The 56,498-nt window shown below is 71.3% G+C and carries 50 protein-coding genes, 2 tRNA genes and 2 pseudogenes (2 of these 54 cut by a window edge); 6 read left to right on the plus strand and 48 right to left on the minus strand.

Annotation, left to right across the window (positions count from 1 at the left end; all coding sequences use genetic code 11):
* The 5 genes from OOJ91_RS13975 to OOJ91_RS13995 all read right to left on the minus strand — a co-directional run.
* Positions 1-343: the 5' portion of a hypothetical protein gene (locus tag OOJ91_RS13975; RefSeq protein WP_266245022.1), read on the minus strand. The gene continues 179 nt to the left of window position 1, outside the view; only the first 343 of its 522 coding nucleotides appear in the window; its start codon is at positions 341-343; the stop codon falls past the left edge of the window.
* Complete coding sequence (locus tag OOJ91_RS13980) at positions 340-960, minus strand: hypothetical protein (RefSeq protein ID WP_266245023.1); 621 nt, start codon at positions 958-960, stop codon at positions 340-342. Before OOJ91_RS13980 ends, OOJ91_RS13975 begins: the two co-directional genes overlap by 4 nt.
* Before the next feature lie 6 nt (positions 961-966).
* Positions 967-1,899 (minus strand): hypothetical protein, encoded by a 933-nt coding sequence (locus OOJ91_RS13985; protein ID WP_266245024.1) that lies wholly within the window; start codon positions 1,897-1,899, stop codon positions 967-969.
* 202 nt (positions 1,900-2,101) lie between these two features.
* Positions 2,102-2,389, minus strand: a complete 288-nt coding sequence (locus OOJ91_RS13990; protein ID WP_266245025.1) for a hypothetical protein — start codon at positions 2,387-2,389, stop codon at positions 2,102-2,104.
* Positions 2,386-2,634, minus strand: coding sequence for a helix-turn-helix domain-containing protein (locus OOJ91_RS13995; protein ID WP_266245026.1), 249 nt, complete (start codon positions 2,632-2,634; stop codon positions 2,386-2,388). The genes OOJ91_RS13990 and OOJ91_RS13995 overlap by 4 nt, the downstream gene beginning before the upstream one ends.
* Positions 2,635-2,724: 90 nt before the next feature.
* Between OOJ91_RS13995 and OOJ91_RS14000 the strand changes: the two genes are divergently transcribed.
* Both OOJ91_RS14000 and OOJ91_RS14005 read left to right on the plus strand, forming a co-directional pair.
* On the plus strand, positions 2,725-3,267 hold the full coding sequence (locus tag OOJ91_RS14000) for a helix-turn-helix domain-containing protein (protein ID WP_266245027.1): 543 nt from the start codon (positions 2,725-2,727) through the stop codon (positions 3,265-3,267).
* Entirely contained in the window at positions 3,267-4,514 is a 1,248-nt protein-coding gene (locus tag OOJ91_RS14005) for a tyrosine-type recombinase/integrase (RefSeq protein ID WP_266245028.1), read from the plus strand. The genes OOJ91_RS14000 and OOJ91_RS14005 overlap by 1 nt, the downstream gene beginning before the upstream one ends.
* A gap of 82 nt (positions 4,515-4,596) precedes the next feature.
* Here the strand turns inward: OOJ91_RS14005 and OOJ91_RS14010 are convergent.
* The 6 genes from OOJ91_RS14010 to OOJ91_RS14035 all read right to left on the minus strand — a co-directional run bounded on the left by OOJ91_RS14010 (position 4,597) and on the right by OOJ91_RS14035 (position 11,059).
* A tRNA-Ile gene (locus tag OOJ91_RS14010) sits at positions 4,597-4,673 on the minus strand.
* Positions 4,674-4,789: 116 nt separating this feature from the next.
* A complete protein-coding gene (locus OOJ91_RS14015; protein WP_266245029.1) occupies positions 4,790-6,478 on the minus strand; it encodes an insulinase family protein in 1,689 nt (562 codons plus the stop codon).
* Entirely contained in the window at positions 6,475-7,422 is a 948-nt protein-coding gene (locus tag OOJ91_RS14020; RefSeq protein ID WP_266245030.1) for a hypothetical protein, read from the minus strand. Before OOJ91_RS14020 ends, OOJ91_RS14015 begins: the two co-directional genes overlap by 4 nt.
* 54 nt (positions 7,423-7,476) lie before the next feature.
* A complete protein-coding gene (locus OOJ91_RS14025) occupies positions 7,477-8,715 on the minus strand; it encodes an FAD-dependent oxidoreductase (protein ID WP_266245031.1) in 1,239 nt (412 codons plus the stop codon).
* Positions 8,705-10,828: an MMPL family transporter gene (locus OOJ91_RS14030; protein WP_266245032.1), complete on the minus strand. Its 2,124-nt coding sequence runs from the start codon at positions 10,826-10,828 to the stop codon at positions 8,705-8,707. The genes OOJ91_RS14025 and OOJ91_RS14030 overlap by 11 nt, the downstream gene beginning before the upstream one ends.
* 158 nt (positions 10,829-10,986) lie before the next feature.
* A tRNA-Asn gene (locus tag OOJ91_RS14035) sits at positions 10,987-11,059 on the minus strand.
* A 292-nt stretch (positions 11,060-11,351) separates the two neighbouring features.
* On the opposite strand from OOJ91_RS14035, the gene OOJ91_RS14040 reads away from it, so the two are divergent.
* The gene (locus OOJ91_RS14040; protein ID WP_266245033.1) at positions 11,352-11,765 is read left to right on the plus strand and encodes a hypothetical protein; all 414 of its coding nucleotides are present in this window, start codon (positions 11,352-11,354) and stop codon (positions 11,763-11,765) included.
* Positions 11,766-11,844: 79 nt separating this feature from the next.
* Here OOJ91_RS14040 and OOJ91_RS14045 read toward each other — a convergent pair whose 3' ends face one another.
* From OOJ91_RS14045 to OOJ91_RS14155, 23 genes are all read right to left on the minus strand, one after another.
* Positions 11,845-12,852 (minus strand): sugar phosphate isomerase/epimerase family protein, encoded by a 1,008-nt coding sequence (locus tag OOJ91_RS14045; RefSeq protein ID WP_007463784.1) that lies wholly within the window; start codon positions 12,850-12,852, stop codon positions 11,845-11,847.
* 213 nt (positions 12,853-13,065) lie between these two features.
* On the minus strand, positions 13,066-13,569 hold the full coding sequence (locus OOJ91_RS14050; RefSeq protein ID WP_266245034.1) for a sensor histidine kinase: 504 nt from the start codon (positions 13,567-13,569) through the stop codon (positions 13,066-13,068).
* Between the two features lie 518 nt (positions 13,570-14,087).
* Entirely contained in the window at positions 14,088-16,196 is a 2,109-nt protein-coding gene (locus OOJ91_RS14055; RefSeq protein ID WP_266245035.1) for a ThuA domain-containing protein, read from the minus strand.
* Positions 16,197-16,272: 76 nt separating this feature from the next.
* The gene (locus tag OOJ91_RS14060; RefSeq protein ID WP_266245036.1) at positions 16,273-19,128 is read right to left on the minus strand and encodes a PQQ-dependent sugar dehydrogenase; all 2,856 of its coding nucleotides are present in this window, start codon (positions 19,126-19,128) and stop codon (positions 16,273-16,275) included.
* Between the two features lie 216 nt (positions 19,129-19,344).
* Positions 19,345-20,412 carry a polyprenyl synthetase family protein gene (locus tag OOJ91_RS14065; RefSeq protein ID WP_266245037.1) on the minus strand — a complete coding sequence of 356 codons (1,068 nt, stop codon included), beginning with the start codon at positions 20,410-20,412 and terminating at the stop codon, positions 19,345-19,347.
* Positions 20,409-21,830 (minus strand): alkaline phosphatase family protein, encoded by a 1,422-nt coding sequence (locus OOJ91_RS14070; RefSeq protein ID WP_266245038.1) that lies wholly within the window; start codon positions 21,828-21,830, stop codon positions 20,409-20,411. Before OOJ91_RS14070 ends, OOJ91_RS14065 begins: the two co-directional genes overlap by 4 nt.
* Complete coding sequence (eboE, locus tag OOJ91_RS14075; protein WP_266245039.1) at positions 21,827-23,026, minus strand: metabolite traffic protein EboE; 1,200 nt, start codon at positions 23,024-23,026, stop codon at positions 21,827-21,829. The genes OOJ91_RS14070 and eboE overlap by 4 nt, the downstream gene beginning before the upstream one ends.
* Positions 23,026-23,883 (minus strand): TatD family hydrolase, encoded by an 858-nt coding sequence (locus tag OOJ91_RS14080; RefSeq protein ID WP_266245040.1) that lies wholly within the window; start codon positions 23,881-23,883, stop codon positions 23,026-23,028. The genes eboE and OOJ91_RS14080 overlap by 1 nt, the downstream gene beginning before the upstream one ends.
* Positions 23,884-24,492 (minus strand): EboA domain-containing protein, encoded by a 609-nt coding sequence (locus OOJ91_RS14085; RefSeq protein ID WP_266245041.1) that lies wholly within the window; start codon positions 24,490-24,492, stop codon positions 23,884-23,886.
* A 98-nt stretch (positions 24,493-24,590) separates the two neighbouring features.
* Positions 24,591-25,514, minus strand: coding sequence for a sugar phosphate isomerase/epimerase family protein (locus tag OOJ91_RS14090; RefSeq protein ID WP_323178478.1), 924 nt, complete (start codon positions 25,512-25,514; stop codon positions 24,591-24,593).
* Positions 25,515-25,675: 161 nt separating this feature from the next.
* Entirely contained in the window at positions 25,676-26,689 is a 1,014-nt protein-coding gene (locus OOJ91_RS14095) for an SCO3242 family prenyltransferase (RefSeq protein WP_266245043.1), read from the minus strand.
* Positions 26,673-27,839, minus strand: coding sequence for an inositol-3-phosphate synthase (locus OOJ91_RS14100; RefSeq protein WP_266245044.1), 1,167 nt, complete (start codon positions 27,837-27,839; stop codon positions 26,673-26,675). Before OOJ91_RS14100 ends, OOJ91_RS14095 begins: the two co-directional genes overlap by 17 nt.
* A 520-nt stretch (positions 27,840-28,359) precedes the next feature.
* Positions 28,360-29,535, minus strand: a complete 1,176-nt coding sequence (locus OOJ91_RS14105) for a Gfo/Idh/MocA family protein (protein ID WP_439117064.1) — start codon at positions 29,533-29,535, stop codon at positions 28,360-28,362.
* A 53-nt stretch (positions 29,536-29,588) separates the two neighbouring features.
* On the minus strand, positions 29,589-30,641 hold the full coding sequence (locus tag OOJ91_RS14110) for a substrate-binding domain-containing protein (RefSeq protein WP_266245046.1): 1,053 nt from the start codon (positions 30,639-30,641) through the stop codon (positions 29,589-29,591).
* A gap of 118 nt (positions 30,642-30,759) precedes the next feature.
* Entirely contained in the window at positions 30,760-31,884 is a 1,125-nt protein-coding gene (locus OOJ91_RS14115; protein ID WP_266245048.1) for an ABC transporter permease, read from the minus strand.
* Positions 31,881-33,518, minus strand: coding sequence for a sugar ABC transporter ATP-binding protein (locus tag OOJ91_RS14120; protein WP_266245050.1), 1,638 nt, complete (start codon positions 33,516-33,518; stop codon positions 31,881-31,883). Before OOJ91_RS14120 ends, OOJ91_RS14115 begins: the two co-directional genes overlap by 4 nt.
* Positions 33,515-34,693 carry an ROK family protein gene (locus OOJ91_RS14125; protein WP_266245052.1) on the minus strand — a complete coding sequence of 393 codons (1,179 nt, stop codon included), beginning with the start codon at positions 34,691-34,693 and terminating at the stop codon, positions 33,515-33,517. Before OOJ91_RS14125 ends, OOJ91_RS14120 begins: the two co-directional genes overlap by 4 nt.
* Before the next feature lie 231 nt (positions 34,694-34,924).
* Positions 34,925-35,197 (minus strand): hypothetical protein, encoded by a 273-nt coding sequence (locus tag OOJ91_RS14130; protein ID WP_007463824.1) that lies wholly within the window; start codon positions 35,195-35,197, stop codon positions 34,925-34,927.
* A gap of 29 nt (positions 35,198-35,226) precedes the next feature.
* Positions 35,227-35,580 (minus strand): hypothetical protein, encoded by a 354-nt coding sequence (locus tag OOJ91_RS14135; protein ID WP_266245055.1) that lies wholly within the window; start codon positions 35,578-35,580, stop codon positions 35,227-35,229.
* A gap of 35 nt (positions 35,581-35,615) precedes the next feature.
* Positions 35,616-36,203, minus strand: coding sequence for a hypothetical protein (locus tag OOJ91_RS14140; protein WP_266245056.1), 588 nt, complete (start codon positions 36,201-36,203; stop codon positions 35,616-35,618).
* 80 nt (positions 36,204-36,283) lie between these two features.
* Positions 36,284-36,601 carry a hypothetical protein gene (locus tag OOJ91_RS14145; protein ID WP_266245057.1) on the minus strand — a complete coding sequence of 106 codons (318 nt, stop codon included), beginning with the start codon at positions 36,599-36,601 and terminating at the stop codon, positions 36,284-36,286.
* Positions 36,602-36,670: 69 nt separating this feature from the next.
* Positions 36,671-37,216 carry a hypothetical protein gene (locus OOJ91_RS14150; protein ID WP_266245058.1) on the minus strand — a complete coding sequence of 182 codons (546 nt, stop codon included), beginning with the start codon at positions 37,214-37,216 and terminating at the stop codon, positions 36,671-36,673.
* 35 nt (positions 37,217-37,251) lie between these two features.
* Entirely contained in the window at positions 37,252-37,791 is a 540-nt protein-coding gene (locus OOJ91_RS14155; protein ID WP_266245060.1) for a MauE/DoxX family redox-associated membrane protein, read from the minus strand.
* 128 nt (positions 37,792-37,919) lie between these two features.
* On the opposite strand from OOJ91_RS14155, the gene OOJ91_RS14160 reads away from it, so the two are divergent.
* Complete coding sequence (locus tag OOJ91_RS14160; protein WP_266245061.1) at positions 37,920-38,765, plus strand: AfsR/SARP family transcriptional regulator; 846 nt, start codon at positions 37,920-37,922, stop codon at positions 38,763-38,765.
* Here OOJ91_RS14160 and OOJ91_RS14165 read toward each other — a convergent pair.
* The 10 genes and pseudogenes from OOJ91_RS14165 to dnaG form a co-directional block, all read right to left on the minus strand.
* On the minus strand, positions 38,731-39,753 hold the full coding sequence (locus tag OOJ91_RS14165) for a YihY/virulence factor BrkB family protein (RefSeq protein WP_266245063.1): 1,023 nt from the start codon (positions 39,751-39,753) through the stop codon (positions 38,731-38,733). The two genes, OOJ91_RS14160 and OOJ91_RS14165, sit on opposite strands and share 35 nt — an antisense overlap.
* 169 nt (positions 39,754-39,922) lie before the next feature.
* Positions 39,923-40,732: an ABC transporter permease gene (locus OOJ91_RS14170; protein ID WP_266245064.1), complete on the minus strand. Its 810-nt coding sequence runs from the start codon at positions 40,730-40,732 to the stop codon at positions 39,923-39,925.
* A 9-nt stretch (positions 40,733-40,741) separates the two neighbouring features.
* Entirely contained in the window at positions 40,742-41,533 is a 792-nt protein-coding gene (locus OOJ91_RS14175) for an ABC transporter permease (RefSeq protein WP_266245065.1), read from the minus strand.
* A gap of 274 nt (positions 41,534-41,807) precedes the next feature.
* Complete coding sequence (locus OOJ91_RS14180) at positions 41,808-44,672, minus strand: hypothetical protein (protein ID WP_266245066.1); 2,865 nt, start codon at positions 44,670-44,672, stop codon at positions 41,808-41,810.
* Positions 44,654-45,142 (minus strand): hypothetical protein, encoded by a 489-nt coding sequence (locus OOJ91_RS14185; RefSeq protein ID WP_266245067.1) that lies wholly within the window; start codon positions 45,140-45,142, stop codon positions 44,654-44,656. Before OOJ91_RS14185 ends, OOJ91_RS14180 begins: the two co-directional genes overlap by 19 nt.
* A gap of 378 nt (positions 45,143-45,520) precedes the next feature.
* On the minus strand, positions 45,521-45,715 hold the full coding sequence (locus OOJ91_RS14190) for a DUF397 domain-containing protein (protein WP_266245069.1): 195 nt from the start codon (positions 45,713-45,715) through the stop codon (positions 45,521-45,523).
* Positions 45,706-45,804: pseudogene (locus tag OOJ91_RS34590) on the minus strand (helix-turn-helix domain-containing protein); the annotation flags it as partial. The pseudogene OOJ91_RS34590 and the gene OOJ91_RS14190, both read right to left, overlap by 10 nt.
* 176 nt (positions 45,805-45,980) lie before the next feature.
* Complete coding sequence (locus OOJ91_RS14195; RefSeq protein WP_266245070.1) at positions 45,981-46,913, minus strand: ABC transporter ATP-binding protein; 933 nt, start codon at positions 46,911-46,913, stop codon at positions 45,981-45,983.
* Positions 46,914-46,959: 46 nt separating this feature from the next.
* Positions 46,960-47,496, minus strand: coding sequence for a hypothetical protein (locus OOJ91_RS14200; protein WP_266245071.1), 537 nt, complete (start codon positions 47,494-47,496; stop codon positions 46,960-46,962).
* A pseudogene (gene dnaG / locus OOJ91_RS14205) lies at positions 47,497-49,399 on the minus strand (DNA primase).
* A gap of 113 nt (positions 49,400-49,512) precedes the next feature.
* Here dnaG and OOJ91_RS14210 point away from each other — a divergent pair.
* On the plus strand, positions 49,513-50,718 hold the full coding sequence (locus OOJ91_RS14210) for a low temperature requirement protein A (RefSeq protein ID WP_266245072.1): 1,206 nt from the start codon (positions 49,513-49,515) through the stop codon (positions 50,716-50,718).
* A gap of 7 nt (positions 50,719-50,725) precedes the next feature.
* Here the strand turns inward: OOJ91_RS14210 and OOJ91_RS14215 are convergent, their stop codons facing one another.
* The 3 genes from OOJ91_RS14215 to OOJ91_RS14225 are packed head-to-tail and all read right to left on the minus strand — an operon-like array spanning position 50,726 to position 53,168.
* A complete protein-coding gene (locus tag OOJ91_RS14215) occupies positions 50,726-51,556 on the minus strand; it encodes a siderophore-interacting protein (protein ID WP_266245074.1) in 831 nt (276 codons plus the stop codon).
* A gap of 14 nt (positions 51,557-51,570) precedes the next feature.
* Positions 51,571-52,824, minus strand: a complete 1,254-nt coding sequence (locus tag OOJ91_RS14220) for a deoxyguanosinetriphosphate triphosphohydrolase (protein ID WP_266245076.1) — start codon at positions 52,822-52,824, stop codon at positions 51,571-51,573.
* Positions 52,821-53,168, minus strand: a complete 348-nt coding sequence (locus OOJ91_RS14225) for a VOC family protein (protein WP_266245078.1) — start codon at positions 53,166-53,168, stop codon at positions 52,821-52,823. Before OOJ91_RS14225 ends, OOJ91_RS14220 begins: the two co-directional genes overlap by 4 nt.
* A 249-nt stretch (positions 53,169-53,417) precedes the next feature.
* Between OOJ91_RS14225 and OOJ91_RS14230 the strand changes: the two genes are divergently transcribed.
* On the plus strand, positions 53,418-53,918 hold the full coding sequence (locus OOJ91_RS14230; protein ID WP_266245079.1) for a roadblock/LC7 domain-containing protein: 501 nt from the start codon (positions 53,418-53,420) through the stop codon (positions 53,916-53,918).
* A gap of 65 nt (positions 53,919-53,983) precedes the next feature.
* On the opposite strand, the gene ppdK is transcribed toward OOJ91_RS14230, so the two are convergent.
* Positions 53,984-56,498: the 3' portion of a pyruvate, phosphate dikinase gene (ppdK, locus tag OOJ91_RS14235; RefSeq protein ID WP_266245080.1), read on the minus strand. The gene runs 194 nt beyond the window's last position; only the last 2,515 of its 2,709 coding nucleotides appear in the window; the start codon falls outside the window, past its right edge; it ends in the stop codon at positions 53,984-53,986.

Raw genomic sequence — 56,498 nt, forward strand, 5'->3', positions numbered from 1 at the left:
AGATCAGCCGCCGGCCCTCGGCGAGCACCTGCCGCGCGGCGGCCAGCTTCGCCAGCGACGCCGCCGAACCGTTGATGTCCTCGGTGAACGCTCGACCGAGCACCGGCAGCCGCCACAGCCGCTCCAGTTCCTCGGCGAACGCGCACCAGGTGGTGCACCAACGGACCTCGACCGTGCCGGCCTTGTGCAGGTCGCGGATGCGGTCGACCAACGCAGGGGCCCAGCGCATCGTGTAGCCGGTGCCGGCGGCGTACGCGGTGGCCTTGGTCGGGGCAGCGCCCCAGCCGGGCCGCGAGGCGTTGATGACGCCGTCGACGTCGAGCAGCCAGATGGGTGTGTTCATCGCGCACCGCCTTCGGTGGTGATGGGCGCGGCGGGCACCCCCGCACCCGCCGCGCCCTGACCGACGCCGACCCCCGGCGGCGTCGACCACTGGCCCCCGACCGGACCGAGATCCGCTGAGTGCGCCTCGCGACGGGTGTCGGAAGCGGATCCGGTCGGGGAGTTGGTGTCCCGGAGCGCCGGGTCGGTGACCGGGCCGGGCTCGACGAGCCCGCCGAGGACCACGTCGGCGTCGGCGGCCGGCTGGTACGGGCGCGGCCGGCGGCCGGGACGCGGCACGTCGCGGTCGGCCGCAGCCGGCCACGCCGCCGCCGGCGGCTCGTCGCCCATCGCGAGCAGCTGCCGGTACGCCAGCTCCGCCTGGAGGTCCGCCGAGTACCGCTCGACCTCACCCTTGAAGAAGGAGTACGTGCCCCAGGCGTCATTCAGCCGCAGGTTGATCGCCTTGTTCTGGCTGATCGCCAGGTCGTTGAGGCCCTCGGCCTTCCACTTGGCCATCAGCTCGTCGTTCACGACGTTCCACGCGGCGGACGCGGCCTCGGCCTTCTGGGAGGCCGTACGTAGCTTGGCCCAGCGCAAAGCCAGGGCCTCGCGGTCGGAGGGTGCGAGTGGACGCATCGCCGCTCACCGCCCCGACTGCAGGTCGCCGGTGGCCGGCGCGCCCGCCTCGGTCGCGACGTGCCGATCGATCAGGTCACTGGGCTCCTTGAGCGTGTCGAAGCCGTCGTACGTCAGGCCGCAGGCGCACTGCGCGCCGCACTCACCCGGGCCGCCCTTCCACGCGCTGGAGACGCGGTGCTCGGCCTCGGCCGGTTCGGCGGACACCTCGACCGCGCGGTCCGCCATCGCGTCCACCGCCGCAGCCGGGGGGACCGCCATGGACTCGCCGTTCGCCTCAGCGACGTGCCGATCCAACTGCGCCCGAGCCTCGTCCAGCGTCTCCCCGTCGAACCTGTCACCACAGACGCACTGGGCAACCGGGCCGCTCGCCTCGTGACCGGCGGCGAGCAGCAGGTGCTCGGCGACCGCCGGCGCCGGAGCCGGCACACCCTCGAAGGAGACGGTGAGCCCCTCGCCCAGGTCCGACTCGGTCGGCGACCACGCCAGCCGCTTCGACTTGCTGGCGCCGTACCCGTCGCGCAGCTCCATGCCCAGCGCCGCCGCGACGCGGGAGATCTCGCCGTCGATCATCGTCCCGGACACCGTCAGGCCGCTCCACGACTTGAACCGCGGCTTGTGGGTCTCGACCAGGTCGGCCAGCTTCCGCAGGTCGGTCGCGATCTCGGCCGAGATCGCGACGGTCCGGGCTTCGGCGACCTGCTCGTCGGTCGCCACCCGCACCGGCTCGCTCGCCCAGAGACGCTCGCCCTGCGGCACGGTGTCGCCAATCCGCGTGACGATCAGCAGCACCTTCTCGACGGCGTCGCCGTCCCGGTCGCGGTCGGTGTAGCGGTGGGTCTGCTCGACGCGGTAGACGTGCGGCCGGTTGGTCAGGATCACGTGGTCGCGGCGCTGCAGTTCGCCGGCGGCGGTCTCGTTGGTAGGGTTCTGGTTCATCGACCTTGGGCTCCTTCGGGAGTTGGGATGAGGTCGGTTGGCGCGGACCGCCTTGCCAGAGGTGGTCCGCGTTCTTGCTGCCGGGGCGGCGTCCGGAGTGGTGTTGGGTCACGGACGCCGGCCCGGGGCTTGCCCGGCCCGCCGGTCGTAGCGATCGCGGCCCGAGGTGCGGGCGGGGATCCCGGCCCGCCGGAAACTCAGATCAGGCGACGGCGACCTTCACGCCGGCCTTGTGCGCCTTGTGGACGAACCGCCGCCACTGCTTCGGCGTGAACGTGGTGCGGCCGGTCTGCCGGCGGTAGTTGTCGGCCCGGTGCTGACCGCTCAGCGGGCTGGCCGAGTGGCCGTGCGAACCAGCGGCCTTGGCGTCGGCCGTCCGCTTGGCGCGGCCGTCGACGTCGGCGAAGCTGGCGAACTGGGCTGCCAGGTTGATCCGGCTCGGGCCGGCGGGCGGCGTCGGCGTGCCCGGGTGCGGGGCGGGGTGCGTCATCCTGCGTTCTCCTGCTGCTCGATGAACTCCAGGAGTGCCGCGCGGCTGATCCGCCGGGACGCGCCGACCTTGTAGGAACGGATGGCACCCGATCGGACCAGAGCCCAGAGCGTCCGCTCCCCCATCCCGATGGCCTCCGCTGCCTGGGGCACCGTGTAGGCCAGCTTGTAGGCCAGCCTGGCGAGGATGGCGGGGTCGACCCTGATCCCATCGGCGTCACTGCTTAGCGTTGCACTCTCATGCATGGGAGTACCGTAGCGCACTCTCACCGATGGGACCACCTCAGCCGTTCGGATGATTTGCGACACCCATCGTTCAGCGTCACTATGTAACCCATGCAGCGCTACGCAGTCCGGGCAGCGGACCGACTCAAGGAGCAACACCGCCGCACCCAACGGTGGGAGCACTCCCGTCCGCGCGACAACAGACCCACGAATGCGACCTACCTTGACCTGGTGGCAGCCGCATCCTCCGCCCAGTCGCCCGACGTCTCCCGGGCCCGCTTCGCAGCCTTCGTCGCCCGCGCCCTCACCGGCGCCCGCGACCGAGGCATGACCGACACCTCCATCGCGCGGGCCACCGGCGTCCCGCCCGCGACCTTCCACCGCTGGCAGAAGGGCGACTTCAAAACCGCCCCCGACCTGGACAAGATCCGCCGGTTCTGCGACGGCCTCGGCGTCAACCCCGCCGGCGCACTCGCCGCACTCGGCCTCTCCCCCGAACGCGACTCCCCCGAACCCGACGCGCCGCTGCCACCCGAGATCCGGCGGATCCTGCGCACCCTCGCCGACCCGAACGTCCCCGAGCCCGACAAGGCGGTGCTGCGCGAGATGCTGTCGCTGCTCGCCGAGCGCGCCGAACGCGGCAGGCCCACCTGATGGCCCGCCGCCGGAAGTACCCGCCGATCACCCTCGGCAAGGACGCGCTCTACCACGCATGGGTCGTCGTCGGCGCCAAGCCGAACGGCCGGCCCGACCAGCGGCACGTCAAGCGCAAGACCATCGAAGAGGTCGAAGAACGCGTCGACGAGCTGCTCGACCAGAAGAAGGCCGGTGCCGTCGTCAAGGCCGGCCGCGGCGTCAGCCTGCAGGAGTGGCTGGAGACGTACCTGGAGACGGTCGCCTCACGACGATGCGACCCCACAACCGTCACCGGCTACCGGACATACATGCGCAACTACGTCTACCCGGTAGCCGGGAAGGTGCGCATCGACCGGCTTACACCCGAGCACATCGACCGGATCTACCTGGCCATGCAGGACGCCGGCCGCGCCCAGGCGACCATCGTGCAGACCCACCGGATCCTGTCCCGGGCACTGGAGGTGGCGTATCGGCGGGGCATGACGCCACGCAACGCGGCCAAGGTGATCGAGGACGCGCCAAAGGCGAAGCGCAGGGAGATGCAGGCGCTCACCGAAGCCGAAGCGCTGGCCGTACTCACGGCGGCCGAGCGGATCCGCAACTCGGCACGATGGTCGGTGGGGCTCGCGATCGGACTGCGACAGGGCGAGGCGCTCGGGTTGCGCTGGTCGTACGTCGACCTGGATGCCGGGACGATGGACGTGTTCTGGCAGTTGCACCGCCGTCCGTTCGAGCACGGCTGCGGGTCGCCAGCGACGTGCGGCCGGAAGCGTGCCGGGAACTGCCCGCAGAGGAAGCAGCGGCTACGCACCGGCGAGCAGCCGATCGCCGGCGGGCTGATCCTCAAGGCGCCGAAGGGCAGCGGCAAGGCCACGATCCCGATCCCGAGCGAGCTCGTCGCCGAACTGCGCCGGCACCGCGAGGTCCAGGAGCTGGAGAAGGTGATGGCCGAGGGCGCGTACGCGACGCACGATCTCGTCTTCGCCGACGTGGACGGCTCGCCTATCGACCCGGCGCGCGACTGGGCAGAGTGGAAGAGCCTGTGCAAGGCCGCCGGGGTTCCGGACCTGCCGTTGCACGGCGGGCGACACACAGCTGCCTCACTGATGATCGCGCAGGGTGTGCCGATCGAGGTCGTGCAGGAGGTGCTGCGGCACTCGGCGATCCAGGTGACCCGCGGCTACGTACACGTCGCCTCGGACTCGGCGAAGGCGGCCACGGACCGTATGGGCGCGACGTTGCTCCGGCGACCGAGTACACCCTGAAATACACCCTTGATCTTGAACCCATAGATAGAGTCCGACCCGGGCGCCTGACCGTGAGATCAGGTGCCCGGGTCCTTTTCGCTGGTGGGGCGGACGGGACTCGAACCCGTGACCGATCGATTATGAGTCGACTGCTCTAACCCGCTGAGCTACCGCCCCCTGCTGTGTCGATGGATTATGAGTCCCCTGCTCTAACCGGCTGAGCTACCGCCCCGACACCGCGCGGATCTTATCCCGCTCGGCGGATCACGGGCCAGCGCCGGTGTGGCCCCGCCTCATCCCCGCCGCCGTCGCCACAGCAGCACGATGGGCAACGCGAGAATAACAGTGAGCAGCCAGCCCGCGACGACGACGCCCCAGAGCCACTCCTCGCCCGGCTCGGTGCCGGCGGCGACCACCACGTACGTGACCAGCAGGCTCACCGCACCCGTCAACAGGACGGCCACGCCGCTGACCACGATCGCCGCGATCTCCCACCACGGGCGGTCGGCGGACGTACGGGCCGGCTGGTCGGCGACCGAGGGCTGCGGGATGGCGTCCGGTGTGCGGGCCGGCATGGCGATGTGCCGGTCGGCCGGCACCTGGGCGTCGATGACCGGAAGCGCCGCCGGGTGCAGGTTGAACATCGTCGGCTCGACGTGCAGGACGATGGCGTCGGAGCCGATCAGTTGCCGTGCGCCGTCGGGCCAGGCGAGCATCGCGGAGCAGTCGGCGTACCGGACGGTGAGCGGGCCGTCGCTGCCCAGGTAGGTCACCCCGTCCACGCCGATCCGGAGGGCGCCGGCGCCCTGCTTCGCCGTGTACGTGGTGCCCTCGACTGTGTCGCTGGAGTGGGTGGGCGCCGCGACGAAGCCGGCCCAGTCGGCGGTGAGCCCGCGCGGCACCAGGAGCAGCGCCGACGACGTCACCTCGCCGGCCACCTCGTGCAGGTCGGCGAGGCTGACGCCCTTCAGCTCGGCCCGGTGCTCGTCGATGCTGAGGTTCGGCTCGCCGGTCAACACGTTGAGGGCGTACCCCGGCAGTCGCGCGGCGTCGACCTCGGCGGTGCCGAGCACGTCCTCCCGCTTGGCGACTGTGGCGTCCAGGTCGGCCTGCTCGATGCGTCCGACCCGCAGCTTCGCCAGCACGTCGACGAAGCCGCCGAGCACGGCGTCCTGCTTCTCCGCCAGCGCGTCGGCGAGCGCCCGCAGCGTGGCGTACCCGTCGCCGCGCGGCTCGTACCCCGTGGTGGTGGTGTAGGAGAGTCCCGACTCCTGGCGCAGTGACCGGTACAGCTCCCGCTCCAGCACGCCGGAGAAGACGGCCGCGGCGGCGCTGCGCCGCACCACCGAGTCGAGGACCACCGCGCGGGCGCCGCCGACGAAGTACGCCGGGGTCTGCGGCAGCGCCGACGAGACCGCCGGCACCGGCTGCCGGACGCCGCTGGGCAGGGCGAGGCGCAGCCCGGCGGGCACCCGGTCGCCGGCGATCCAGAGCACCGCGTTCTCCCGGGTGAACGAGCGGGACGCCCACTCGCGCAGGTGGTCCGCGGTGAGCCCGCCCAGGCCCCACTCCGGGTAGCTGCTCAGCCCGAAGTCCCGCGCGCCGTGTCGCCACAGCGGGATGTCGTCGACCGCGCCGGCGCCCCGGCTGCTCCACTCGGTGCGCAGGATGTCCTTCTCGACCTCCAGCCGTTGCACAGGCAGGTCGGACAGGTGCTCGCAGACGGCGGTCAGGAACGCCGCGATGTCCGCCTCGGAGCCCTGGGTGTGGAACATGGTGAACGCCGGGGCGGTCACGCCGTTGACGTGGTAGTCGGCCAGACCGAGCGGTGCCAGCGCGAGGTGCTCGATGAGGTGGGTGATGCCGGCGCGGTTGAGCGTCTCGTCGGCGGTGCCGACCCGGAAGGTCAGCCCGGCGAGCATCGGCCCGCCGGTGGGGGCGAGCAGCGTGGGCACCCCGTCCACGTCCAGGTGCTGGATCATGACTGGCCACCCTTCGCGTACGCCTTGGCGCGGTACTTCGTGAAGCCCTCGGCGTCGTCCACGTAGGCCCAGGGGTATTCGGTGCCCCGGTTGCCGAGGGCGGTGAACTGGCCGGCGGCGGCGGACCACTGTTCGGTGAGGCTGAACATCAGCGCGAACGTCGAGCGGACCCACACCCAGCCCGGCCGGTCGACGAAGTCCGGGTGCAGCACGGATCGCTGCCCGGCCTGCATGACCTCGTCCACGACGGGCGTGCTGCGCAGGTACGCGGTGCGCTCCCGTTCGGTGTCGAAGTCCAGCCAGCGTTCCAGGTGCGCCTCGGCGACCAGCACGGCGTTGGCCGCCCCGGCCGGAGCGGCCTGCGCGCACTCGCGGGCGAACGCGAAGGCCCGGTCCCAGTCGCCGCTCCACTTGGGGCACAGCTGCTGGAGCAGGGCCGCCTGTGCGGGCGCGTGGTGGGGGTGCTCGCGGGCGAGCCTGTCGTAGCGGCGGCGGGCCTCGTTCTGGCCCAGTTGCAGCCCCCGGGCGAGGGTGATCCGTTGGGTCCAGGCGGCCGCGTCGTCGGGGTACCGGGCGGTGACGTCGATGAGCACCCGCTCGGCGCGACGCAGGTGCTCGTGGAACTGGTCGAACTGCGACCGGCTGACGTGTTGGGCCCGGTAGGAGCTGCGGATCCGCCAGCCGTCGCAGATGAGGTGGGTTCCGTGCAGGGTGCCCGCCAGCCTGTCGGTCGGGTCGTCGTCGTACACGCGATGCAGGAACGCCGCGGACTCGGCGTGGTCGCCGGCCTCCCTGACGAGGAGTGTGTGAAAGGCGGGGTCCCGGTCGGCGAACACGGCCCGGACGGCGGGCCAGTCGGCGGCGTCGAGCGCCTTGCGCAGGTCGTTGACCTCGGGGTACGCGGCAGCGGCATCGAAGGTGGGTGCCGGGAGGGGGGCGGGCATGGCGGCGATCATAGGTGATCAACTACGGCTGCGGGGGCCTCGTCCGAGGCGGGCTCAGCCGGCGCGCAGCTCCTCCAGCACCGCCCCGGCGGCACGCCAACCGCTTGCGAGAGCGCCCTGGATCGATGGACTGTCCCGGTGGTCACCGGCCACGAACAGCCCCTCCCCCATCGAGACGGGCTTGCGCAGCCGTCCCTGCGGCGGCGGCGCGGCGGGCAGCGCGTCCGGGACGGCCACTGTGGTGAGGTGGGTCCAGTCGGCGGTGGATCGGCCGTACAGCCGGGTCAACTCGGCCCGGATGGTCGACTCGGGCGGGGCCTTCGGACCCACCACCGACGTGGCCACGAGGTGCCGCCCGGCGGGCGCGTACGTGCTGACGGCGTTGCTGAGCACCACCGTGTTCGCCACGATCTCCCGCCGCTCGCCGTCGACGAGCAGGATCGGCTCGGCGAGCGGCGGCTCGGGCGCGCTGTGGTAGTAGGTCGTGTAGCTGTGCATGCGTACCGTCGCCAGGGCCGGCAGCAGCGCGGCCGCGGCGGGCGGGTCGACGGCGACCACGACGGCCCGGCAGCGGATGTCGCCGGCCTGCGTGCGGACCAGGCCGGGCGCGACCTGCGCGACAGGGGTGTCCAGGTCGAGCAGGTCGGCGGGCAGCGGATCGGCGATGGCCCGCGGCAGCGCGGCCATCCCCTCGGCGGGCAGGCCGATCCGGCCGCGGGCGAACGAGCGCAGCACCATCGCGAGCACGTGGCTGGACGTGGCCAGCTCCCGGTCGATGAACACGCCGGACAGGAACGGTCGCAGCAGCTCCTCGATGATCGCGTCGGAGAGACCGGCGCGGCGCAGCGCCGTCTCGGCGGTCGTCTCCGGCGCGGAGAGCAGCCGGGACACCGGCAGCGTGGCGCAGCCGGTGGCGAGGGCGGCGAAGCGCAGCCGGTCGAGCAACGAGCCCACACCTGCCAGCGCGGTGCCGGGGGCCCCGGTCGGCTCCCGCAGAGGGTTGACCAGCCGCAGCAGGTCGTCGCCCCGGCGCACAAGCACCCCGGACGTGAAGTAGCCGAGGTCGAGCCGGTCGGTGTCGAGCAGCGTGCCGAGCCGCGGGTACGCCGTGTTGAGCACCTGGAAACCCCTGTCGATCAGGTATCCGTCGACGACGTCGGTGGCGACGCGACCGCCGAGCCGGCCGCCGGCTTCCAGCAGCCGCCAGGGCACGCCGGCGCGGTGCAGCCGGCGGGCGGCGGCGAGGCCGGCAAGGCCGCCGCCGACGACGACCACGTCGGTCTCAGCCAGCATCGCGCGCCTCCCGCTCGCCGTTCGCCCGGGACAACCGGCCCGGCCACCAGACCTTCGGCCCGATGTCGTACGCGAGCGCGGGCACCAGCAGCGACCGGACGATGATCGTGTCGATCAGTACCCCGATCGCGACTGCGGTACCCAACTCGACGAGGATCACCAGCGGCAGGACGGCCAGGGCGGAGAACGTCGCGGCGAGCACGATGCCGGCGGAGGTGATCACCCCGCCGGTGACGGCGAGGCCGGCGAGCACGCCGGCGCGGGTGCCCCGTTTGACCGACTCCTCCCGCACCCGGCTCATCAGGAAGATGTTGTAGTCGATCCCGAGGGCGACCAGGAAGACGAACGCGAACAGCGGGAACGACGAGTCCACGCCGGGGAAGTCGAAGACGTGGCGGAACAGCAGCGCGCAGAGGCCGAGGGTGGCCGCGAAGCTGAGCAGCACCGTGGCGATGAGCAGCACGGGAGCGAGGAGGGCTCGTAGCAGCAGGGCCAGGATGACCGCGATGACTAGCAGTACCACCGGGATGATGACGTTCTGGTCGCGCTTCGCGGCGTCGGAGGTGTCCACGTTGATCGCGGTGAAGCCGCCGACCACGGCGTCCGCGCCGGGCACCTGGTGTACGGCCACCCGCAGCTCGCGGATGGTCCGCTCGGCGCCGTCGCTGTCGGGCGGGTCGGCGAGCGTCGCCTCCAACTGCACCCGCCCGTCGACGACCTTGGGCGGGGCATTCCCCTCGGGCGGGCCGGTCTGTGGGCCGCTGGAGAGCGGACGGACGTCGGCGACGCCGCGTACGCCCTGGGCCGCCTGCGCCACCTGCCGCGCGGTCTGCTCGGTGGTGAAGATGGTGGCCGGGCTGCCGGTGCCGGCCGGGTAGTGGCGGGCGATCACTTCCTGGCCGTCCACCGAGTCGGTGCGCTGGGTGAACAGGTCGGACTGCCCGAGGGTGGTCGCACCGAGCTGGGTCAGGCCGAGCGTGAGGAGAGCCAGGACGACTGCGGTGCTCAGCCAGATCGGTCGGGCGTGCCGGGCCACGAAACCGGCGATGCGACTCCAGATGCCGTGCTCGGCCTGCGGATCGGCCTGGTCGGCTCGGGGACGGCGGGGCCAGAACGCCCACCGGCCGCCGAGCACCAGCAGCGCGGGCAGGAAGGTGAGCATCACCAGCAGCGTGGCGGCGATGCCGATGGCGGCGACCGGGCCGAGCGCCCGGTTGGAGTTGAGGCTGGACAGCAGCAGGCAGAGCAGGCTGACGATGACAGTGCCGCCGGACGCGATGATGGCCGGTGCGGCACCCCTCCACGCGGCGCGCATCGCGTCCCACGGGCGGTCGTGCCGGTGCAGCTCCTCCCGGTAGCGGGCGATCATCAGCAGCGCGTAGTCGGTGCCGGCGCCGAAGACCAGCACGGTGAGGATGCCCTGTGCCTGGCCGTTGAGCTTGACGATGTCGGCGTCGGCGAGCAGGTAGACGAAGACCGAGGCCAGCGCGTACGACATTCCGGCGGCCAGCAGCGGAAAGATCCACAGGACCGGGCTGCGGTAGACGATCAGCAGGATGACCAGCACCACCACGAGCGTGACGAGCAGCAGTGGCCCGTCGATGGCGGAGAACACCTTGATCAGGTCGGCGAGCAGGCCGGCCGGGCCGGCGACGTCCACGGTGAGCCCGTCCCGGTCGCCGCCGGCGAGGTCGCGCACCTGTTCGACGACCGCGCTGATCTCCTCGCCCTCGGCGTCGTCCACGGGCACGACGACCTGGAGCGCCTGACCGTCCTCGCTGGGGATCGGCGGGGGAAGCGGGGTGACCACGCCGGGGATCTGGGCGAACCGGGCGGCGTCGGCAGCCACCCGCTGCCGGTCGGCGTCGGTGATTCCCGTCGACCGCTCGTAGACGACAAGAGCAGGCACGGTCTGCCGGTCGACGAAGCCACCGGCGAGGTCCTGGGCACGGGTCGCCTCGGCGTCGGTGGGCAGGAAGGCGGCGTTGTCGTTGGTGGCGACCTCGCTGAGCCGCCCGGCGTACGGGCCGGCCACGCCGCCGATCACCAGCCAGGCCAGCACGACCGCCACCGCGATCAGTGTGGCCCGGCCGAAGCCACCTCGTCCGGACATGGCGCTCACCCCAAGAATCGACGCATCAATCGACGCAGCGGGAGTCTAAGTCGACATCGACCATCCTGCCGGGCGAGCGCGTCGAGGGAGGGCGAAACCGGGTGGCCGCAGACGAAAACGCCCGTCGGCGTACTGCCGACGGGCGCTGGGTGGAGAAGCTCCCCCGATTGGACTCGAACCAATAACCTGCCGGTTAACAGCCGGCTGCTCTGCCAATTGAGCTACAGGGGATCGTGCACCGCCTGGGACCGGATCTCGCCGGTGCCCTGCGACGGGACAAGAGTACAGGACATCCCCCGGTGATGGTCCAGTGGGTTCCACAGGCATCGGCCTTGATCCACATTCGCAGCTCAGCGCCGCGCCCGGATCGCAATCGGGGCAAATCGCCATCCCGGCACAAGCAGGCTTGAGCGGGGAGCAGGATGGGTAGTTAGCTGCGGACAGAGGACGCAGGCGCGAATTGGTCGCGCCCGACGGGGCAACCCGCCGGCGCGACGGCGCGTCAGGTACGGAAGGAGCCGCCATGCGCGGAAAGATCATGTTTCTTGGCGGGCTGGCTGCGGGATTCGTCCTGGGCGCCCGTGCCGGCCGGGAGAAGTACGAAGAGCTCGTGGTTCGGGGCCGCAAGGTGCTCGACCACCCGACCGTCCAGGAGGCGGCCGGGGTCGCGCAGGCCCAAGCCAACAAGCTCTACAGCGAGGGCAAGGACAAGCTCGGCCAGACCAAGCTGGGCGAGAAGCTGGGCAACGGCAGCACCGGCAAGCAGGAGCTGACCGCCGCCGACGACGCGTTCGCCGGCACGCCCGCCACGGTGGGCGCCAAGGTGGGCTCCGGCTCGACGGGCAGCAGCACGGTCGGCACGACCTCCGGGTCGCCGTCGGCCACCACCCCCCGCACCAAGCCGTCCGGCTCGGGCACCAACGGCAGCACGCTCTGATCCACCGCACGTAGACCCATCGCACGTCAACGGGCCGGTCGCCGAGAGGCGACCGGCCCGCTGTCTGTCCGGGTGCCGGTCAGTCCTTGCTGCTGAACGCCGCGTCGAAGGCGGCGGTCGGGGCGTCGAAGGCGAGCCGGCGGACGAACTGCAGCGCCTCCGGGGCACCGACCAGGCGATCCATCCCGGCGTCCTCCCACTCGACGGAGATCGGGCCGGTGTAGCCGATCGCGTTCAACGCCCGGAAGCAGTCCTCCCAGGGCACGTCGCCGTGCCCGGTGGAGACGAAGTCCCAGCCGCGGCGCAGGTCGGCCCAGGGCAGGTGCGAGGCGAGCCGGCCGCGTCGACCGTCGCCGGTACGCACCTTCGCGTCCTTGCAGTCCACGTGGTAGATCCGGTCGGCGAAGTCGAAGATGAAGTTCACCGGGTCCAGCTCCTGCCAGACGAAGTGGGACGGGTCCCAGTTCAGCCCGAACGCGGGCCGGTTGCCGATCGCCTCAAGCGTCCGCTTCGTCGTCCAGTAGTCGTACGCGATCTCGCTTGGGTGCACCTCGTGCGCGAATCGCACCCCGACCTCGTCGAACACGTCGAGGATGGGGTTCCACCGGTCGGCGAAGTCCTGGTAGCCGCGCTCGATCATCGACGGCGGCACCGGCGGGAACATCGCCAGGGTGTGCCAGATCGACGACCCGGTGAATCCGACGACGGTCTTCACGCCCAGCTTCGCCGCCGCCCGCGCGGTGTCCTTGATCTCCTCGGCGGCCCGCTGGCGGACCCCCTCGGGCTCCCCGTCGCCCCAGATCCGGGCGGGCAGGATGTCCTGGTGCCGTTCGTCGATCGGATGGTCACAGACCGCCTGCCCGACGAGGTGGTTGGAGATCGTGAAGACCTCGAGGTTGTGCTTCGCGAGCGTCTCCCGCTTGCGGTCGACGTACGAGTCGTCGGCGAGCGCCTTGTCGACCTCGAAGTGGTCGCCCCAGCAGGCGATCTCCAGACCGTCGTAGCCCCACTCGGAGGCGAGCCGGCAGACCTCCTCGAACGGAAGGTCGGCCCACTGGCCGGTGAAGAGCGTGATGGGTCGCGCCATTGTCCTTCTCCCCTGATGTGATGGGGATTCCGTTGTGCGGACCGGGGCGAGGGTGACCGGTCAGACCGGTACGCGGGACCGGGGCGGAACACCGGTGGGTGCCGAGCGCACCTGAGCCCGGCGGGTTGCGCCTCCCACCGGGTCACCGGCCACCGTCACGGTCGCCGCCCCCACCCTATTTCCGTCGGGCCCCATCGCGAAAGCCCCGGATCGTCACTCGGCCGCCTCTTCGGGCGCGGGCAGGACCGCGCGGACGGTGAACCCGCCGCCCGGATTCGGGCCGGCGAAGAAGGTGCCGCCGACCCGCTCGGCGCGTCCGCGCACCCCGGCCAGCCCTCGCCTGACGCCCCGGGGCTCCCCCGCCGGCGTCGCGGCGTCGGCGCCCTCGTCGCGTACCTCGATGGTGACGCCCTCGGCGTCGTAGCGCAGCCGGACCGCGACCGCAGCGCCGGGGGCGTGCCGGCGCGCGTCGGCCAGCGACTCCTCGATGATCCGGTACGCCGCCACGTCCACCGCCCCGGGCAGCGGCCGGGGTGCCCCGCCGAGGCTCCAGCGCACGGGCTGGCCCGCCGCGAAGCCCTCCACCAAGGCGTCGATACGGTTCAGGCTGGGGGCCGGCCCGGTCAACGGATCGGGCTCCTCGATCCGGTGCAACGCCGCGCGCAGGCGGTGCTGCTGCGTCCGCACCATCCGGCGCCATCGCGCGAAACGCCCCATGCTGGTCAAGGTACGGCAGCCGCCTGAGAGTGGACCGCCCGCGTCCACGCAACGCGCCCAACGACTCCGACCCCTCCGGCCGCTCCGGCTCCCTCGGTGCCGGCCGCTCCCGCCACTCCGGCGGCCCCTCGGCCCCAGCTCCGGCGGTGCGGCCGCTCCCGCCACTCCGGCGGCCCCCTCGGCCCCGGCTCCGCCGGTGCGGCCGCTCCCGCCACTCCGGCGGCCCCCTCGGCCCCGGCCGCTCCGGGCATGGATGGTCGAGAGGCATATACCTGTGAGTCATAACTATGACTCACAGGTATATGCCTCGTCGGTGACATTGGCCTCGGCGAGGACGCGCCCGGTGAGGCGGAGCGCGTCCGCCGACGCTGCGGGTGACGGCAGGAGCGGGTGACGGTAGCAGCGGGTGACGCCCGCAGCGAGTGACGCCCGCAGCGAGTGGATCGCAGGGACCGCCGGCCGTGACCGGCGGCCCCTGCGCGCTCAGTGCGCCCGGTGGGCTCGGCGCGTTCGGCGGATCAGGGCAGGGTCCACTTCTGGTTGGCCGCGCCGGTGCAGGTCCAGAGGTGGACGATGGTGCTGTCCGCCGAGTTGTTGCCGGAGACGTCCAGGCACTTGCCCGAGGACGCGTTGCGCAGGCTGCCGTCGGACTGGGCGGCCCAGTTCTGCGCGCCGGTGCCGTTGCAGGTCCAGAGCTGGATCTTGGTGCCGTCGGCGGTGCCGCTGCCGGACACGTCGAGGCACTTGCCGAGCGCCTTGATCGTCGAGTTCGGGGTCACGGTCCAGGTCTGCGCCGTACTGCCGTTGCAGGTGTAGATCTGGATCTGGGTGCCGTCGGCCGTGGCGCCGCTGCGCACGTCCAGGCACTTGCCGGCGAGGCCCTTGACCGGGCCCACCCCGGTGCTTCCGCCGGTCCCCTTGACCAGGGTGAAGTCGTCCAGGTCGAAGAGCCCCGTGCCGCTACCGGTGAAGGTCAGATAGAGGTTCTGGGTGCCGGACGGGACGTTGGAGAGCGCCGTGGTGACGTTGGCGTACGTGGTCCAACTGCCGGTGTTCGGCACCGCGACCGAGCCGAGCACCGGGCCGGTGGCCGAGCCGGTGCGCACCTGGATGGTGCCGCCCGCTCCACCGGAGACGACGCGGGCCGTGAGCGAGGTGACGCCGGTCAGGTCCACGCCGTTGTACGCGGCCCAGTCACCCGGTTCGATGTAGCCGAGGGTCTGCCCACCGTTGGCGCCCGCCTTGGTGAACGCGGAGACGCCGTTGGCCGAGCTGAACGCCTCGGCCTGGATCGTGCCGGTGGCCGGCGGCGTGGTGCCCAGCTCCTTGATCCGGATGTTGCGGAACGAGGCGTCGTCGCCGGTGCCGTGGTTCTGGATGCCGATGTGGCCGGCCAGCGACCGTACCGGATTGGTGTTGGTGAAGTCGTTGATCTTCACCCCGTTGAGGAAGATCTGCAGCCGCTCGCCCTCGACAAGCAGCTCGTAGGTGTTCCACTCCCCGGGCGCGTTGAGCGCCGCGTCGCGGGCCGCGGTGTCCGCCGACTGGAAGGTGTAGACCGCGCCGGTGGTGCGGTCGACCGCGTCGGTGGCGTCGATCTGGATCTCGTAACCGTTGTCCACCGCCGACCAGGGGTCACTCGACGGCGGGAAGCCGATGAAGATGCCGGAGTTGTCGTCCCCGGCCAGCTTCCAGTCCAGCTTCAGCGAGTAGTTGGTGAACTGCTTGGCGTTGTACCAGAACAACCCCATGCCGCCCACCGAGGTGAGGGTGGCGTCGGAGTTGGTGAAGCTACCCGGACCGGCCTGCGACCAGCCGGTCGTGGAGCCGTTGTAGAGCGGGGTGTAGCCGGTCTCGGGCCGGCAGTCGGCCTTGCTCCGACCGGCCGCGTACCGGATGCCGCCGAGGAGGTGGTTGCGGAAGTTCGGCTCGGCGTACGACGCCTGGGTGTGCCCGGCGCCGGTGTAGAAGGACCGGCCACCGCTGTAGCCCTTGCACCAGCTCAGCGGGTGGTCGGCGCCCATGCCGCCACCGGAGTACGACGACTCGTCGAGGGTGGCCAGCACGTGCGCGGTCGACCGGGCGTTGGTGCGGTAGTTGTACCACTCGTCGGTGCGGGTCCAGGTCTGCGGCAGATGGCCGGTGGCCGCGTGCCCCCGGTCCTCCACCTTCATGTTGGCCTGCTGGATGGCCGGGTGCGAGGCGAACCACGCGCCGACCAGGTTGCCGTAGAACGGCCAGTCGTACTCGGTGTCCGCGGCCGCGTGCACACCCACGTACCCGCGGCCGGAGCCGATGTACGACTCGAAGGCGGTCTGCTGGGTGGCGTCGAGCACGTCGCCTGTGGTGTTGAGGAAGACGACCGCCTCGTACTGGGCGAGGTTGCTCGTGGTGAACGCGGCGGCGTCCTCGGTGGCGGTCACGGTGAAGTTGTTCGCCGCACCGAGGTCACGGATGGTCTGGATGCCGACCGGGATCGCGTCGTGCCGGAAGCCGGCGGTCTTGGAGAAGACCAGCACGTCGTAGGGGGCGTCGGCGGCGCTGGCCGGGCTGGCCGGGGTGGTGCAGGCGATGACGGCGAGGGCGGCCAGGCCCGCACCGAGGACGGGTCGCAGGAGTCTGCGCATATCGCTCTCCTAACTGTGGTTAGGAAGGGCCCCTCGCCCCAACCGTAGGCGGTGACAAGGGGCCCCACCACTCAGCTCAGGGCAGGATCCACTTTTGGTTGGCGGCGGCGGTGCAGGTCCACAGGTGGACCACCGTGCTGTCGGCGGAGCTGCTGCCGGAGACGTCGAGGCACTTGCTGGACCCGGCGTTGCGTAGCGTGCCGTCGGCCTGCGCGGCCCAGTTCTGCGCCGCGGTCCCGTTGCAGGTGTAGAGCTGGATCTTGGTGCCGTCGGCGGTGCCGGCGCCGGAGACGTCCAGGCACTTACCCAACGACTTGATCGTGGAGTTCGCGGTGACCGCCCAGGTCTGCGCCGCACTGCCGTTGCAGGTGTAGATCTGGATCTGCGTGCCGTCGGCGGTGGCGGCGTTGCGGACGTCCAGGCACTTGCCACCCAGACCCTTGATCGGGCCGGTCCCGCCGGTGGGGGCCGAGCCGGTGGTGAAGGTGAACGCGTCCAGGTCGTAGAGCGCGCCGGTGCCCGTACCCGCGAACGTCAGGTAGAGCGTGGTGGTGGCGGTCGGCGGGTTGCTGATCGCCCCCGTGACAGTGGTGAAGGTTTCCCAGCCACCGGTCACCGGGACGGTCGCCGAGCCGAGCACCGTGCCGGTGGCCGAGCCGGCCCGCACCTGGATGGTGCCGCCCGCGCCCGCCGAGGAGACCCGGGCGGTGAACGAGGTGACGTTGCCCAGCCGGTACGGCTGGAACGCGATCCAGTCGCCGTTGTTGATGTCGCCGACGGTCTTGCCGCCCTCGGCCGGGGTCTTGCTGAACACGTTGATCCCGGACGAGCTGCCGAAGAACTCGGCCTGGCGGTGGCGCGGCGGCAGCGTGTGCTGGGTGTGCGTGGTCAGCCCACCGGCGTCGGTGTACTCGGCGTCGAAGATGGCGAAGATGTTCGCCGCGTCGTCGTGCTCACCGTCGACCGGAATGGTGATCGAGCCCGAGCAGCCGGTCTTCGAGGTGATCTGGTGCCCGTGCTGGTCGTGCCCGAGCACGTAGGTCATCTTGACCTTCGTGCAGTCGATCGTGCCGTCCTCCGGGTCGGTCACCGTGATGCTGTACGGAACTGTGTCACCGAAGCTGAACAACTGCCCGTTTCCGGGGTTGTTGATGGTCACCGTGGGCGCGGTGTTGCCGACGTTTACCTGCACGCTCGCGCTGCCGGTGGCGCCCTGCGGGTCACGCACGGTAAGCGTGGCGGTGTAGGTGCCGTTGGTGCTGTACGTCTTCGTCGGGTTCGCCGTCGTGGAGGTGGTGCCGTCACCGAAGTTCCACGAGTAGGTCAACGCGCCGCCCTCGGGGTCGGACGAGCCGGCCGAGGAGAACACCACTGTCAGCGGGGCCGCGCCGGAGGTCTTGTTGGCGCTCGCCGCGGCGCTTGGCGCCCGGTTGCCACCGGCGACGTAGTCGAAGCGGTAGAGCGCCGAGTTGGCGTCACCGTTGAAGTAGCCGGTGCCGTAGTCGAGCACGTAGTACGAGCCGTCGGGACCGAACGCCGAGTCCATCACCTGCTTGCCGACCCACGGGAAGGTGTCGATGGTGCCCCGGGAGCCGTCCGAGTTGACGTGGATGGGCTTGATCCAGCCCCGGCCGAACTCGGTGGCGAAGAACTGGCCGTCGAACGACTGCGGGAACTTCGTGGTGGAGGTCGACGAGGCGTTGTAGCGGTAGACCGGGCCGCCCATCGGCGATTCGGAGCCGCCGCCGAACTCGGTCGGGGTGCCGGCGTCGCCCGCGTACCGGATCCAGGCCGGCTGGGCGGGCGGCAGGGTGGTCAGGCCGGTGTTGCGGAACGAGTTGTTCGTCGGCCCGCCGGCGCAGTTGTACTTGGAACCGCTGGCGTCGGTGGCGAAGTCCCACTCGTTGTACGTCTCGGTGGTGGTGTTGGTGCCTGTGCAGTACGGCCAGCCGAAGTTGCCAGGCGCGGCGACCCGGTTGAACTCGACCTGGCCGGAGGGCCCACGGGTGGAGCTGGTGCTGCCGGCGTCCGGCCCGTAGTCACCGACGTAGACGACTCCGGTGGCCTTGTCCACGCTGATCCGGAACGGGTTGCGGAACCCCATCGCGTAGATCTCCGGCCGCGTCCTGGCCGTGCCGGGCGCGAACAGGTTGCCCGACGGGATGGAGTACGTCCCGTTGGTGTTCACCTTGATCCGCAGGATCTTGCCCCGCAGGTCGTTGGTGTTGCCGGCGCTGCGCTGCGCGTCGTACGCCGGGTTGCGGTTGGTCCGCTCGTCGAGCGGCGAGTAGCCGGCGGACTCGAAGGGGTTGGTGTCGTCGCCTGTGGACAGGTAGAGGTTGCCGGCGGCGTCGAAGTCGATGTCCCCACCGACGTGGCAGCAGATGCCGCGGCTCGCCGGGACGTCGAGTACGTCGACCTTGCTCGACTGGTTGAGCGTGAAGTCGGAGTTCAGGGTGAACCGGGAGAGGCGGTTCACCCCGTCAAAGGCCGAGAAGTCGGTGCCGGTCGCGGGCGCGTCGCCGCCGGGGGTGGACAGCGGCGGCGCGTAGTAGAGGAAGATCTGCCGGTTGCTGGCGAAGTTCGGGTCGACGCCGACGCCCTGCAACCCTTCTTCGTCGTGGTTGTAGACCGACAGGGTGCCGATCACCGAGGTGGTGCCGTTCGCGTCGGTGCGCCGCAGGGTGCCGTTGCGAGCGGTGTGCAGGACCGAGCGGTCCGGCAGCACTGCCAGCGACATCGGCTCACCCATGTCGGTCACGCCGCGGGCGAGTTCGACCTGCTGGAAGTCGCTGGCGTTGATCGTGTGCGCCTGGGCCGGCGTCGAGCTGGCGGCCAGTGTGACGGTGCCGGCCGCGGCCACGAGGAGCAGGGCCGATCCGGCGGAGAGCCATCGTCGGGATCGACGAGGGGGTGCGTCCTTGTTGGACATCTGTGCTGTCCCTTCCTGACGGTTGAAGCCAGGCCGGGCGCGCGCCGTCGCGCCGGATGCCGTAGCGGTGGTGGGGTCGATGGGTTACCGCGCCGCCGGTTCACCTCGACGAAACAATGTCGTGTTGGCCCCGACACTAAGTCGCGGCTGTCGATGTGTCCATACCTTCCGGCGATCCAGCGTCAACTTTCGTCGATTTGATGGAAAGTTGCCGGGTCAGGCGCGGCGATCGATGGCCTGTGCCGCCAACGCGACCAGAGCGGAGCGCGCCTCCTCGGCCACCACCGCGCTACGCAAGGCGGTAAGCGCCGCCTCGGTGCGGACCCGGATCATCTGCTCGATCCGGTCCCGGGCGCCGGTAGCCTCGATGATCTCGCGCAGGTCCGCCGCGCCCTCGGCGTCAAGCGTGGGGTTGCCGAACAGCTCCTTCAGCCGTACGGTCTGCGGCCTGTCGGCGGAGCTGCGGGCCAGCGCCATCATCACCGTCGGCTTGCCCTCGCGCAGGTCGTCCAGGACGGACTTGCCGGTGACCGCGGGATCACCGAAGACGCCCAACACGTCGTCGCGGAGCTGGAACGCGTCACCCAACGGATCGCCGAACTCGCCGAGGGCCGCGAGCAGCTCCGGCCCCGCCCCGGCCAGCGCCGCGCCGATCTGCAACGGTCGGGTGACCGTGTAGCGGGCTGCCTTCATCCTTATCACTGTGAGCGCGCTGGCCACCGAGCCGTCGCCCACCCCGGAGACCAGGTCGAGGTACTCCCCCGCGATCACCTCGGTACGCATCAGCGCGAACACGGCGTAGCCCCGGTGCACCTGCTCGGTGTCCAGCCCGCACTCGTGGAACATCTGATCCGACCAGGCCGCGCAGAGATCCCCGCAGAGCAGGGCTGTGTTGCGCCCGTACGCCTCGGGGTCGCCACGCCACGACGAGCGGGCGTGCAGGTCGGCGAAGAGGCGGTGCACCGACGGTTCGCCCCGCCGACGGTCGCTGCCGTCCAGGATGTCGTCGTGGATCAGCGCGAACGCGTGGAACAGCTCCAGCGCCGCCGCGGCCACCACGATCGGGGTGCCGTCGGCCGCCCCGGCGCCGCGCCAGCCCCAGTAGCAAAAGAGCGGTCGGAGCCGCTTCCCGCCGGCAAGCACGAACCGTTGCAGCGCGGTGAACACCCCGCGCGGCGCGCCGTCGGGCCAGTCCGGGCCCTGCCTGTCGAGGAACGCGGCAAGCTCCGCGTCGAAGCGTGCCCGCAGTCCACTCGTGTCGGTCGGGGTCACCGTTACCGTCACGACCCCTCCCCCGGCCGCTCCGCTGTCCCGTCACCGGCGCTCAGCCCGGCGAGTTCCAGCAGCAGCGCCTTGACCTCGGTGGCCGCGATCTTGTCCCGGGCGGCGGACGGGTCGGAGCACAGCAGCACCGGGGCGTCCGCCGGGTCGCTGGGCAGCCGTCCGTGTGAGCCGCGCACCGCCTGGGCGCCGGCGTCCAGGCCGACGGCGCTCATCAGGTAGCGCATGCCGAGCTTCTTGCGGGCCAGGGCCACCCCGGCGCGGGCCTTCGCGGCACCGGGGTTGGCCGGGTCGAAGAACAGCTCGGCGGGGTCGTACCCCGGCTTGCGGTGGATCTCGACCAGCCGGGCGAAGTCCGGCTTGCGGGCATCGTCGAGCCAGTAGTAGTAGGTGAACCAGGAGTCCGGCTCGGCCACCAGCACCAGCTCGCCGGCGCGCGGGTGGTCCAACCCGTGCGCGGCCTTGCCGTCGGCGTCGAGCACCTCGGCCACCCCGGGCAGCCCGGCGCAGAGCTTCGCCACCGCCGGCACGTCGGCCGGATCCTTGACGTAGACGTGCGCGACCTGGTGGTCGGCGACCGCGAACGCCTTCGACGTCCACGGGTCGAGGTACTCCATGCCGGCCTGGGTGTGCACCCGCAGCAGCCCTTCGGCGCGCAGCAGCCGGTTGACGTCCACCGGCCGGGACACGTCGGTGATGCCGTACTCGGAGAGCACCACGACTGTGGCGTCGCGGGCTCGTGCGGCGTCCAGCAGCGGGCCGAGCACGGCGTCCAGCTCCGCCGCCGCGGCGGCGGCCTGGGCCGACGAGGGACCGAAGCGTTGCAGGTCGTAGTCCAGGTGCGGGACGTAGACCAGGGTCAGATCGGGTGAAACGTCGGCCAGGATCTGCTCGGCCGCCTGGCAGATCCACCGCGACGACGGCAGCCCGGCGGTCGGCCCCCAGTAGGTGAACAGCGGGAACGTGCCCAGCCGGCCGGTGAGCGCGTCGTGCAGCTCCGGCGGGTCGGTGTAGCAGTCCGGTTCCTTGCGGCCGTCGGCGTAGTACACCGGTCGCGGCGTGACGGTCCAGTTGACGTCCGCGCCCATGGCGTACCACCAGCAGACGTTCGCCACGGTGTAGCCCGGCTCGGCCCGACGGGCCGCCTGCCAGAGCTTGTCCCCGCCGACAAGCGCGTTGTGCTGCCGCCACAGCAACACCTCGCCCAGCTCCCGGAAGTACCACCCGTTGCCGACGATCCCGTGCCCGCTGGGCTGCTCGCCGGTGAGGAAGGTGGACTGCACCGAGCAGGTCACCGCGGGCAGCACGGTGCCCAGCTCGGCCCGGAAGCCGCCGTCGGCGACGCCGCGCAGCCGGGGCATGTGCGCCAGCAGGCGGGGGGTCAGCCCCACCACGTCGAGTACCACAAGTCGTCGGCTCATCGCGTCACTCCCGCGCTCACGGTGCGTTCCGGGGTCAGCCCGAGGCCGACCAGTTCGTCACGGGCGAAGGCCAGCTCGGCGGCGATGCCGGCGGCCAGCTCCGCGTCGGTGCCCGGCCGCCGCGCGGCCGGTAGAACCCCCCAGGTGTACGTCTCGACGTCGAGGTGGTCGCACCCGGCGGTCGGGCCGCTGTAGAGCGCTCTCAACGCGTCGCGCAGGACGGGCAGGGTCGAGCCGAGCGGTTCCTCCGGCGGGGCGTGCAGCGGCACGTGGTAGTGCACCCGCCACGGTCCGGGCAGCGCCCGGTCCAGCGCCTCGTCCAGGTCGTCGGCCGCGTACGCCGGGTCGGCCGGGTCGGCCAGCCCGGCGCAGCCGGCGCCCCGGGTCTGGTGCAGGAAGCGCGGCTCCACCCAGCGGCGCAACGCCTCGGCCCCGCCGGCCGGGTCGGTCGCCTCGACGGCGGCCGAGACCTGCACCTTCACCACGGGCAGCCCGGCCGCCCGCAGCCGTTCCAGCGCCTCGGCCGGATCCTCCCAGGCGCACGCCAGGTGGGCCAGGTCGACGCAGACACCCAACCGGTCGGTGTCCATCCCGGACAGCAGCGCGGCGGCCTGCCCGGTGCTCTCCACCACGCAGCCGGGCTCCGGCTCGAAGGCGACACGCACCTCACGGCCGGTGTCGCGCTGCACGGCGGCCAGGCCGGCGGCGAGCTGGTCCAGCCGGCGTCGGGCCGCGTCGGCCCGCTCGGTGTCCCAGGGCTGCCGCCAGGCCAGCGGCAGGGTGGAGATCGAGCCCCGGGCCGCGTCGTCGGGCAGCAGGTCGGCGAGCACCCGAGCCAGATCCAGCGTGTACGTCAGCCGCTGCTCGGTGGTCCAGTCCGGGTGGTACACGTCCTGCTTGACCACCGGTGCCTGGAAGGCCGCGTAGGGGAAGCCGTTGAGGGTGACCACCTCCAGCCCGCGCGCGTCCAGCTCGGCGCGCAGCCGCAGACGCAGCGCGGGGTCGGCGGCCAGTTCGGCGGCGACCGGGGCGGCCAGCCACAGGCCGAGGCCGAGCAGGTCGCTGCCGAGCGCCGCGCGGACCGGCACGGCGTAGGTGTCCAGTTGCCCGAGGATGCCGGCGAGGTCCTCGGCGGGGTGCACGTTCGTGCAGTAGCCGAGGTGGACTGTGTCGCCGCCGGCATGTCGCAGCCGCATCAGCTGCCGCCGCGAAGGATCGAGTTGCCGGTCTGCGGGTCCACCTTGGCGGCCACGTCCAGGTCGCTCAGGTCGAGCCGACCGGACTGGCCGTAGAACTCCACCGGGTTGCGCCACAGCACCTTGTCGACGTCGTCGTCACTGAACCCGGCCAGCAGCATCGCCTCCCCGGTGGCACGGGTGAGCAGCGGGTCGGAGCGTCCCCAGTCCGCGGCCGAGTTGACAAGCATCCGTTCCGTGCCGTACTCGCGCAGCAGGTCGACCATCCGCTGCGGCGTCATCTTCGTGTCCGGATAGATGGAGAAGCCCAACCAGCAGCCGCTGTCACGGACCAGCTTGACCGTCACCTCGTTGAGGTGGTCGACCACCACCCGGCCCGCGTCGATGCCCGACTCGGCGACCACGGCGAGGGTGCGCTCGCAGCCGCGCGCCTTGTCCCGGTGCGGGGTGTGCACAAGCGCCGGCAGGTCGTACGCCACGGCGAGGGCGAGCTGCGCGGCGAACGCCTCGTCCTCCTCCGGGGTCATCGAGTCGTACCCGATCTCACCGACCGCCACGACCGCGTCCTTGTCCAGGTAGCGGGGCAGCAGGTCGAGCACCGGGCGGCAGCGGGGGTCGTTGGCCTCCTTGGGGTTCAGCGCGATCGTCGCGAAGTGCCGCACCCCGAACTGCCCGGCCCGGAACGGCTCCCAGCCGATCAGCGAGTCGAAGTAGTCGATGAACGAGGCGGCGCTGGTGCGCGGCTGGCCCAGCCAGAACGCCGGCTCCACAAGCGCGCGCACCCCGGCGGCGGCCATCCGTTCGTAGTCGTCGGTGGTGCGTGAGGTCATGTGGATGTGGGGGTCGAAGATGCGCATTCACGCCTCCCGGGGCAGTGCGGCGGTGAGCCGGTCGAGCAGGTCGGTGGCGTCGGCGGGCAACTCCCGGCCGGCGGCGTGCCGCTCGGCGGCCAGCGCGGCCAGCATCGCGGCCAGCTCCCCGTCGGCGCGGGTCTCCAGGTCGGCGACGACTGCCAACGGCACGCCGCTGAACACGCACTTGAGCACCGCCTGCCGCCAGGCGGCCGGGTCGAGGTGCCGGGCGTACGGGCCGAGGGCGGCGGCGACCAGCCGGGTGTCGTTGGTCCGGATCGCGTCGTGCAGCAGCGGCACCCCGGCTTCGCCGATCGGCAGCAGCGGGAGGGCCCGCAGCACCGCCCGCCGCTCGGCCGCGTCACCGTGCTGGTAGAGGCTCTCGACGTAGGTGGCGTGCTCCCCCGGCAGGTTGGTGAGCAGCAGCACCCGGGCCGCGTCGTCGGCGGTCCAGCCGGGGGCGTCGGGCAACGCGGCCCGACCGCAACGCCTGCCGACAGCGGGAAAGAGCCTGGTGATCGCGGTGGGCTCGGCCGCGACCTGGCGCAGCGCCGCGTCCAGCCAATCGGGTTCGGGTACGCCCCGCAGAGCGGCCCGTAGTGAATCCGGTGTCATCCCGTCTCCTCCCCTTGTGCTGCTCTGCTGCAGTGCCGCTGTGCTGCTCCGCTGCTGTGCCGCTGTGCAGGTGCCCTGAGCGCGTCCTCTGCTCTGCTTCACTCCACGCGACGGTTGGTGCCCGTCTCTGTTGCGTCCGTTGAGGCAGAGCAAAGGACGTCGGCAGGTACCTCGTCATCGGTGCGGCCCGCCGACGCGGTCGCGGCGGCGGCGCGCAGGAAATCGATGGACCGGGCGGCGACCGCCGGTGCGGCGTGCGAGTCCCGGGGCAACTCGACGGCGACCAGCCCGCGGTAGCCGGCCTCGGCCAGGGCCGCCAGCACCGGCGGGAAGTCGATCTCGCCGGTGCCGAACTCCAGGTGCTCGTGCACGCCCCGGCGCATGTCGTCGATCTGCACGTTGACCAGGTGGTCGGCGACCTCGGCGACGCACTGCGGCACCGGCCACGGCTCCAGGCACCGGCAGTGGCCGATGTCGAGGGTGATGCCGAAGCGGGCCGGAGCGCCGAGCGCCGCGTGCAGTCGACGCCAGTCGGTGATGCTCTCGACAAGCATCCCCGGCTCCGGTTCGAAGCCGAGGGTGACGCCCGCGCTGTCGGCGGCGTCGAGCACGCTGGCGCAGCCGGCGACCAGCCGGTCCCAGGCGCACTGCGGTGACACCGTCGCGGGTCGCACACCGGCCCAGAACGAGACCGCGTCCGCGCCCAGGTCAGCGCCGATCCGCACCGCCCGGCGCAGGAACTCGATCCGCCGGGTGGGGTCGTCGTGCAGCAGGGTCGGCGCGTGCTTGTGCCACGCGTCGAGCAGGTAGCGGGCCCCGGTCTCGATCACCAACCCCAGACCCAGGGCGTCCAGCCGCCGACCGACCGCGGCGATCCGGCGGGTGAGCCCGGGTGCGAACGGGTCCAGGTGGTCGTGGTCCAGGGTGAGCGCCACACCGTCGTAGCCGAGGTCCGCGATGACGGCGAGCGCGTCGTCGAGCCGGTGGTTGGCGAAGCCGTTCGTGCCGTACCCGAAGCGCAGTGTCGTCGCGTCGGCGCTCGGCGACAGGGCCTGCCCGTCGGCAGCCCGCGCGTCGGCAGCCTGCGCGGCTCGGGACTGCGCGCCTCCGGACTGCCCAGCTCCGGACTGCCCAGCTCCGGACTGCCCGCCTCGGGGCTGCGCTGGTCGGGGCCGGGGCACGGTCATGTCGGGGAGACCTTTCGGGCCAGCCGGCGACCCAGCGGCGCCGCCGCCGCGACGGCCAGCCCGAGCAGGCCGGCCCCGCCGCGCGCGGTGAGCGCTCCCTGCAGGGCGGGCAGGCCGGTGATCCCGGCGCCGACCGCCGCGCGGACCTTCCCGGCCGAGGGATCCCACACGACCTGGGCCTGGGCCGCGCCGTAGCGGGCGGCGTACCACCCGGCCAGCAGCGCGGGCAGCGCGGCGGCGACCCCGGCCGACCGGGACCGGCCCGCACCCACGCCGACCCGCTGATCGGCCCCGCCAGCTTCGGCGGCGGAAACGTCAGCGCCGCGACCGCCCGGGACGTCAGCGCCGCGACCGCCCGGGACGTCAGCGCCGCGACCGCCCGGAGCGTCAGCGCGACGCGCGCCGGGGACGGCGACGGCGGCGCTGGCGGCTACCAGGGCGGTGCCGACGAGTGTGCGCATCGGCAGGGCCGCGTCCGCACCGGTGACCTCGCGACGGGACAGCGTGGTGACCGTCCAGGTGTGGGCCGCGACTGTCGCTGCCGAGGGGAGCGCCCGCACCAGGTGGCCGCCGGATGCGCCCAGCAGCACGTCCAGCCCCCGGCAGGCCGCCATCACGGCGGGGCCGGCGGCGGTGTTCTTGGCCAGCAGGTCGTACCCCCAGATGCTGGCGGCCAGCGGCACCGCGAGCGCGGCCGCTCGGCGACCGCCCACGGCGGCGGCCAGGCCCACGCCGGCGGCGGTGAGGCCGGCCGCGAGGCCCAGCGCGGCGGCCGGGGTGACGCGACCGCTGGGGATCGGCCGCTCGGGGCGTTCGACGGCGTCCAGCCGCCGGTCGGCCCAGTCGTTGGCGGCCATGCCGGCCCAGTAGAGCAGCACCGACGCGCCGGCGAGGGCGGGGGTACGCGGGCTCAACGCGCCGGCCGCCGCCGCGCCGGCGACCACGTCACCGGGGACGGAGAGCGCGGCCGGCGCGCGGACCAGCTCGGCCACGTCAGCCAGCGTGGTCATGGCCACCGTCCAGGCCGGCGTGCAACCGCTTGGTGAAGTCGGTCAGTCGGGCCCACTGGTCGGCCAGCGAGTGGGTGGGTGTGCCGAGCGGGTCCTTGAAGAAGAAGCCCAGGTCGGCCAGCGGCCCCACGTGCCCGGCGGCGTGCGCGGCGGCGGTGAGCCGGGCCAGGTCGAGCACCAGTGGCGCGGCCAGCGCGGAGTCGCAGCCGTGCCAGGTGAACTCCATCCGCATGCCGGTGCCGAGGAAGCCGGCGAACGTGATCAGATCCCAGGCGGTCTTGAAGTCGCCAAGCTCCTCGACGTACTCGATGCGGGTGTTGCCCTGCGGGACGTAGCCCAGCGTCTCGCCGAGCACACGCTGCTTGCTCTGCACCTTGGCCGCGTTCGCGGCCGGGTCGGCGAGGGTGGCGCCGTCGCCGCCGCCGAGCAGGTTCATCCCGGACCAGGAGCGCACGGCGAGGTTGCGCATCGCGAACATCGGCGCGAGCACCGACTTGACCAGGGTCTCGCCGGTCTTGCCGTCGTGCCCGGCGTACGGCAGGCGCAGCTCTTCGGCAAGCGCGGCAAGCGCCGGCAGGCGCAGCCCGGTCGACGGGGTGAAGTCGACGTACGGGCAGTCGGCCAGCAGCGCCGCGTACGCGTACAGGGAGCTGGGCGGCAGCACCTCGTCGGAACCGGCGAGGGCGGCACGCAGCGCGGCCGGGTCGGCGTGCCCGGGGTGCGGTCGAGGTGCGGGTTCGGTGGCGGAGACGTTGACCACGACCACGCGGTCCAGCCGGTGGCGCGTACGGAAGGAGGTGAGGTCGTCCACGACTGTCGCCACCCGGTCGGCCTGGGTGCCGCCGAGCGGTGCCGGACGCAGCTCCTGCTCGACGGCGGCCAGCTCGTCGGGGAGCGCGGCGACCAGCCGACCGGGTATCACACCGGTGTCGGCGAGCGCCTCGGCGCGCTTGCTCAACGGGGTGGTGGCCACGTCGTGACCACCGAAGACCAGGTCCGCGAAGGACGGGAGGGCGGGGCCGCGCAGATCCGGCAGCTCGGTGACGCAGCCGGTCGGCCCGGCCAGACCGGCTCGCAGCGCGAGCCCTCCGACGATGCTGGTGGTCGCGACCGAACCGCGTGCTCCTACCAGCCAGACACCCGTTCGCATGGTGCTCCTTCCCGTCCAGGAGGAACCGTCGGAGTAGTTAAAAGTCGGCGAAGTTAAATATAGCAATATCAGAATATTTTTCGAAAAGCTACGGCCTTGCGGGATGGGGCCCCGCCCGCCCGACCCGTACCGGAACGACGCCGGATCCGGCGTCGGCGTCGGCGGCGACGACGACGGACCGGCTCCCGGTACGGGTGCGGGCAGACGGGGCTGGCAGGCAGGGTCGGTCGGCGTCTCGACCCTGCCTCCCCCGCATCCGCCGATCGGGGCGTTGGCGTGCCCCGACGGACGTCTCAGGTGGTGGCGGTCCTCCGGTGCGGCCGGGGAATCCCGGTCCGGTCGCACCGGACGACCGTCCTGCTCGTGCGCCACCGGGCCACGCGGCCCGGCTGCACACTCTCCGGAGCCGACCTCGTCCCGATCGCGGGGCGCAAACCGCGGTCGGTCCCTCGCCGGTCGGCTCCGGAAAGCCGGTCGGGCGACGGCGGCGCGAACACCGCCGTCGCGGATGGTCAGGAGGTCAGACGGCCACCGCGGTCAGCGCCGGCTCCACGTCGGTCCAGGAGGATCCGACGTCCGCCGAACGGGTCACCGCGTCCAGCACGAGCTGGACCTGCAACGCGTCGGCGAAGGAGGGCGCCGGGTCGGTGCCGGTGGCGATCGCCTCGATGAGATCGCGCATCTGGTGAGTGAAGGAGTGCTCGTAGCCGATGATGTGGCCGGGCGGCCACCACGCCGACATGTACGGATGGTCGCTCTCGGTCACCAGGATCCGGCTGAAGCCCTGTTCCAGGGTGGGCCGGGTGGCGTCGTAGAACTCCAGCTCGTTGAGGCGCTCCAGGTCGAAGACCACGCTGCCCAGCGAGCCGTTGATCTCGACTCGCAGGGCGTTCTTGCGGCCCGTGGCGAAACGGCTCGCCTCGTACGTCGCCAGGGCGCCGCCGTCGAGCCGGGCCACGAAGATCGCGGCGTCGTCGACGGTGACCGGCCCGGTGGGCGCCGAGCCGCCGTCCACGGTGGCCGCCAGACCGCTCGACTCGGCCGGCAGCGGCCGCTCCTTCACGAACGTCTCGGTGATCGCGCTGACGCCGGTGATCCGCTGGCCGACGACGAACTGCGTCAGGTCGATGATGTGCGCACCGATGTCACCGAGCGCGCCGGAGCCCGCCCTGTCCTTCTGCAAACGCCAGACCAGCGGGAACTGCGGATCCACGATCCAGTCCTGCAGGTAGACCGCCCGGACGTGCCGGATCACTCCGAGCCGTCCTTCGGCGACCATCTGGCGCATCATCGTGACCGCGGGGACCCTGCGGTAGTTGAACCCGCACATCGACCGCACCCCGGCGGCGCGGGCGGTGTCCGCCGCGGCGGTCATCGCCCGCGCCTCCGCCACCGTGTTGGCAAGCGGCTTCTCGCACAGGACGTGCTTGCCGGCGGCCAGTGCGGCGAGGGCGATCTCGGCGTGACTGTCGCCGGGTGTGCAGACGTCGACCACGTCGATGTCGTCCCGGTTGATCAGGTCACGCCAGTCCGTCGTGTACGCGTCCCAGCCGAGCCGATCGGCGGCCTCGGCCACCTTCGGTGTGTCGCGGCCGCAGATCAGCGCCATCCTGGCCCGTGCCGGCAGGTCGTACACGCGGTTCACGGTGCGCCACGCCTGTGAGTGCGCGGCGCCCATGAACGCGTAACCGACCATGCCGATCCGCAGTTCTCTGTCTGTCGTGGACAAGGTGGGTCTCCCCCCGTGTGTCAGAACCCGAGCTTGAGGTAGTTGCTCGCGTTCTCCTTCGTGATCGTCTCCGAGGCGAGCACGATCTCCTTGGGCACCTGGAGTTCCACCAGGTCGGACATGCCCTTGCCCTGGCCGATGAGGCGGGCGAGCGAGATGGCCGAGGAGGCCATCGACGGGCTGTAGGTGACGGTGGCCTTCAGCACGGTGTTGTCCGCCTGGATGTCCTCCATCGCCTTCTTCGAGCCGGCGCCGCCGACCATGAAGAACTCCTTGCGGCCGGACTGGTTGATCGCGGCCATCACGCCGACGCCCTGGTCGTCGTCGTGGTTCCAGATCGCGTCGATCTTCGGGAGCGCCTGGAACAGTCCGGTCGCGGCCTGCTGGCCGGAGTCGACGGTGAACTCCGCCGGCCGCCGGTTCGCGACCTTGAAGCCGCTCGCGGCGAGCGTGTCGTTGAAGCCCTTCGTCCGCTCCTGGGTCAGCTCCAGGGCGTCGATGCCCGGGATCTCACCGATGACCGGGTTGCTGACGCCCTTGGCCTTGAGCTGGGCGATGATGTACGTCGCCGCGGCGACGCCCATGCCGTAGTTGTCGCCCTTGATCTGCAGGCGGTACGCCCGGGCGTCGGGGAAGGCCCGGTCCAGGTTGATCACCGGGATGCCTGCGGTCATGGCCTCCAGGCCGAACGCGTTCAGCTCCTTGCCGTCGTGCGGCAGCACCACGATGACGTCGGGCTTCTGCGACACCAGGGTGGACAGCGCCGCCCGCTGGGCCGCCGGGTCCGCGCCCGCCGCGACGGGCTTGAGCTCCACGTCGGAGAACGCGCTGGCCTGCGCCTTGGCGTTGTTGGTGATGGCGGCGATCCAGCCGTGGTCGTCGGCGGGGGCGGAGAAGCCGATGACCACCTTCTTGCCGGGCTCGTTGTTGACGCCTGTCGCCGCGGCCTTGGTCTGCGCGGTGGTGGGCGACGCCTCGTTGCTCGTGCAACCGGCCAGCAGTACGCCGGCGCCGACCGCGACCCCGCCGAAGAGCATTCGGCGGCGCGACAGGTCGGGACTGTGCTGGGTCATGACGACCTCCTGTGTTCGCAGGTGGTGGGATGAGTGAAGGGTGCGTGGTATCCGGTCACCGTCGATGCTCGGGTGACCCTGTGCTGGTGCGGCAAGGTGGTGCGGTTGCGGGAGTGGATCAGCTGCTGGTGAGCCGGTTACGGCCCAGGAACTGGGTGATGCTGCGGAACTGCACCTGCTGGACCAGGACGGCCGCCACGATGATGCCGCCCTTGACCATGTTCTGGGCCTCGCTGGAGAGACCGTTGATGGCGAAGAGATTGGTGATCGTCGAGAAGATGATCACGCCGAGCAGGGAACCGATGATCGTGCCCCGCCCGCCGCTGAGCAGCGTGCCACCGATGATCGCGGCGGCGATCGCGTCCAGCTCGTAGAGGTTTGCCGTCGCCGCCTGGGCCGAGTTGGCCTGGGCGGTGAGCATGATGGCGGCGATGCCGCAGCAGAGGCCGGACAGCGCGTACAGCAGCAGGGTGTGCCGCCGGACGTTGATGCCGGCCAGCCGGGCCGCCTCCGGGTTGCCTCCGACGGCGACCGTGCGCCGGCCGAAGGTGGTGCGGTTGAGCAGCACCCAACCTGCCGCGACCACGGCGGCGAGGATGTAGACCAGCAGCGGGATGCCGAGCAGCTTCTCGCTGGCGATGTTGTTGATGAAGGTGTTGTTGGAGAGCTGGGTCTGCTTGTTGGAGATCTCCGCCGCCAGACCGCGGGCGGCCACGAGCATCGCCAGGGTGGCGATGAAGGGCACCAGCCGGCCGTAGGAGATGAGGATTCCGTTGACCACGCCTACCGACACCCCGACGACCAGAGCGGTGAAGATCATGCCGCCGGCGCCGTAGCTCTGGGTGGCGACAGTGGTGGCCCAGACCGCGGAGAGCGCGAGGATCGCGCCGACCGAGAGGTCGATGCCGCCACCGATGATGACGAACGTCATCCCGACGGTGACCACGCCGACCACCGAGGCCAGCTTGAGGATGGTGAGGGTGTTGCCCCACACCCAGTCCGGGTTGGAGTAGAGGTCCCACCGGGTCATCGCCCCGATGATGACCAGGACCACAAGCACCCCGATGAGGCCGAGGTTACGGCGGGCTCCTTCGCCGCTGTCACCTCGCCACCACGAGAGCCGGTTACTGGTCTTCGCCGCCTCGCTGGCCGCCGCCGTCTCGGCGGGATCCACAGGCGGCGACTGCGCCGGCAGCTGCGGGCGCTCCGGGGTCGCCGTGGGGGTGGGAGTCGCGTCGCTCATGCCGGTGCGCCTTCCATCAGGGACCCCGCCATCACGAGGTCGAGCACAGTGTTCTCGTCGAGTTCGCCGGCCGGGGCCTCGCGGACCACCCGGCCCTCCCGCATGACCAGCACCCGGTCGGCCAGTCCGAGCACCTCGGGCACCTCGCTGGAGACCAGCAGGACCCCGACGCCCTGGACGGCCAGGTCCCGGATCACCTGGTACAGCTCGGCTCGGGCGCCGATGTCCACGCCTCGGGTCGGCTCGTCCAGGATCAGCAGTTTGGTGTCACCGAGGAGCCACCGCCCCACGACCACCTTCTGCTGGTTGCCGCCGGAGAGGGTGCGCACCGGGCGGCGGACGTCGCGCGGGCGCAGTTCGAGATCGGCGGCGATCCGGTTCGCCTCGGCCTGCTCGGCCGCCACGTTCGTGAAGCCGAACCGGGCGTACCTGCTGAAGGTGGAGAGGGTGACGTTGCGGTAGATCGGCTCACCGAGCAGCAGCGCCTGGCTCTTGCGCTCCTCCGGCGCCATGCCCATGCCCGCCCGGACCGCCGCGCCGACACCCGCGCGCAACGCCCGGCCGGCCATCCGGATGGTGCCCGCGTCGGCTCGGCGGGCGCCGTAGATGGTCTCCAGCAGCTCGGAGCGGCCGGACCCGACCAACCCGGCGATGCCGACGATCTCACCGGCCCGGACATCGAGCGACACGTCGGCGAACTCGCCCGCCCGGGTCAACCCCTCGACCTGGAGCAGCTCCGCGCCGGCCGGACCGGCCGCCGGGCGCTCCGGGAAGACGTACTCGATGCTGCGGCCGGTCATCCGGCTGACCAGGTCGCGGGTCGGGGTGTCGCGCGCCGGCAGGTTCGCCGCCGTGGTCCGGCCGTCCTTGAGTACGGTGACACGGTCGCCGATCTCGCGGATCTCCTCCAGGCGGTGGGAGATGTAGATGACGGCGATGCCCTGGGCGGTCAGCTCCCGGATGATCCGGAACAGGTTGCCCACCTCGTCGTGCGCCAGCACCGCGCTCGGCTCGTCCATGATGATCAGTCGCGCCTCGTGCGACAGCGCCCGGGCCATGCTCACGATCTGCTTGCCGGCCGCCGGCAGCGCGCGGACCATCCGCCTGGGGTGGATCTCGCCGTGGCCGAGCCGACCGAGGATCTGGCGAGTTCGTCGGACCATTTGCCCGCGGCGGATGAAGCCCAGCCGGCGCGGCTCGTGGCCGAGGAACGCGTTCTCCCCCACCGACAGGTCGTTGACGAGGTCCAACTCCTGGTAGATGGTGGCGATGCCGGCGCGCATGGCGGCCTGCGGGTTGGCGAAGGTGGTCGGCTCGCCCCGCCACTCGACCTGGCCGGAATCCGGCTGGTGCACCCCCGCCAGCACCTTGATAAGCGTGGACTTGCCGGCGCCGTTCTGCCCGAGCAGGCAGTGCACCTCGCCGGCGCGCACCTCCAACTGCACCCCGTCCAGGGCGCGTACGCCGGGGAAGGTCTTGACCACGTCGGTGAGGCGCAGGACCACCTCGCCCGCGACGGTGTCCGCGGGGGCCTCGACCAGCGACGCCCCGGCGACGGCGGCGTTCTCCTCGGGCTGGGCCACGGTCTCCTCCTCGCTCACGATGGGTTTGGCGCCTGACGACCGCAGGTTCATGAGGCCTCGCCGAAGGCGACGTCGCTGGCGAGCACGGCCGCGCCGGCGACGCCGGCCCGACCACCTAGCTCGGACAGCACGACGGGCAGGTTGCCGGTGGCCAGGGGCAGCGACCGGCGGTAGACCACGCTGCGGATCTCGGCGAGCAGGATGTGCCCGAGCTGGGCCAGCCCACCGCCGATCACGATCATCGACGGGTTGGTGAAGCTCACCAGACCGGCGAGGACTCCGCCGACCCGCCGTCCGCCGTCACGGATCAGCTGGATACAGGTCACGTCGCCCTCGACCGCCCCCTCGGCGACGTCCAGAGCGGTCACCACGCCGCGCAGGCCCATCCGCTCGGCCAGCGCCGGCGACGCTCCGCTGCGGGCGGCGACTGTGGCGTCCTTGGCGAGCGCGGCGCCACTGAACAACGCCTCCAGACATCCGACGTTTCCGCAGGAGCACATAGGCCCGTGCGCGTCCACCTGGATGTGGCCGATGTCCCCGGCGCAGCCGTCGGTACCGCGGTAGACGTCGCCGGTCAGGTAGATGCCGCAGCCGATGCCGGTGCCGATCTTCACGAAGAGGAAGTCGTCCACCGAGTGGGCTACCCCGCCGTGCCGCTCGCCGATCGCCATGATGTTGACGTCGTTGTCGACCACCGCCGGGCAGCCGTGCTCCCGACTGAGCAGCTCACGCACCGGGAACCGGTCCCAGCCGGGCATGATCGGAGGCGAGACTGGGACGCCGTCGCGGAAGCTGACCGGGCCGGGCACACCGATGCCCACCGCGTCCAACCGCTCGTACGCGCCGTCGACCCGGGCCTTGTGCAGCAACTCGTTGACCCGCTGCAGGGTCACCTTCGGTCCATTGCGGATGTCGGCCGGCTCGGCGTAGTGGGCCACCGGTTCGAGACGACCGTTGACCACCTCGACGTCCATCGAGCTGGCGCCCAGGTCGACGGCAGCGAAGCGCAGCTTCGGGTTCAGCTCGACAAGTGTGGAGCGACGACCACCCCGCGAGGCGGCGAGCCCGGCCTCGGCGACGTAACCCAGGGCGACCAGGCGATCCAGCTCGGCCAGCAGGCGCGGGCGGGGCATCTGGAGGCGGTCGCCCAGCTCGGCCCGGGACACGGCCCCCTCGTCGCGGAGCAACCGCAACAATCGGACGTGCAGGGGCTCGACGGTCCGCACCGGGAATTCACCTCTTCATCGAACTCGTTCACATCGACGCAACGCCGAGGTGTTGTGTCCGACACAGTAGGAGCGTTCCGCACCGCGTGTCCAGAGCTTCAACCGTTCCGGTGGCAACTTTTGTCCGTAAGAGCAAAAGCTAATAGTGGATCAAGAAAAGGGCCTGCGGAAACGAACCGGGGGCGGGAGCGCCTTCGCGCTCCCGCCCCCGGCGGTGATGGACGATCGGACCTACATCCGCCGCAGGTCCGCCGTCGCGTCCAGGGCACGGATCTGTACGGCGTTGCCGCTTTCGTACACCTCCACCGGCTCGGTGGTGAACTGACCGTGCTCCCCGGCGCTCAACCGCACCCGGGGATCCACCACGATCTGCTTCGGTGCGACGTGCATGGCGTACACCCCGTCGATCTGGCCGTCGGCGATGCTGGTGCCGACCATGACGGCCGTCCGACCGCGGGCGTCCTTGGTGATCGCCACCAGGCCGCGGTCCGTGGGAATGGTCATGACTACCTCCTTCTGGCTTCTGTTCGTGATCAGTCGTTCTGCACGCAGGGGTGCAGGGGTGAGTGCGCGGCGACAGGCGAACCGAACATGAGCTGCCGCCAGTCGCCGGTGAAGGTGAAGAAGCCGGCGGTGGTCCGCACGCCGAGGCGGTGCGGGGTGCGCGACCCGGAGATGTGCTCCGGCACCGACCCCATCCCGTAGACGCTCTCCAACGTCGGCCACACGGAGATGCTCAGCAGCGTCCGGGCGCCCCAGTCGACGAGCAACCGGCTGCCGATCAGCTCGGGCAACCGTCGCCGGACCGCCCGCTTGATCCGCAGGTGCAGCACCACCAACCGGAGCAGGACGAGCCGCGACGGGCACTCGAACCGGGTGATCACCACCTGTCCACCGGCCGGATCCGGCCGGAAGACCGGGGTCACCCCCAGTTCAGCAGCGATGCCTGAGCCACTGCCGCGACCAGCAGCGTCGCGCCGGACCACCGGCGGATGATCCTCTGCCAGTCCTGCCATCTCCGTCCCTTCTCCTCGTCGATCGGCGTCGTCGTCGGCTTACGGATGCTCAGCGCCACCATCGACAGCACCGCCAGGACGGCCACCACGATCAGCGTCGTCGGCAACGCCGCCGGACTCAGCAGCACCAGCGCGGCCAGCGCCACCCACAGGAACGAGGTGGTCTTCTGGGTGGTGAACAGCAGTGCCAGGTCGAAGCCCCACACCACTCCCAGCGAACCGGGTGGCAGCGTCCGGACCAGCGACTGCGGCACCTGCCGCCACACGTGCGGAGTCCGTTGCCGCAGATCCGCCACGCCGAAGCCGAGCGCCACCACGATCACCAGTCCGACCCGTACCGCCTCCGGCAGCACCGCGGTGACCCCGGTGGCGAGCAGGTAGAACGGGACCGCCAGGACCGCCGCGCCCAGGATCCCGCCGACCAGCAGGCCGAGCAGGAACCGGGTGCCACCCCACCTGTCGTCCCGCAACATCGGGCCGGCGACCCCGGCCATGGAGACGCCTCAAGGGCTGTAGCCCTGCAGGATCGCCCCCAGCAGGGCGACGCCGATCCACACTTCCATCGGTCAGGCCGTCAGCAGTTCGAGGTGCAGGTGCACTTGCCGGCGGAGGCGTTGTACGTCCCGTCGGCACGCTTCCGCTCGCAGCACTGGCAGCGGTAGATCGGCCCCACCGTGCCGAACGTGCAGGTCCACACGTAGTGGCTGGCGTTCAGGCAGGTCGTCATGCTGATGTTCGGTGGTACGTAGTCGAGGGTGCAGCAGTTCCAGTTGGCAGCCTGGGCCGGCGACCCCTTGGCGAAGACCGCGACGGCGGCGGCCAGTCCGCCGGCGCCGATACCGCGCAGTACGCCCCGTCGTTTGACCGAGGACTTGGGGACGGCAGTGGTCATGACACCTCCTGTGTGAGATGGGCTGTCGGGTGCCGTGCCCGTCGCACGTCACCCGGGGTCCTGGCGCGCTCACGCCTCCTGGGCGGAGTGGGCGGAGTGCAGGTGACCGGTCGCGGCGAGGGCGCTGTCGAGCGTCCAGAAGAGCAGCGCGGTCTCCAGCCGACCGTTGCGGAACAGCAGGGCCGCCGGGCTGGAGTCGACGTTGAACTCCCCGGTGCTCCACGCGCCGCCGTGGTCCAGGTACGGCTTGGCCCGCTCCAGCTCGTGCCGGCGGATGAAGTCCTCGCCACGCTCGCGGACACCGCAGGAGACCACCACGCCGAAGTCGACCCCACGGTCCAGGGCGTCGGGCACCTGGGCGGCGATCTGCTCGCAGCTCGCGCACGAGGAGCTGAGCACCAGCACCAGGGCGCGCTCACGGTCCCGCAGGTGCGCCAGCTCCGCCGGCCAGTTCAGCGACTCGGCGCCCAACCGGGCGTTCTCCAGGGGCTCGACCTGGGCCGTCGGCTCGTTGCTCTGCTCCGGCAATCGCGCCGCCAACTGGCCGAGCATCGCGAAAAACAGCACCATCGTTCCGGCGAGAACCAGCAGGACGAAAGCAAGGAACATGGTCATGGCGTTCATTACCCTTCGTGGTGGAGAAGCGCCCGTCACACCCGGTCGGATTGCGGGAAGAGCGGTCGTACGATCGGGAGAATCCAGCGACGGTTGGCGTAGAGCGACAGCAGCAGCGCGGCGAGCGCGGCGCCGATCACCGGCCCTGCCGGCTCTGTGGCGGCGACGTCGGCGACGGCGAGGTTGCCGACCGCGACGGCCAGCAGACCGACGCCGATGGCGATGTTCACCGGCCCGAACGGAGCACCCTCGGTGCGGCCGAAACACCCGCACGGCTCCTCGCTGCCCCGCACCGCGCCGACCAGACCGACCACCGCGAACGACAGCCCCAACGCCGCCACCAGCAGCGCACCCGCTCGCCGGCTCGGCTCCACGACCAGGGCCACAGCGGCGCACAGTTCGAGCAGGGCCACCAGCCGGACGAGACCTGACCCGGACGCCCACGGCAGGCCGATCTCCCGGAGAGCGCGGCCCAACTGCGCGCCGTCCACGGTCTTCGCGGCGGCAGCCTGCATCAACAGCGCCGCCGCCACACAGTTGACGAATAGGATGCCGACAATGGATATTGAAGCCACAACGGGCTCCTTCCCCGCTATTAGCGGAAGCGCGTCGTTACTGGCACTCTGACCCATCGACTCATTCGTACGGCACATCCCCGGCACCGCGACCGCACGGATCCGTCATCGTCATGTCATCGGCGAGCATGACTCGGCTGACGCCCGCGCTGGTGAGCCTTGGCACGGCTCTGCGGGCCACCCGGCCCACCGAACGGAGAAACGTGGAATTCGCCATTCTCGGCCCGCTGGAGGTTCGCTCCTCAGGCGCGCCGGTGGATCTGCCCGCACCCCGCCAACGACGGATCCTGGCCGCGCTCCTGGTCGCCAGCGAGGGCTGGCTGTCGGTCAACCGCCTGATCGAGGCGTGCTGGGACGACGCGGGGCCGTGGACCGCCCGCAAGCAGGTGCAGAACCAGGTCGGGGCGCTGCGGCGGCACCTCGTCCGGCACGGGGGTGACGCGAACATCGTGGTCACCCGCCCCGACGGCTACCAACTGGACGTGTCGGACGCGTACGTGGACGCGCGGGAGTTCGCCGAGACCGTCCGGCGGGCCCGGCAGGCCACCGAGATCGACACGGCTCGCGCCGTCAGCCTCTACCACGACGCGTTGACCCTGTGGCGCGGCCCCGCGCTGGACGGGCTGAACAGCCCGGCGCTGGAGCCCGCCGCCGCGCGACTGGCCGAACTGCGGCTGCTCGCCGCCGAGGAGCGCTACGACCTGGAGCTGCGGCTCGGCCGACACCGCCAGGTGCTGGCCGACCTCATCGAACTGGCCGCCGAACACCCCTCCCGGGAACGCCTACAGGCACTGCTCATGCTGGCGCTGCACCGGGAGGGCCGACAGGTGGAGGCGCACGGTGTCTACCGGCGGCTGCACGACCACCTCGCGGAGGAACTCGGGACCGGGCCGGGTGGCGAACTGCGGGAGTTGCGGGAGCGGCTGCTCTGTGACCGGGTCACCGCTTGGCAGCCGAATTCCGCTTCTTCCTGAGCTTGCGGTCGTCGCGCAGCTCCACGTACGGCTCGTCGTCGACGGCGTGGCCGGCCGAGATGGCCCGGCCGCGCTCCAACTCGGCGTCGAACTCGGCGCCCAACAGGATCGCGATGTTGCTCAGCCACAGCCAGACCAGAAAGATGATCACCCCGGCGAGCGCGCCGTACGTCTTGTTGTACGAGCCGAAGTTGCCCACGTAGAAGGCGAACAGACCGGAGATCAGCAGCCAGATCACCACGGCGAGCACCCCACCCGGGCTGACCCAGCGGAACCCGCCGTGACGGGCGTTCGGCGAGGCCCAGTAGAGGATGGCGAACATCAGGCTGACCAGGAGCAGCAGCACCGGCCACTTGGCGATGTCCCACACCGTGACGGCCGCCGAGCCGAGACCGACCACGTCCCCGACCGTCTCGGCGAGGCGGCCGGTGAAGACCACGATCACCGCACTGGCAAGCAGCAGCACCCCGACCACGGCGGTCACGCCGAGCCGGATCGGCAGCGTCTTCCAGATCGGCCGGCCCTCCGGCACGTCGTAGATGCTGTTCGAGGCACGCATGAACGCGCCGATGTAGCCCGACGCGGACCAGAACGCGGCCACCACACCGATGATCGCCGCGATGCTGGCCAGGCCGCCGTTCTTGTCCGCCGTGGTGATCGCCTCGGTGATGATCTGCCGGATGCTGTCGTTCGGCACCGCCTGGTTGACGGTGTCCTTGACACCCTCGGTGGCGCTCGTTCCGAGCAGGCCCAGGATCGAGATCAGCACCAGCAGCCCGGGGAAGATGGACAGCACGCCGTAGTAGGTGAGCGCCGCCGCCCAGTCGGTCAGGTTGTCGTCCTGGAACTCGGTGACCGTGCGGCGCAGCGCCGCCTTCCAGCCGCTGCCGGGAAGATCGGTGGGGCTGTCCGGCCCCGCATCGGGCCCGACCGGCTCGCTGCGCTCAGGCTCGCGCTCGCGGTGGGCGGAAGACTCGTCGGAGGCCATCGCCCCTCCTCTTCGTCGGCGGTGTTGCCGCATCGGCGCTGTCGCCGCCGTCGGCAATGTCGCCTTGTCGGCGGCGTCGCCGCGTCGGCGGCGTCGCCGCGTCGGCGCTGTCGCCGCCGTCGGCGGCGTCGCCTGGAGGACATGCCCCGGGAACGGCGGCGGATAACCCCTATGGGTAGAGCAACCTGCCCATCCGCCGCGACGCCACCAGCAGGCCGGCCGCCAGCATCGCCAGCAGGTAGAGCACGTCGAGCAGCCAGAGCCAACCTCCGGTGCCCAGCGCGATGCCGCGGACCAGGTGCACCGCCCGGTACAGCGGGGTGACCTCGACCAGCCAGTGCAGCAGGGTCGGGTATGCCTGCGCCGGCACGAAGGTGCCGGAGAAGAGGAACAGCGTGAACTGTGCGGACGCCACCAGGTCGAAATCCTGCCAACTGCGCATGAAGGTGGAGATCGCCATGCCGAGCGCCCCGAACGCGAACCCGACAAGGACCGCGGCCGGCAGGGTGGTCAGCGCGTGGACGACGCTTGTCAGATCCAGCGCGATCATCACGCCGAGGAACGCGGCCGAGTAGGCGCTGCCCCGCAGCATCGCCCAGCCCAGCTCACCGAGGGCGATCTCGAACGGCCGTACCGGGGTGGCGATCATCCCGTCGTACAGCTTCATGTACTTCATCTTGCCGAAGAAGTTGAATGTGGTCTCGGAGAGCGCCCCGGTCATCGCGGAGGAGGCCAGCATCGCCGGCGCCACGAACTCGGCGTACGACACCAGCCGCCCACCGGGCAGCGGCAGGTCGCCGACGAGCGTCCCGACGCCCACGCCGATGGAGAGCAGGTAGAGCAGCGGCTCCACGAAACCGGAGAGCAGCAGCAGCCAGTAGACCGACTTCAACGCGGCGACGTTGCGCTCGACCACCGACGCCGACCGCCGGGACGCGGCGGAGACGTCGACGAGCCGGGGCAGGACCAGCGTGACCACGGGATCTCCCTACACGACGAGCTTGCGGCGGAAGGTGCGCAGCGCCAGCAGCCAACCGACGGCCGCCCAGGCAGCCAGGTACAGCAGGTGCCCGGCGATCGACCACTGTGGGGCGACGCCGAGGGTCGCCGCACGGCACAGGTCGACGGCGTGCCACAGCGGCGTCACGTACGCCAGCCAGCGCAGCGCCTCGGGCAGCGAATCGACCGGAAAGAACACGCCGGCGAACAGCGTCATCGGGATGACCGCGAACCGGAACAGCATCGCCAGCCAACTGTCGCTGGACACCACCGCGGCGTACGCGAAGGTCGGCGCGGCCACGGCCAGCCCGAGCAGCGCCACCACCGGCAGGGTGGCCACCGCCCACGGCGACCGCAACGCCCCGAACAGCCCGGTGACCAGCAGGAAGGCCGCGATCGTCGTGAGCACCCGGAACAGCACGAAGGCCAGGTGCCCGGCCAGGATGTCACCGACCCGCAGCGGCGACGCCGTCTGCGCGAAGTAGGTCTTGACCCACTGGAAGTTGCTGAACACCGGCCACGTCGAGTCGCCCACGGTCACCTGGAGCGCCGTCGAGGCGATCAGCCCGGGGACCAGCCAGTCGAGATAGCGCACCCCGTCGACGCCCTGGTCGATGTACGCGCCGACGCCCAGCCCGAAGCCCAGCACGGTGAGCACCGGCAGCAGGAACGACGAGAACACCCCGGCCCGCCAGGTGCGACGAAGCCCCACCAGGTAGTGCTCGAACACCGCGTACGCCGGCACCCACGGCACCCGCGTCCGCTGCGCCACACTCACCATGACCACCCCCGTCCCCGACCTTTCTACCCCCGGGGTACGACAGGCCGCCGGTCACCCTACGACGCCCCCGTCGACGTGTCGCCCGGGTTTCGAGCGGCTCGCGCCGGCGATCGACTCACATTCAGCGAACCGGGGTGTCCACAGCGCTGTGGACACCCCGGTTCGCAGGAAACGGAGTGGATCTAGCTCTTTGCGCCAGCGGGCGCCCGTCAGGTCCCAGGGGCGGACACCTGCCGGCGCCCGCCCCTCGAATCGACCAACCGGGTCGACTGTGTTACCAGATCGTGCGGCAGGTCTTCTCGGTGCCGCTCGCCGGTACGAACGCCATCGCGTCCCAGGCGATGTCGACGTCGCCGGTCGCACCCTCGATCTTGTTACTGAGCTGCACCCGGGCACGCGGCCCGAGGGTGTAGCGGCCCAGGCTCACCCACCTGTCGACGCCCAGAGTCTTGGCGTCCTGGTTCACCGTGCAGGTCTTTTCGGTGTCGCGGGGATCGCCGTAGATGCCGATGCCCGGTTTGATTATGTATTCGGCCGCCGTCTCATTGGCGCCGTGCGACGGCAGGTGCACCACGATGTCCCAGCTCTTGATGCCACTGCGGATATCTGGCGTCCAGGTGCCGACGACCTGATGCAGCGGCGCGAAGTCGGGGTCGACGCTGTGGGTGAACCACATGTGGCCGAGATAGCCCGCACCGATCTGGTGCACGTCGATGTCCGCGTGGAAGCCCATCAGATCACCTGCCGGGGACCCCAGGCGGAGGGTGAACTTGCCACCCCAGCTCTGCCCCGCGCAGCCCAGCGTATTGATCGACGAGTCTCTCAGGTCGTCGACCACCAGGGCCCCGCTCGCCGAGAACGGGGTGCACCGCTTCGGATACACCGCCTTGACGGCAGGCTCCGCGGAGCCCACCGCGTACACCAGCTTCTCAGTGCTCAGTGGAGCGGCCTCGGTGACCCAGGTGGTATCGCTGTGCCACCAGCAGGACTCGTCGCAGGCCGAGTTGTCCCCGGTCGCCGAGCAGTGGTTCGACGAGGTGCAGAACTGGTACCTGCTCGGCAGGCTGAGCTGGTTGCGCGATGAACCGAACAGCGGCGTGGAGTACTTCGTCACCGGGTCGATCCACTGCCACTGCGGCACCTCGGCCCAGCCCATGATCCGCTCCGGGTACGACCAGTCCGACGGGTGGCTCGCATCCTCCTTGTCAATCCGCAGGAACGGATCCCGGTTCGCCGGATACGTCGGGTTCGCCGGGTTGTTGAACCAGCCGAGCCCGTAGTTGCTGCCCGCACCCGGCTCGCCCCGGGCGTGCACTCCGCTGTTGTATCCCCAGACCGCCAGGAACCAGTTCTCGATGTAGAGGGGGTCGTTGGTGTTGACGGTGATGCCGAGCGCCTGCACCTCGTTGAACTTCTTCACAAGGATCTGCAGACCAGCCGCGATGTTCGCGGCGTAGTCGCTGGAGATGGCCACCCGCTCCTGCTCGGAAAGGCCCGGCGTGGAACCGAAATTCATGCCGTCGGTGACCTGGGATATGCCGTACCCACAGTCGCTGCTGCTGTAGTCGATGGAGTCCCAAACGCCGCTGCTGCGGTTGCCGTAGTAGTCGGAGACGAGCGGGTTGCCGCCGTCGCCCGGAGAGGCGTGCCAGGAAGCCTGCGCCATGTTGGTCTCCTGGGCCAGCACCGCCAGCATCACCTGCGCCGGCACCCGCGGCCCGGACGGCAGGGGGAACATCCCCTGCGGCGTGTACGCCGGCATGCCGGTCTTCAGGTAGTTGGCCGGCCGCGAGACGGTCAGCTTGCCCTGCACGGCGAGGTCCACCGCCCACTCCACCTGGTTGGCGCTCGGCTGGAGCACCTGCCGGCGGATGTCGTTACGCGGAACCGCGCACCTCGGCTGGTAGGCGGGGTGGGTGATGACCTCTCCGGCTGCCCTGGCGCTGGGCGCCTCCATACCACCGGCGCGGGGCGCGGAGTCCGCCGGCGCCTTCCGCATCGCGGTCACCGTGTGCCGGCTCTCCCGACCGGTGGCGGTGGCCCGGACCCTGATGTCGAAACGGGACTGTCCGTCAGCCTGGTCCGTCTCGGCCGGGCGAACCGACATCGCCAGCAGGTGACCCTCCCGGGACGCCACGCGCGACTTGTCGGCGGCCGTGAGCAGCACCAGATCGACGGGGGGCCGACGGATGCCGCCGACGTCACCGATGAGGGCATTGCGGCCACCGGAGAGACCGATCAGTTCGAGCCCGGTGGCACGGCCCGTGCCGAGGGTGGTGTGTCCCCGGCCGACGTACCGGTGGGCGGTCGCCCGACCCTCCGCGCCCGGCTTCGCCTCGTCCACGGTCAGCACGTCGACCGCGCCGGCGGCCGTCGCCCGGACGGCGAAGGGCTGCCCACCCGGGTCGGCCAGCTTGGTGAGCCTGCCGCTTCGGAGCCGGTAGAGGTCGCCCCGGAGGATGCCGTAGTCACCCTCGGCCGCAGGTGCCGCGTTGGTGAACTGCCCGGCCAAGCGGACCGTCGAGGCCACCTTGCCGGCTGCCGCGTCGATGGCGATGACCTCGGTGGTCTGCTGGCCGACGTCGGTTGGCCTGGTGACCAGCACACGTTCGCCAGCCCCGCAGGACGGGTTGTAGTACGCCAGCTGGACCCGTTCTCTCAGCGGCGTGGCCTTGCCTGTGGTCAGGTCGACCACGGCGACGTAGGCACCCTTCGTGGCCAGTTCCGGCTTGTTGCTGTACGAGCTCGGGGCATAGACCGCGACGGCCCGCCTACCGGAGCCGGTGACGCAGACGGTGCCCGTCCAGGTGCCGGCATCGGGGAGACCGGCGTTCAGCGTGGTCAAGGTCGACCAGGCGAAGGCCTCCTTCTCCCGGGCCACGAGCAGGTGGAAGCCGTTGCGGTCCCCGACACCAGTGACGAGTTGGTCGCTTGATCCGGCCCAGGCGGCGCCGAGTGATGCGTCCGGGTCGGCAAGCGCCCCGCGGCTCAGGGTCTCCACGGGCACCGGCGAGACTGGTCGGGCGGCCGCGGGCTGGGGGCTGACAAGCGCCGACGCCCCGAGCGCGACCACCACACCGAAGGCCGTCAGGACCATCCGGCGCACCGGCCGGGTCCGTTTCAGATCCAGTCGGTGCATGACAGCTCCTCGTCCGGATCGTTTGTCGGAGTGGGAGGCTCCTCCGAGCCGCCGGCGATGTACCAACAGGACTTCACCGAGGTGTTCCAATCGGTCATCGCCGAGCGCCACAGGTCCACATCGGCGGACGTGTAGTTGACGTAGCTGCCCGGGAAGAGGTCGGACTCTGCCTCGGGCTTGCGCATCTCGTTCGCGCCGTACTGGCTGAGCCCCCAGAACTGGAACTCCGGCTCCCAGTCGGTCTCGTCGAAGGTGATGTGCCAGTCGGCCCAGGTTGCCTGACAGGCCGGCGAGTAGAAGACCGTGTTTGTGCCATCCATCAGCTTGCTGTTGTCCACAGGCGATTCGATGTAGATCCGTTGGTCACCGACAATGACCTTGTCGGCCAGGCAACCGGCGTCGTCGGCCCACCTGCCCTTGCATGTCTCCGCCTTGCAGCCGGCGGCACGGGCCACCTGCGGTGGGGTCACCGCCGCTCCGCCCACTGCGAGCAGGACGCTGAGGGCAACGGCCGATCCGAGGGCGCGCCACCACCTGCCGCGGCTGGCGGATACGGACGAGGCACGCCTGCTCAGGCTGCGCATCGACCGCTCCCTGGTCGAGTCGGGCGAACTTCGAGAATCATCATGGTTCCGGAGAGTCCCCGAGGCCATCACGGTCGGATCACCGTCACGTCATAGCCAGGGGTCTGCCCGATCGGCCGGCGACGGTCAGCCGACCAGCGGCATGCTCGCGCCAATGATCAACTCGGATTCTCCGAACCCGCGGTGTCCGCAGCACTGCTCCACATCGGCGATCTGGCGGCATCCCGCCACCGGGACACCCCCGTATCACCGAGATGGAGTTGATCAACCCGCGCGAACGGCGCCGAGTCCGACGAACGCGCGCCACGCGTCCGGCGCGAAGACCAGCACCGGGCCGGTCGGGTCCTTCGAGTCACGAACGGCCACCAACCCGGGCAGGTTGTCGGCCACCTCCACGCAGTTGCCGCCATCGGGGCCGCTACGGATGCTCTTGCGCCACCGGGCACCGGTCAAATCCATGTCTCTGCCACTTCCGCCAGGAGATCGAGGGACTGCCTGTGCGATAGTGCCTCACCACGGATCGACTCCCACACCTCGACCATCTGCGCGCCTGGCGTTGCTCGGGGAGTACCGCGAGAACAGGACCGGCCTGCTCATCTACCTTGCCACGCTGCTTATGGAGGCGGACGGAGACCTCGCGAACCAGCTCGGACACGACCGCCTGAGGGATCGATTCCTCACCTGGGCGAGGGCCCGATGACCGGAGAGCAGGTGGCGGAAGAGGTCAGTCGATCAGGGTGCGGCCGGTCAGGTGCAGGAAGACGTCCTCCAGGCCGCTGCGCCGCACCAGCACGTTTGCCGGGTTGAGCCCCAACGCGGTGACCTCGGCGACCGCCGCGTCACCGTCGGGGACGTAGAGCAGGACCCGGTCGGGCAGCACCTCGACCCGCTCCCCCAGACCGTCGAGCTTGCCGGCGAAGGGCTCCTGCGACTCGGCCGCGAAACGCAGCTCGACCACCTCACGGGTGGAGTGCTCCTCGATCAGCGCCCGGGGTGAACCCTCGGCGACGATCCGCCCGCCGTCCATGACCACCAGCCGGTCGCAGAGCTGCTCGGCCTCGTCCATGTAGTGCGTGGTGAGCACAAGCGTCACTCCCTGCTGCTTGAGTCGGAACAGCCGCTCCCACACCAGGTGCCGGGCCTGCGGGTCGAGCCCGGTGGTCGGCTCGTCGAGGAGCACGATCTCCGGGTCGTTGACGAGCGCGCGGGCGATTGTCAGACGACGCTTCATCCCGCCGGAGAGCGGCTCGACCCTACTGTCGGCACGCTCGGTGAGCTGAACGAAGTCGAGCAGCTCGGCGGCCCGCTCCCGGGCGACCCGACGCGGGATGCCGAAGTAGCGGGCGTACACCGTGAGGTTTTCCCGGACGGTCAGCTCCGGGTCGAGATTGTCCATCTGCGGGCACACGCCGAGGCGGGCCCGGATCGCCGGCCCGTCACGGACCGGATCCAGGTCGAGGATGCGCAGCTCACCGCCGCTGGGTGGGGAGATGCAGCCGACCATCCGCATGGTGGAGGACTTGCCGGCGCCGTTGGGGCCGAGGAAACCGAACGCCTCGCCCGAACGCACCTCGACGTCGATGCCGTCGACGGCGGTGAAGTCACCGAACCGCTTCACCAGCCCACGAGCCTGAATCAGTGGTCGCCCCGAAGTCACCGCCCGACCCTAGCCGCCAGGTCCGACAGTCCTCCACGCGAATACGTCAGCCGTCCACCGGCGCGGTGGCGGCCCGCGCGGTGGCGACCAGCCGGTCGGTCTCGTCGAGCAGGGCCGGCTCGTCCGCCGAGGTGCCGGGATCGAGGCGGACCGTCCAGGTCAGACCGTCCACGCCTGCCACCCGCCGGGCCGCGACCCGGGCCGCGCCGCCGGGCACCGGGTGGTGTTCGGTGTACGCGACGGAGCGCGTCACCCGGGCCCGCACCTGGTGCGGCAGCTCACCCGGGTCGAGCAGCAGGTACGTCTCCGCCGGCCCGTCGGCGACCACTGCGTAGCCGTCGCGCTCGGCGACGGTCTCGGCGGGCGTGACGGTCAGCTCCCGACCGGACCAGACGGCCTTGAGGACGTCGTGCCAGCCGATGCGGTGGCCCCGCCCGGGCAGCCACAGCCCGAGGTTGCTGGCCACGACGACCCCGTCGCCCTCGCCGTTGCCCGCCGCCGACCAGGCGAGCACCCGCTCGTCGGCGGCCAGCGGCGGCCGGTCGGCCGGCGGCAACTTCGGCTTGCGGCTGAACAGTCCCATCTAGAGCCCTCCCGCGGCCTGCTCGCGCAACGCCCGGGCATGCTGCTCGAGCGACAGCAGTTCGCCGAAGGCGGCGAAGTACTCGTCCTTGTTGTTGACCGGGTTGATCCGCTGGATGCGCGACTTGAGGTCGCGGATGCGGGCCGTCACCGACCCGAACTGCACCCGGGCCATGGTGATCGACACGTACCGCGGGTCCGGGTCGCCGTCGATCCGCAGCGGCTCCACGGCCAGCTCGCCGACGAGGGCCGCCGAGGCCAGGTCGTCGCAGGCGTCGCGGACCTTCTCGATCCACACCGCGCCGCCGGTCGCCGAGACGGCCCCACCGGCCTCCGCGACGGCCGTCCGCACGGCGACGTGCACCGGGTGGCGGTATTCGGTGGCCTCGACCGCGTCGAACATCGGCCCGGCCAGCACCGGCTGTTGCAGGGCGAGCTTCAACGCCTCACGCTCGACCATCGACTGCGGGCTGTCCAGGGCCGGCTCGGGGCGGGCCGGGGCGGATCGCGGGGCGGGCGCGGCGTCCCGGGCGCCGGGCGGCGGGGTGTTGGCGGCGGCGAGCACCGCCCGCTGCACCGGCTCGATCTCCATCCCGAGGTCCATGGCGAGCTTGCGGACGTACTCCGGGCGTTTCTCCCGGTCTTTCAGTTGCGCGACGAGCGGCGCGGCCCGACGCATCGCCTCGACCCGGCCGTCGACGGTGTCGAGGTCGAAGCGGCTGATCTCGTGGCGTAGCGCGAAGTCGACGAGCGGCTCGCGCCTGGCGACCAGGTCGCGGACCGCCAGGTCGCCCTTGGCCAACCGCAGGTCGCACGGGTCCATGTTGTCGGGGCTGACCGCGATGAAGGTACGGCCCACGAAGCGCTGGTCGTCGGAGAAGGCGCGCAGCGCCGCCTTCTGCCCGGCGGCGTCCCCGTCGAAGGTGAAGATGATCTCGCCGGCCACCGAGTCGGTGTCCAGCAGGAGTCGGCGCAGCACCCCGATGTGGTCCGCGCCGAACGCGGTCCCGCAGGTCGCCACCGCAGTCGTCACCCCGGCCAGGTGGCAGGCCATCACGTCGGTGTAACCCTCGACGATCACCGCGCGGCCCTGCTTGGCGATCTCCCGCTTGGCCTGGTCGATGCCGTAGAGCACGTGCGACTTCTTGTAGATCGGCGTCTCGGGGGTGTTCAGGTACTTCGGGCCGTCGTCGTCGTCGAAGAGCTTGCGGGCCCCGAAGCCGATCACGTCGCCGGCCAGGTCGCGGATCGGCCAGAGCAGCCGGCGCCGGAACCGGTCGATGAGCGTGCCCGAGCGGGACTCCCGGGACAGCCCGGCGGTGACCAGCTCCTGGTGGGTGAAGCCCTGCTGGCGCAGGTGCTTGGTGAGCAGGTCCCAGCCCTCCGGCGCGAACCCGCACCCGTAGCGCTCGGCGGCGGCCCGGTCGAAGCCCCTCCTGGCCAGGAACTCCCGGGCGGGCCGGGCCCCGGCGGTGCTGAGCTGCGCCCGGTAGAACTCGACAGCGGCGGCGTGCGCGGCGACCAGGCGCTGCCGTTGGCCCTGCTGGGGGCGGGGACGCGGGGTGCTGCGGTCGTCCTCGACGTAGCGCAGCTGGATGCCGGCACGCCCGGCCAGCCGCTCGACCGACTCGACGAAGCTGAGGTGCTCGGCGTCCATCAGGAACTTGATCGCGTCGCCGCCCGCGCCGCAGCCGAAGCAGTACCAGACGTTGCGGGCCGGCGAGACGTTGAACGACGGGCTCTTCTCGTCGTGGAACGGGCACAGGCCCTTGAGGTTGCCGCCGCCTGCGGACTTCAGGGTGACCGTCTCGGAGATCACATCCCCGATCGAGGTGCGTTCCCGGACCAGTGCGATGTCCTCGTCCCGGATCCGCCCAGCCATGCGCCACCCCCTCGGCGTACATCCTGCCCTGCCGGACCGCCGACACGCCGGCCGGGGGACGCCTGTGTGGCGACCGCCGCTGCCGGCTGGCCGGTTCCGGCCCGGCCGCCGGGCCCGCGCGGGGACCATGACCAGATGCGCAGGGTACGGACCGGACCTCCCCACCTGCCGAGTTGGTTGGCCACTCGGATGGGTCTACGCGGACTGGCCCCACGAGCCGACGAGGCCGGTCACCGGCACGCCACCTGGTTGGAGCTGTTCCTCGACCTCATCTTCGTGTACGCGCTGGGGGCGGTGGTGGCCCGGCTGGGCAACGAGCCGAACCCGTCGCCGACTGCCGTGCTGGCCGTGATCGGGCTCTTCGTGGTGATTCAGTGGGCCTGGCTGGGGCAGGTCTACTACGACACCCGGTTCGACCCGGACGACGCGCTGCACCGACTGCTGGTGCTTGTCGCGTTGATCGGCGCGGGCGCGATGACGCTCGGGGTGGACGAGGTGCCGGAGAGCGTGCTCCTACCGGTCGGGTACCTGATCGTGCGGGGCGTGCTGCTCCTGCTGTACCTGCGGGCCCGCCCCACCAGCCCGATGGCCCGCATGGTGACGACCGTCTACCTGATCGGCTTCGGGTCGGGCTGGCTGATCTGGCTGGTGTCGCTGACGACGCCCACCGAGCTGCGCCCCGTCCTGTGGATCGTCGCGATGGTCGTCGAACTGGCCACGCCCTGGGTCGGCGTACGGTGGCTCAACCGCTGGCCGGTGGACAACCGGCACCTGCCGGAACGGATCGGCCAGTTCACCATCATCGTGCTGGGCAGCGCGCTGGCCAGCCTGCTCTTCGCGGTGCCGGACCACCCTCCGCCCCACATGATCCTCACCGCCGCGATGGCCTTCCTGATCCCGGCGGCCGTCTGGTGGGTCTACACCACTTTCGTCACCACCCGCCTGCTCCAGAGTCGGCTGCGCGGCGGGCAGGCGTACAGCTTCCTGCACATCCCGCTCGGCGGCGCGCTGCTGCTGCTCGGCTGGGCGCTCGGCCAGGTGGTCCGGCTCGTCGACGACAACGCGGCCGGGCTGCCGCTGGAGCTGCGGCTTCTGCTGGGCGCCGCGATGGTGGTCTGGACGCTGTGTGGCCTGGCCCTGTACTGGTTGTGGACCCGACCGAGCCTCGCCCGGTTGGCGATCTCCGCCTACGGGGTGCTCTCGGTCTCCCTGATCACCGCGACTGTGCACCGACCGAGGGTGATGCTGTTGCTGCTCTCCCTGGCGGTCGTCGGGTACGCCGTGCTGCTCAGCCGGCGACTCGCCCGGGCCGGCGCGGAGAGCCGCACACCCGAGGGCTGAGCGGCCCTCAGGCGGCGGTGGCCTCCTCGGCTGCGACCTGGTTGTTCCAGTCGGCCTTGGTGGAGCGCCAGCCCTCGTCGTCCATGCCCCGTCGCCAGTAGCCGGAGATGGAGAGCTGGTCGAGGGGTAGGCCCCGCTCGCCGCGCAGCAGCCGGCGCAGGTCCCGGACGAAGGCGGCCTCGCCGTGCACGAACGCGTGCACCCGACCGGCCGGGAACTCCAACGCTCGTACCGCCGCGACGAGCGCCTCGCCCACCGGGCGGTCCCCCCGGTGCAGCCAGGTCAGCTCGACCGCGCCGGGGCTGAGCAGCTTCTGCTCGTCCGCCGGGTCGGCGATCTCCACGAAGACGCGGGCGGGAGCGCCCAACGGCAGCCGTTCCAGGGCGGCGGCGATCGCCGGCAGGGCGCTCTCGTCGCCGACCAGCAGGTGCCAGTCCGCCGCCGGGTCCGGGGCGTACGCCCCGCCGGGGCCGACGAAGTGCACCGGGTCACCCGGGCGCAGCGCGGCGGCCCACGGACCGGCCAGCCCCTCGTCGCCGTGGTGCACCACGTCCACTGTCAACTCCCCGGCCAGCGGGTCCCACCGCCGCACGGTGTACGCGCGCAGCCGGGGCCACTGCTCCCGGGGCAGGTCACGGCGGATCGCGGCGAGGTCGAGCGGCTGCGCGTACGCGACGCCGGGGTGCGGAAAGACCAGCTTGATGTAGTGGTCGGTGAACTCGCCCACCGGCAGGCCGATCAGCTCGTCCCCACCGAGGACGAGCCGGATCAGGTGCGGGGTGGGTCGCTCGGTGCGCAGCACCTGGACCGCTGTGACGTTCCTTGGGCGTTCCGACATGCACTTAGGTTAACCTAAGTTGTCGCGGATGCCTCCGGCGGTGCGCCGCCGGAGACGAGACGGGCGTGCCAGCTCATCGCCGCCGGGTCGGTGAGCGAGGCGATCTGGTCGATCACCACACGCAGCCGGGCGGCGTCGTCCGGCGCGGCCCGCCACAGCGGTGCGAACACCGAGTCGAGCCCGTCCGGCGCCCGTCGGACCAGCGCCGCCGCCAGCTCGGCGAGCATCGTCCGCTGCCGCTCGTAGCGCCCCCGGAAGCCGGTGCGCCGCATCACGTAGCGCAGGGCGATGCCCTTGAGCAGCGCGCACTGCGCCCGGACCCGTCTCGGCACCACCAGGTCGGCGGCGTAGCGACGGTGCGGCCCGGGGCCGTACCGCTCCTCGGTGGCCGCCACCGCCGCCGACACGAACCGACCGGTCAGGCCGCTGGTGGTGGCCTTCAGCGCGACCAGTGCGCGGTGGCTGCCGTCGTAGGAGGTGAGCGGGGCGAGCAGCGGATCGGCGAGCAACTCGACGAGCACCTCGGCCAGGTCGGCCGGGGACTCCCCGGAGTAGGCGGCGGCCACGTCCGCGCAGAGCGCGGCCCGCTCGTCGGCGTCCGCGAGCAGCGGGCGCAGCACGACGTACCCGCCGTGGATGCCGTCCTCCACGTCGTGCACCGAGTACGCGACGTCGTCGGCCCAGTCCATCACCTGCGCCTCCAGGCAGCGCCGGTCGCCGGGCGCACCGGCCCGGATCCAGCCGAACACCGCGGCGTCGTCGGCGTACACCCCGAACTTGCGCTGCCCGTCCCGACGCGGCCAGGGGTACTTGCCGATCGCATCGAGCGACGCCCGGGTGAGGTTCAGCCCGGCCGACGAACCGTCCGGGGCGAGCACCTTCGCCTCCAGCCGGGTCAGCACCCGCAGCGTCTGCGCGTTGCCCTCGAAGCCGCCGCAGGGCGCGGCCAGCAGGTCCAGCGCCGCCTCGCCGTTGTGCCCGAACGGCGGGTGCCCGAGGTCGTGGGCGAGCCCGGCGACGTCGACCACGTCCGGGTCGCAACCCAGCCGGGCACCCATCTCCCGGGCGATCTGGGCCACCTCCAGCGAGTGCGTCAGCCGGGTACGCAGGAAGTCGTCGGTGCCGGCGGTGTGCACCTGGGTCTTGGTCGCCAACCGGCGAAACGCCGCGGAGTGCAGCACCCGGGCACGGTCGCGCTCGTACGGCGACCGGCGGTGGCCGGTGTCCTTGGGCGGCTCCTCGACGAGGCGGGCGTCAGCGCGATTCACTTCTCACGCAGAACGCAGAACTCGTTGCCCTCCGGGTCGGACAGGACCGTCCACCCGACGTCACCCTGACCGACGTCGACGTGCCGGGCGCCCATGTCGACCAGGCGCTCGACCTCGGCCTCCCGGTCGGCCGGACGCAGGTCGAGGTGTAGGCGGTTCTTGCGCTCCTTGCCGTCGGGCACCGGCACGAAGACCAGGCCGGGAAGGCTGTCGGCGGACTTGCGGATCTCCACCTCGTCCGGTCTCTCGGCGACCACCTGGTAGCCGAGTGCCTCTGCCCACCAGCGGGCCAGTCGGGCCGGATCGCGGGCGTCGATGGTCAGGTTCTCCCAGACGCTTGTCATACAACCACCTCTCCCGTCGACGGCGGACATCGCCGGCCGTGTGTGAGCGAGCCAAGGTTACGCCCGCCGATGCCGCTCGACCCGCCCGCGACGCAGCACCGGCGGGCGCGCAACCGCCAATCGGCCCCCAGTTGCGAACCGATCGCCCTGGGTTACGGGCTCGCGGGCGCAAGTGGCCAGCGGTAGCGTTCCCAGCGCGGAAAGTGACCAGCCGACCGAGATGCGGAGCCGACCGCTAGGGAGACGCTCGTGGATGCAGACACGGTGGTGGGAACGGAACTGCTCGGGCTGCGCCGACGCCGACCCGAGGTCGCCGGCGCCGTGCTGGCCGGCACCGACGGGCTGCTCATCTCCAGCGACCTGCCGAGCACCGACGCCACACACCTCGCCGCGCTCGCCGCGGCCAGCTACGGGCTCGGTCACCGGGTCGCCGACACGGTCCGGCGGGGTGAGTTCCGCGAGTCGGTGGTACGCACCACCGACGGCTGCGTGGTCACCTACCCGGCCGGGCGCAGCGCCCTGCTGACACTGGTCACCGCGTCGGCGGCGGAGGATCTGGAAGGGCTGCACGAGGAGGCTCGGGCGGTGGCGCACCGGGCCGGCCGCGTGCTGGACACCCGTGGCGGCGGGATCGGCGCCACGGCGGTGCCCGACGCGCACGCGCCGCTTGCCGTGCGTACCCCGATGGCGACCCTGCCGGCGCAGTTGCGCCGCTCGGCCCGACCCACCTGGCGTCGCCCGCCGATCTGACCGTCGGCGGCGCGGCCCTGGCACTGGCGGCGGCCGGGTCGTCCGGACCGCCGCCAGCGCCCGCGTCAGCGGCTGTCCGACCCGTTCGTCTCCACGACCGCCCGGCCGGCCTCCAGGCGTGCCACAGGCACCCGGAACGGCGAGCAGGACACGTAGTCCAGGCCGACCTCGTGGAAGAAGTGCACCGAGTCCGGGTCGCCGCCGTGCTCACCGCAGACACCGAGTTTCAGCCCGGGTCGGGCGGCCCGGCCCTCCTCGGCGGCGATCCGCACCAGCCGGCCGACACCGTCACGGTCGATCGACTCGAACGGCGAGATGCCGAAGATGCCCAGCTCCAGATAGCGCCAGAAGAACGCGCCCTCGACGTCGTCGCGGGAGAAACCCCAGCCCATCTGGGTCAGGTCGTTGGTGCCGAAGGAGAAGAACTGCGCCGCCTCGGCGATCTGGCCGGCTGTCAACGCCGCCCGGGGCACCTCGATCATCGTGCCGATCAGCACCTCGACAGCCTTCTCCCGGGTCACCTCCTCGATGATCTTTTCGGCCTCGGCGCGTACCGTCTCCAGCTCCTGCACCGCGCCGACCAGCGGGACCATGATCTCCGGCCTGGGGTCGCCGCCGCGTCGGGCGCACTCGACCGCGGCCTCGACGATGGCCCGGACCTGCATCGCGAACAGGCCGGGGATGACCAGGCCGAGGCGGACGCCGCGCAGGCCGAGCATCGGGTTCTCCTCGTGCATCCGCCGGACGGCGGCGAGCAGCGCCTCCTCCTTGGCCACGTCCTCGCCGCGTTCCTGGGCAACCGCGACGTTGACGGCGAGCTGCTCCAGCGGGGGCAGGAACTCGTGCAGCGGCGGGTCGATCAGCCGGACGGTGACCGGCAGCCCGTCCATCTCCCGGAAGATCTCCACGAAGTCGGCCCGCTGCAACGGCAACAGCGCCTCCAGCGCCGCCTCCCGCTCGTCCGCGGCGCGCGCCAGGATCAGCCGCTCGACCAGCTCCCGCCTGTCGCCGAGGAACATGTGCTCGGTGCGGCACAGCCCGATGCCCTCGGCGCCGAAGCGCCGGGCACGGGCCGCGTCCGCGCCGGTGTCGGCGTTCGTGCGGACCGCCAGCCGCCGCTTCCCGTCGGCGTGCGTCATGATCCGGTGTACGGCACGGACGAGCGCGTTGTCGATGTGCTCGGGGTCGAGGCTGCCCTCGAAGTACTGCACGACCTCCGAGGGCATGACCGGCACCTCACCGAGGTACACCTTGCCCGTGGTGCCGTCGACGGAGACGACATCGCCCTCGTTGACGGTCTGCCCGGCCACGGTGAACCGCTTCGCCGGCACGTTCACGTCGATCGCGTCGGCGCCGGACACGCAGGTCTTGCCCATGCCCCGGGCCACCACGGCGGCGTGGCTGGTCTTGCCGCCGCGCGAGGTGAGAATGCCCTTGGCGGCGATCATGCCGTTCAGGTCGTCCGGGTTGGTCTCCCGGCGGACCAGGATCACCGACTTCCCCTCGGCCGCCAGCTCGACGGCTCGGGCGGAGGTGAAGACCACAGTGCCGGACGCCGCGCCTGGTGACGCGCCGATGCCCGTGGCGACCGCCTCGAACTCGTGGTCGAGCTGGAAGCGGGGGAACATGAGCTGGGCGAGCTGCGCGCCGTTGACCCGGTGCAGCGCCTCGTCCAGGTCGATCAGGCCCTCGTCGACGAGCTGCCCGGCGATGACGAACGCGGCGGCGGCCGTGCGCTTGCCGACCCGGGTCTGCAACATCCACAGCTTGCCGCGCTCGATGGTGAACTCGATGTCGCACAGATCCCGGTAGTGCTCCTCAAGCCGGGCCATGATGCCGAGCAGCTCGTCGTAGGAGGACTTGTCGAGCTGCTCCAACTCCTGCAACGGCACGGTGTTGCGGATGCCGGCGACCACGTCCTCGCCCTGCGCGTTGGCCAGGTAGTCGCCGTAGATGCCCTGCGCGCCGCTGCCCGGGTCGCGGGTGAAGGCGACGCCGGTGCCCGAGTCGGGGCCCAGGTTGCCGAAGACCATTGTCACCACGTTGACCGCGGTGCCGAGGTCGGCGGGGATGCGCTCCTGGCGGCGATAGAGCACCGCGCGCTCGGCGTTCCACGACTCGAAGACCGCCCGGATGGCCAGGTCGAGCTGCTCACGCGGCTGCTGCGGGAACTCCCGACCGGTGTGCTTGGCGAAGATTTTCTTGTACGCGTCGACAAGCCCCCGCAGGTCGTCGGCGTCCAGATCCAGGTCGTTGTGGGTGCCCTTGGCGTTCTTGGCCTCGTCCAGGGCGTGCTCGAACTCCTCGCCCGGCACCTCGCAGACGGTCTTGCCGAACATCTGGATCAGCCGGCGGTACGAGTCCCAGGCGAACCTGTCGTTCTGACCTGCCTGCGCGGAGAGCCCGACCACGCTCTCGTCGTTGAGGCCGACGTTGAGGACGGTCTCCATCATGCCGGGCATGGAGAACTTGGCCCCGGAGCGGACGGACACCAGCAGTGGGTCCTGCGGGTCGCCGAGGCGCTTGCCCATCGCCCGTTCCAGCGCCTCCAGGTGCGTCTCGATCTGACCGGCGAGGCCG

This window comes from Micromonospora lupini (assembly GCF_026342015.1).
Classification (GTDB): Bacteria; Actinomycetota; Actinomycetes; order Mycobacteriales; family Micromonosporaceae; genus Micromonospora; species Micromonospora lupini_B.

Bases quoted from the DNA above. Each gene is read 5' to 3' on its own strand.
- OOJ91_RS13980 (WP_266245023.1), bottom strand. From the start codon at position 960: ATGCGTCCACTCGCACCCTCCGACCGCGAGGCCCTGGCTTTGCGCTGG.
- OOJ91_RS13985 (WP_266245024.1), bottom strand. From the start codon at position 1,899: ATGAACCAGAACCCTACCAACGAGACCGCCGCCGGCGAACTGCAGCGC.
- OOJ91_RS13990 (WP_266245025.1), bottom strand. From the start codon at position 2,389: ATGACGCACCCCGCCCCGCACCCGGGCACGCCGACGCCGCCCGCCGGC.
- OOJ91_RS13995 (WP_266245026.1), bottom strand. From the start codon at position 2,634: ATGCATGAGAGTGCAACGCTAAGCAGTGACGCCGATGGGATCAGGGTC.
- OOJ91_RS14000 (WP_266245027.1), top strand. From the start codon at position 2,725: ATGCAGCGCTACGCAGTCCGGGCAGCGGACCGACTCAAGGAGCAACAC.
- OOJ91_RS14005 (WP_266245028.1), top strand. From the start codon at position 3,267: ATGGCCCGCCGCCGGAAGTACCCGCCGATCACCCTCGGCAAGGACGCG.
- OOJ91_RS14015 (WP_266245029.1), bottom strand. From the start codon at position 6,478: ATGATCCAGCACCTGGACGTGGACGGGGTGCCCACGCTGCTCGCCCCC.
- OOJ91_RS14020 (WP_266245030.1), bottom strand. From the start codon at position 7,422: ATGCCCGCCCCCCTCCCGGCACCCACCTTCGATGCCGCTGCCGCGTAC.
- OOJ91_RS14025 (WP_266245031.1), bottom strand. From the start codon at position 8,715: ATGCTGGCTGAGACCGACGTGGTCGTCGTCGGCGGCGGCCTTGCCGGC.
- OOJ91_RS14030 (WP_266245032.1), bottom strand. From the start codon at position 10,828: ATGTCCGGACGAGGTGGCTTCGGCCGGGCCACACTGATCGCGGTGGCG.
- OOJ91_RS14040 (WP_266245033.1), top strand. From the start codon at position 11,352: ATGCGCGGAAAGATCATGTTTCTTGGCGGGCTGGCTGCGGGATTCGTC.
- OOJ91_RS14045 (WP_007463784.1), bottom strand. From the start codon at position 12,852: ATGGCGCGACCCATCACGCTCTTCACCGGCCAGTGGGCCGACCTTCCG.
- OOJ91_RS14050 (WP_266245034.1), bottom strand. From the start codon at position 13,569: ATGGGGCGTTTCGCGCGATGGCGCCGGATGGTGCGGACGCAGCAGCAC.
- OOJ91_RS14055 (WP_266245035.1), bottom strand. From the start codon at position 16,196: ATGCGCAGACTCCTGCGACCCGTCCTCGGTGCGGGCCTGGCCGCCCTC.
- OOJ91_RS14060 (WP_266245036.1), bottom strand. From the start codon at position 19,128: ATGTCCAACAAGGACGCACCCCCTCGTCGATCCCGACGATGGCTCTCC.
- OOJ91_RS14070 (WP_266245038.1), bottom strand. From the start codon at position 21,830: ATGAGCCGACGACTTGTGGTACTCGACGTGGTGGGGCTGACCCCCCGC.
- eboE (WP_266245039.1), bottom strand. From the start codon at position 23,026: ATGCGGCTGCGACATGCCGGCGGCGACACAGTCCACCTCGGCTACTGC.
- OOJ91_RS14080 (WP_266245040.1), bottom strand. From the start codon at position 23,883: ATGCGCATCTTCGACCCCCACATCCACATGACCTCACGCACCACCGAC.
- OOJ91_RS14085 (WP_266245041.1), bottom strand. From the start codon at position 24,492: ATGACACCGGATTCACTACGGGCCGCTCTGCGGGGCGTACCCGAACCC.
- OOJ91_RS14095 (WP_266245043.1), bottom strand. From the start codon at position 26,689: ATGACCACGCTGGCTGACGTGGCCGAGCTGGTCCGCGCGCCGGCCGCG.
- OOJ91_RS14100 (WP_266245044.1), bottom strand. From the start codon at position 27,839: ATGCGAACGGGTGTCTGGCTGGTAGGAGCACGCGGTTCGGTCGCGACC.
- OOJ91_RS14105 (WP_439117064.1), bottom strand. From the start codon at position 29,535: ATGGTCGGTTACGCGTTCATGGGCGCCGCGCACTCACAGGCGTGGCGC.
- OOJ91_RS14110 (WP_266245046.1), bottom strand. From the start codon at position 30,641: ATGACCCAGCACAGTCCCGACCTGTCGCGCCGCCGAATGCTCTTCGGC.
- OOJ91_RS14115 (WP_266245048.1), bottom strand. From the start codon at position 31,884: ATGAGCGACGCGACTCCCACCCCCACGGCGACCCCGGAGCGCCCGCAG.
- OOJ91_RS14120 (WP_266245050.1), bottom strand. From the start codon at position 33,518: ATGAACCTGCGGTCGTCAGGCGCCAAACCCATCGTGAGCGAGGAGGAG.
- OOJ91_RS14130 (WP_007463824.1), bottom strand. From the start codon at position 35,197: ATGACCATTCCCACGGACCGCGGCCTGGTGGCGATCACCAAGGACGCC.
- OOJ91_RS14140 (WP_266245056.1), bottom strand. From the start codon at position 36,203: ATGGCCGGGGTCGCCGGCCCGATGTTGCGGGACGACAGGTGGGGTGGC.
- OOJ91_RS14145 (WP_266245057.1), bottom strand. From the start codon at position 36,601: ATGACCACTGCCGTCCCCAAGTCCTCGGTCAAACGACGGGGCGTACTG.
- OOJ91_RS14150 (WP_266245058.1), bottom strand. From the start codon at position 37,216: ATGACCATGTTCCTTGCTTTCGTCCTGCTGGTTCTCGCCGGAACGATG.
- OOJ91_RS14160 (WP_266245061.1), top strand. From the start codon at position 37,920: ATGACTCGGCTGACGCCCGCGCTGGTGAGCCTTGGCACGGCTCTGCGG.
- OOJ91_RS14165 (WP_266245063.1), bottom strand. From the start codon at position 39,753: ATGGCCTCCGACGAGTCTTCCGCCCACCGCGAGCGCGAGCCTGAGCGC.
- OOJ91_RS14175 (WP_266245065.1), bottom strand. From the start codon at position 41,533: ATGGTGAGTGTGGCGCAGCGGACGCGGGTGCCGTGGGTGCCGGCGTAC.
- OOJ91_RS14180 (WP_266245066.1), bottom strand. From the start codon at position 44,672: ATGCACCGACTGGATCTGAAACGGACCCGGCCGGTGCGCCGGATGGTC.
- OOJ91_RS14190 (WP_266245069.1), bottom strand. From the start codon at position 45,715: ATGGATTTGACCGGTGCCCGGTGGCGCAAGAGCATCCGTAGCGGCCCC.
- OOJ91_RS14200 (WP_266245071.1), bottom strand. From the start codon at position 47,496: ATGGGACTGTTCAGCCGCAAGCCGAAGTTGCCGCCGGCCGACCGGCCG.
- OOJ91_RS14210 (WP_266245072.1), top strand. From the start codon at position 49,513: ATGCGCAGGGTACGGACCGGACCTCCCCACCTGCCGAGTTGGTTGGCC.
- OOJ91_RS14215 (WP_266245074.1), bottom strand. From the start codon at position 51,556: ATGTCGGAACGCCCAAGGAACGTCACAGCGGTCCAGGTGCTGCGCACC.
- OOJ91_RS14225 (WP_266245078.1), bottom strand. From the start codon at position 53,168: ATGACAAGCGTCTGGGAGAACCTGACCATCGACGCCCGCGATCCGGCC.